Raw genomic sequence first — 56,545 nt, 5'->3', positions numbered from 1 at the left:
GTCAGCCTGCCGGACCGAAGGTCCGAGGCGATAAAACCGTCGCCCACCACCAGGACCGTGGTGCGGCCGGTCACCCGGCTTTCGGGCCGGGCACCGACGTCGGCAGAGCGCCTTTTCGCCTCCGGGCGCCCCATGGACAGCTGCCCGGTGAAGACGACGGTCTGCCCGTACAGGGGATGGCCGGGCTCGGCGTCGGGGTTGGGCAGCGGGTTGGCGCCCTCCTCCGGCCAGCCCGCCTGGAAGGACCGGAGCGGCGCAGCAGTGCTGCCGGACCCAGCCGAGAGGGCGGCCAGGCTCTGCTTGGAGAGCGCATCCGTCGCCGGGTGGAAAGCCTGCTGCCGGGGCATCACCAGCCCCAGGGAAAGGTAGAGCTCGGCGACGCTGTTGGCCTGGTTCCTGCGGGCGATGTCGATCAGGATCCCCGCGCACGCCCGCGCGTCCTCGGCGGCGTCGTGATGGTTCACCAGGGGAACGCCGGCTTCCTCGGCGGCGAACGGCAGGGAGTTGGACACCAGGGAATAGCACCGCCGGGAGAGCATCACGGTGCAGACATAGTCGTAAGCCGGCCCCGGCAGGCCCGAGACCTCCAGGCCGGAACGGATCACGCCGAGGTCGAAGGCGGCATTGTGCGCCGCGAGGATGTCGTCGCCGATGAAGGCCCCGATTTCAGGGAAGAGGTCCCCGAAACGGGGTTTGCCAGCCACGTCCTCGGCCCGGATACCGTGGATCCGGACGTTGTGGTAGTCAAAGTGGTCGTGGTCCTGCGGCGGCCGCATGAGCCACGAAGCTTCCTCGACGATCCGGCCGCCCCTGACCTTGGTCAGGCCGACTGCGCAGGCCGAGCCCCGAAAGCCGTTTGCAGTCTCGAAGTCGATCGCCGTAAAGTCCAAACCCACGGCCCCCACCTTACCGTCGGAAACCGTCCAAACCCGTCAAGTACCCTTGAGGGGTGAACTTTCCTGTGATGAACCACCTCGCCGTGTCCATGCTGGGCGGGGCAGGACCGGTCCAGCCCCGGCTGGCCTCCTTCCTGCCCGACTGGCTGAACCCCCAGGTCTTCCTGGCCGATCCCGCCCTGGCACCCTGGGTGGTCCTGCTGGTCTGCGGGATCGTCTTCGCGGAAACCGGCCTGCTGGTTGGCTTCTTCCTGCCGGGTGATTCCATGCTGTTCACCGCCGGACTGCTGGTGGCCACGGACACCATCAAGTTCAATGTGCTGCTGTTTGCGCTGCTGATCGTCATCTCGGCCATCGTGGGAAACCAGACCGGCTACTTCATCGGTTCAAAGGCCGGCCCCGCCATCTTCAACAAGCCAAACTCACGCCTCTTCAAGCGCGAGAACGTGGAAAACGCGCACGCGTTCTTCGAAAAGCACGGCGGCAAGGCGCTGATCCTGGCCCGCTTCGTCCCCATCATCAGGACTTTCGTTCCCGTCATCGTGGGCGTGGCCCAGATGAGCAAGAAGAAGTTCTTCCTCTTCAACGTCATCGGTGCAGTGCTGTGGGGCGGCGGCGTGACGCTCCTGGGCTACCTGTTGGGTGACCGTGTGCCGTGGGTCCGCGAGAACCTGGACATCATCTTCATCGCCATCGTCCTGGTTTCGGTCCTCCCCATCGGCGTGGAGGTCCTCCGCGGGATCTCCGCCAAGCGGCAGGCGAAGGCCTACGGCACCGATCCGGTGGACGAGTTCATCGAAGAGCACGCCCCCGAGGACGAGCAGAAGACGCCGCGCCTGCCTTAGGAAGTCGCCAGGGATCCGACGCAATAAGGTGTGCCCCCGTTCCGCCGGTGGCACACCTTTTTGTTTGTCCAGCCAGCCGGCCACCGGCAGGCGTCAGGCCTTTGGCGCCCGAAGGGCCTCAACGATGGCAGGGAGCAGGGCGCGGAACGCCTTGCCCCGGTGGCTGATGGCGTTCTTCTCCTCGGCGGACAGCTCGGCACAGCTGCGGTCCTCCCCCGCGGGCTGGAGCACCGGATCGTAGCCGAAGCCGCCGTTCCCCCGCGGCTCGCGCAGCAGGATCCCCTCGAGTTGCCCGTATTCCACTACCTCGCGTCCGGGGGCGCCATCCATGTCCGGGACAGCGAGGGCCGCCGCGCAGACGAATGCGGCGCCCCGATGGTGGTCCGGAACGTCCGAGAGCTGGCTGAGCAGAAGCCGGAGGTTGGCGTCGTCGTCGCCGTGGCTGCCGGCCCACCGGGCTGAGAAAATCCCCGGCGCCCCACCCATGACGTCCACGGCAAGGCCGGAGTCGTCCGCGATGGCCACCAGGCCGGTGGCCTCGGCAACGGCCCGGGCTTTGAGCAGGGAATTCTCGGCGAACGTCACGCCTGTTTCGACGACGTCCGGGGCACCTGCAGCCGCCGCGTCCACCACCTGGGTGTCGACGTCGAGCCCGGGCACCTGTCCGCGCAGCAGTTCGCGCAGTTCCCGGAGCTTGCCCTTGTTGTGCGTGGCAAGGACCAGGCGGGGGGCTGTGCCTTGCCACGGAGCGGGGGCCGTACTCACAGCGTGTCTGCCAGGGTTTCCCGCTGGATGGCCGCGAGCTGCGTAGTGCCCAGCAGGGCAAGGTCCAGAAGCTGGTCCAGTTCTGCCCTGTCAAAGGGTGCGCCCTCAGCCGTGCCCTGCACCTCCACGAATTTGCCGGAGCCGGTGACCACCACGTTCATGTCCGTTTCAGCCCGGACGTCCTCCACGTACGGCAGGTCCAACATGGGAACGCCGTCGATGATTCCCACGGACACCGCGGCGATGGTGTCGATGAGGGGCTGGGCGTTCTTTGCGATCAGCTTGTTGTCCCGGGCGAACCGGATGGAATCAGCGAGGGCAACGTAGGCGCCGGTGATGGCTGCCGTGCGGGTCCCGCCGTCGGCCTGGAGGACGTCGCAGTCCAGCACGATGGTGTTCTCGCCCAGGGCCCTCGTGTCGATGATCGAGCGGAGCGAACGGCCGATCAGCCGCGAGATCTCGTGCGTGCGGCCGCCGATCTTCCCCTTGACGGATTCGCGGTCGGAGCGGGTGTTGGTTGCCCTCGGCAGCATGGCGTACTCGGCGGTGACCCAGCCGCGGCCTTCCCCCTTGAGCCAGCGCGGGACCCCCGCGGTCAGGGAGGCGGTGCACAGGACCCGGGTGTTGCCGAACTCGATCAGGGCCGATCCTTCGGCCTGGGAAGACCATCCGCGGGTGATGCTGATGGGCCGGAGCTGGTCGGGAGCGCGGCCGTCGGCACGCACGATGGGCACTGCAGTTGCTTCAGAAGTCATGCCTTTAGCTTATCCACTGCAGGTGCTGCCGACGCCTGGCCCTGTTTCGGAGGCCTAGATGGTGTAGTGGACCCCGGCAACCGCCACCGCAACGTCGCCGCCGAACACCGGCCGGGCCTCCGCCATCACGGTGGTCTGGGACGTCCATACCGGAATGTGCGTCAGCAGGAGCCGGCGCGCCCCCGCGGCCGCGGCGGCCTCCCCCGCACGCTTGCCAGTGAGGTGGACGTCCTTGATGCCGTCGTCGCGGCCTTCCTCGAATGCAGCTTCGCACAGGAAAAGGTCGGCGTCCTTCGCGGCTTCCTCAAGCCCGGCGCAGGAATCGGTATCACCGGAGTACGTCAGGGTCCGCGAGACGGTGCCGCCCTCCTTGTCCGGTTCCACCACTTCCACCCGCAGGGCGTAGGCCTCCTCCACGGGGTGGTTCACTGCAAAGGGGGTAACAGTGAAGGGGCCCACGGTGACCGGCTGGCGCTCGGTCCAGTTGGTGAAGTCGAATTCCTCATGCATGCCCGGGTCCAGCGGCAGCCCGTAGGCGGTGGCCATCCGGTCTGCAGTGGCGGCCGGTCCCCAGACCGGAATCCGTCCCCGGCCCCAGCCGCCGGGCTTCCAGCGGACGGCCACGTGGAGGCCGCAGAGGTCCATGCAGTGGTCGGGGTGCAGATGGGTCAGGAAGATCGCGTCGATGTCCTCGAGGTCCGTGTACCGCTGGATGGCCCCCAGTGCGCCGCTGCCCAGGTCCATGACCACTTTCCAGGTCCGCTCGCCGTCGTTCGCGGTCAGGAGGTAGCAGGATGCAGGCGATCCGGGACCGGGAAACGAGCCGGTACAGCCGACGATGGTGAGCTTCACTGGCCCGGCCCCCCGGTGGCTGACGTGCCAACAAAGTTGGAGATCCGCGGACGGGCGGCGGCGTTCCGGGCGGCAGCGATCATCTCGGGGGTGATCCGGGCCAGGCTGCCGGTGGGGTACTGCGCGGACACATGGTCCACGTGCCGGACGGAGAGCACTTCCGGGCCAAGGAACCGCCTGGCCAGGGCCTCGAACTGGCCGGCGTCTCCGGTTGCCACAAAATGGTGTTCCGGGGGTGCGGCATCCGTGCGCTGGAGACCGTGCGTGGCAAGGGCGCGGTAGACGTCCTTGGCGGTCTCCTCGGCGCTGGATACGAGGGTCACGTCCGCTCCCATGACGTAGGAGATGACCCCGGTGAGCAGCGGGTAGTGCGTGCAGCCCAGGACCACCGTGTCCACGCCCGCCGCCTTGAGGGGAGCAAGATACTCCTCGGCAACAGCAAGCAGGGCCGGCCCGGTGGTGATGCCTGCCTCCACGTAGCTGACGAATTCAGGGCATGCCACCGAAGTGATCGCCAGGTCGGGAGCCGCGGCAAACGTGTCCTCGTAGGCCCGCGACCCCACCGTGGCGGAGGTACCGATCACGCCCACCCGTCCGCTGCGGGTTGCAGCCACGGCACGACGCACCGCCGGCTGGATGACCTCGATGACGGGAATGCCGTACTTGGCCGTGTAGCGCTCGCGGGCGTCCCGCAGGACAGCGGCCGACGCCGAGTTGCAGGCAATGGTGAGCAGCTTGACCCCGGAGTCCACCAGTTCGTCCATCACGCCGAGGGCGTTTGCCCGCACCTCCGCGATGGGCAGGGGGCCATAGGGTCCGTGCGCCGTGTCCCCCACATAGAGGATGGACTCGTTGGGCAGCTGGTCGATGATGGACCGTGCCACCGTCAGGCCGCCCACGCCGGAATCAAAGACACCGATGGGCCGTGACTCCACGGCGGCAGGGAAGTCGCTGGCGTCGGACCCGGCGGCAGCGCCTGCCGGCGGATCCATGCTCGAGGCTCTACTCATGATTATTCGAGGATAGGGCTTCCCTGCAGCCCCAGCCATGAACTTGTGGCCAGCAGCTCATGTCTGGTGTGTCACAGCACGGGGACGGAGAACGGCCTGCGCCGCTCATCGGCGGGCGTCCAGGGACTGCAGCATGGCCTGGACCAGTGACTCCTGGAGCCAGGTGGCAAAGTTGTAAACCAGCGCCAGGTAGCTTTCCACGTCCTCGGCCTGGGACCAGTCCTGCATGAGGTGGACGTGTTCGGCATCCTCCTCATCCTGGATGTCCAGCCGCTCAGCCAGGACAAGCCGGACATCGTTCAGCGCCATGGACCAGTGCTTCGCCCCTTCGGGCGTCAGCACGATCTCGTCCTTGTCCAGGTCCAGGGCGGCCGCCTGCAGGGCGCCGATCTTCGTCTCCCGCAGCGACCGTTCGGTGAGCTGGCGGAACTCAAGGGACGCACCGGCGTCGTCCTTCATGACATTGGGAAGGAGCCGCTTGACGGCGCGGTCCGACGGCTCGGCGACGTCCATGTCCAGTCCGATCAGTGCAGCCAGCGGATCCTGACCGGCCCGTTCCTCCGGCTGGAGCATGGAAATGACGTCACTGATGAGGCTGCGCAGCAGGTCCCGCTCCGCCGGTTCCAGGTAGCCGGCAATGCCCTTGAGTCCGTATTTGAATGCCTTAGCCACGTTTCCCCTTGCCCTGGCCCGGTCCGCCGGATTTCCGGGAGGGGCCGCCGTTCCCGCCGCTGGCCTTCTCCACTGTTGCCCACAGGCCAAAGCCGTGCATCGCCACCGCGTGACGCTCCACCTGTTCCTTGCTGCCGGAGGCAACAATGGAGCGGCCCTTTTTGTGGACCTCCATCATGAGCTTGTTCGCCTTGCTCTCCGAGTAGCCGAAGTAGCTCTGGAAAACGTAGCTCACGTAGCTCATGAGGTTGACGGGATCGTTCCAGATCACCAGGTTCCAGGGGATGTCCGGTGCGGTCAGGGAATCGGTGGATTCCGCTGTTCCGGTCCGGGTGCCCACCTGTGTATCAGGGCCGGGCGCAACGCTAATGGTCATCTGTCCATTCTATGGGGAGGACGGCCCCTCGCCGGCGAGGGGCCCGCGGCGAAGCGAAGCGAGACGTGGGAGCCGGTGGGTGGGCCCACGCCGGCGGGGGTCCCGCGGCGAAGCGAAGCGAGACGTGGGAGCCGGTGGGTGGGCCCACGCCGGCGAGGGGCCCGCGGCGAAGCGAAGCGAGACGTGGGAGCCGGTGGGGACTAGAGTGATTTTCGTGAGTACCTCCACCGGCTGGGACCATCCCCGCACGTCCTTTTACACCGACCACTACGAGCTGACCATGCTGCAGGCGTCGCTCCATTCGGGGGCCGCGCACCGCAAGTCGGTGTTCGAGGCGTTCGCCCGCCGCCTGCCGGACGGCAGGCGCTACGGGATCGTGGCGGGCACCGGACGGCTGCTGGAGGGCATCGCCAACTTCCGCTTCGGGGACGCCGAGCTGGACTTCCTGGAGCGCACCAAGGTGGTCAATGCGCAGACCCTTGAATACCTGGCCTCCTACCGTTTTTCCGGGGATATCTGGGGCTATCCCGAGGGTGAAGCGTACTTTCCCAACTCCCCCATCCTGATCGTCGAAGCCACCTTCGCCGAAGCCTGCATGCTGGAGACCTACCTGCTGTCCGTGCTTAACCACGACAGCGCCATCGCCTCTGCCGCGTCCCGCATGGTCAGTGCCGCCGGAGGCCGCCCCTGCATCGAGATGGGCTCCCGGCGCACCCACGAGGAAGCGGCCACCGCCTCCGCCAGGGCGGCCATCATTGCCGGGTTCGACAGCACCTCCAACCTTGAGGCCGGCATCCGCTACGGGATCAGGACGGTGGGCACCGCCGCCCACTCCTTCACCCTCCTGCACGACACCGAACGCGACGCGTTCGAGGCACAGATTGCGTCCCTCGGGCACCATACGTCCCTGCTGGTGGACACGTACGACGTCGAAGCGGCCGTCCGCACGGCAGTGGACCTTGCGGGTCCCCACCTGGGAGCGGTCCGGCTGGATTCCGGAGACCTGGTTGCACAGGCCCAGTGGGTGCGCCGCCTCCTGGACGACCTCGGCAACGAGAACACCAAGATCGTGGTCACGTCCGACCTCGACGAGTACGCCATTGCTGCCCTGCAGTCCGCCCCGGTCGATTCCTACGGCGTGGGCACCTCCCTGGTCACCGGCTCGGGCGCACCCACCGCCAGCATGGTCTACAAACTGGTCAGCCGCACGGACGATGACGGAAACTTCGTCTCCGTCGCCAAGGCGGCCAAGAACAAGGCCAGCGTAGGCGGCCGGAAATACGCGCTGCGCAAGCTGGATGAACGCGGCATCGCCACTGCCGAAGTGGTGGGCGTGGGGCACCGGCCCGAGGATGACGGCAATGACCGCCCGCTGCTCCAGCAGTTCATGAAGAACGGGGAGGTGCTGCCGGGCTGGACCGGCCATGAAGGCGTGCTCCGCGCGCGCCAGCGCCATGCGGATTCCATGGCGGAACTCCCCCCTGTGGTCAACCGCCTGCAGCGCGGTGAAGCCGCCATCCCTACTCTCTATGAAGAAAACTGAGGAGGACTGATGTCCCGCGCACTGATCATCGTCGACGTCCAGAACGATTTCTGTGAGGGCGGTTCGCTCGCCGTTTCCGGCGGTGCGGACGTTGCCGGCGCCATCAGCGAATATGTGGACGCCCACCACGGCGAGTTCGACCACATTGTGGCCACCCAGGACTGGCACATCGACCCCGGCGCCCACTTCTCCGACACGCCGGACTTCAAGGACAGCTGGCCGCCGCACTGCGTGGCCGGGACCCGGGGCGCCGAACTCCATCCGGACCTCGACACCGAATACATCCAGGCGTACTTCCAGAAAGGCCAGTTCGCCGCGGCCTACTCCGGCTTCGAGGGCCTCCTGGCCCCTGAAGACGCAGTGCCTACGGGAGAACGCCAGCCGGGAGCCCTGCCAGGACCGGCCGGCGAGGAAAAGTTTGCCCCGGACGAGGACGCGATCGGGCTGGATGACTGGCTGCAAAGCCACGACGTCGAAGACGTTGTGGTGGTGGGAATCGCCACCGACTACTGCGTCATGGCCACGGCCCTGGACGCCGTCCAGGCGGGCTACTCCGTCACCGTGCTCCGGTCCCTGACTGCGGGGATCGCGGAGGACCTGGAGGACGCAGTGGCCGAAATGGAACTCGGCGGGGTAGACGTCGCCTGATTCCCTGGCAGCTTCGGCCGCTACTTGCGGCCGATGAACCAGTCCTGGAGCTTCCGCAGCCGGGACTGCAGCTGTTCCTCGTTCGCCTGGGCAACCGGCGGGCCGCCGCACACCGTCCGCAGCTTGGTATGCACCACGCCGTGGGGGGTCCCCGTCCGGGCTGACCAGGCGGCCACGTTCTTGGCGAGCTCGTTCCGGAGGTCCATCAGCATCCGGTGGTCCGGGACGGCGGGCGCAGGGGCTTCCGCCGCGGCGGGCGCCTTCCGGTTTTTCCGGTTCAGCTGCTCGTGCTGGCGCTGCCGGAGGAGCGTGCCCACCTGTTCGGCGTCCAGCAGCCCGGGAATGCCCAGGAAGTCCATTTCGTCGTCGGACCCCACCTCGCCGCCGGTGCCGAACTCGCCGCCGTCAAACAGCACCCGGTCAAAGGAAGCCTGCGAGTCCAGGGCCTCGAACTTGCCCTTCGTCAGGCTGTCCGACGCCTTGTCCTCCCGGTTGGCCTCCGCCATCAGCGAGTCTTCCGGGTTGAACAGGCCGTCGGCGTCTTCCTTCTCCGGGCGGTCCAGGGCGTGGTCCCGTTCCGCCTCCATGGAGTTGGCCAGGGCCATCAGCTGCGGCACCGAGGGCAGGAAGACCGACGCCGTTTCCCCGCGCTTGCGGGCACGCACGAAGCGCCCCACAGCCTGGGCAAAAAACAGCGGCGTTGACGTTGACGTGGCGTACACGCCCACGGAAAGCCGGGGTACGTCAACGCCTTCGGACACCATCCGGACCGCCACCATCCAGCGTTTCTCGCTGGCGGTGAATTCCTCGATCTTGCTGGATGCCTTGGCGTCGTCGGAAAGGATGACCGTGGGCGATTCCCCGGTGATCCTCTTCAGCTGCCCGGCGTAGGCCCGCGCGTCCTCGTGGTCCGTGGCAATCACCAGCCCGCCGGCGTCGGGGACGGTCCGCCGGACCTCGCTGAGGCGCTTGTCAGCACCTGCCAGGACAGCGGGGATCCACTCACCGGCGGGATTCAGGGCAGTCCGCCACGCGTGGGAAGTGATGTCCTTGGTGACGGCGGCTTCGCCGAGCGAGGCCGCCATCTCTTCACCGGCGCTGGTCCGCCAGCGCATCTGTCCCGAATAGGCCATGAACATCACGGGACGGACAACGTGGTCCCGCAGGGCGTTGCCGTAACCATAGGTGTAGTCAGCCTTGGAGCGGCGGATCCCGTCCCGGTCCTCGGCGTACTCCACGAACGGGATGGGCGAGGTGTCCGAGCGGAACGGCGTACCGGTCAGCGAGAGGCGCCGCACTGCGGGGTCGAACGCCTCGCGCAGGCCGTCACCCCAGGACAGGGCCTCGCCGCCGTGGTGGATCTCGTCCAGGATCACCAGGGTGCGGGCAGCCTCGGTCTTGGCACGGTGCAGCAGCGGTTTGCTGGCCACCTGGGCATACGTGACGGCCACGCCGATGAAGCCGCGGCCGTGCTGGCCGTCCGAGTTCTTGAAGTTGGGGTCGATGGCGATCCCCACCCTGGCCGCCGCATCCGCCCACTGCCGCTTGAGGTGGTCAGTGGGCGCCACGATGGTCACCCGATTCACGGCGCCGGAGTCAATAAGCGTGGAGGCCACGCGGAGGGCAAAGGTGGTCTTGCCGGCGCCGGGGGTTGCTACCGCGAGGAAATCACGGGGGCTGTTGCGCAGGTATTGGTCAAGCGCTTCCTGCTGCCAGGCACGGAGTTTCGGGGCGGTTCCCCAGGCTGCGCGTTCCGGATAAGCCGGAGGCAGGGTGGGGCCGCCAAAGAGCGTCTCCGTCACTATTTGTTGTTGCCCGAGTCCCCTCCGGGACCCTTGCCGCCGTCGTTGCCCGGGCGGAGGCCGTCATAGACCTCTTTGCACATCGGGCACACCGGGAATTTCTGCGGGTCCCGGCCCGGCGTCCAGACCTTGCCGCACAGGGCGATGACGGGCTCCCCCGTCAGCGCGGACTCCATGATTTTTTCCTTGCGCACATAGTGCGAAAAGCGCTCCCGGTCCCCGGGTTCCACTTCCTGGCGCAGTTCCTCGCGCTCAATGGTGGCTGTGGACGATCCAGCCCCGGAAAGCTCGCGCATCGGGTCGTTCTCGAGAGGGTCCGTCATGCTAGTCATGCGACCCATCTTAGCCGTTCCGGCGGTGCGACGTTCGACGCCGGAGGCTGCCGCCGCGCCGCCCGGAACCGGCCGCCGTCGTACTTTTCCGCTGGGTACCGTGGCGGCCGGCCCACGGTCAGCCAGCGGCCAGCCGGTGGTCAGAGGCCCTGCCAGGCGGGCTTGTTGTCATAGGTGTGGCGATAGAAATCCGCCAGCTTCAGCGCCGAGGCGGCGGCCTGGTCCAGCAGGACGGTGGCGTGCGGATGGAACTGGAGGATCGACGCCGGGCAGATGGCCGAGACGGGACCCTCCACGAAGTCGCGGACCGCCTGGGCCTTGCGCGCGCCCGTTGCCACCAGGATGACATGCCGCGCCTCCATGATGGTTCCGAGGCCCTGGGTCAGGACGTGGTGCGGGACCTCGGCCAGGCTGCTGAAGAACCGGGCGTTGTCCCGCCGTGTCTGCTCGACGAGGCTTTTGATGCGGGTCCTGGAGGCGAAGGAGGACCCTGGTTCGTTGAAGGCGATGTGGCCGTCCGTACCCACCCCCAGGAGCTGGAGGTCGATTCCGCCGGCGGCCGCGATGGCTTCCTCGTAGGCGCGGCAGGCGGCCGGGATATCCTCGGCTGTCCCGTCAGGTCCGTGCACATTCTCCGGGGAGATGTTCACCCGGTTGGTGAATTCACGCCGGATGACTTCGCGGTAGGACTCGGGATGGCCGGCAGGAAGGCCCACGTATTCGTCCAGGGCAAAGGCGTGCGCCCGGCCAAAGTCCAGGCCGTCCCGTTCGTGCCGGGCGGCAAGCTCATCGTAGACGGGCAGCGGGGACGAGCCCGTGGCCAGGCCCAGGACGGCATCCGGTTTGCGCCGCAGGAGTTCCTCGATGGCGTCCGCGGCGAGCTTGGCGATCTGTTTGCTGCCGTTGAGGATGACTACTTCCATGCTGTTCCTTTCCGAAGCGTTTCAGCGGTTAACGGTCACTTGGGCCAGGAGCTCGGGACCGCGGGCGTCCAGCCATTTTCCGCCCAGCCGCACGCCTGCCACGAACAGGATCAGGCCCAGGGCCGTCCCTGCGGCAAGGTTGATCCAGCCGAAGAGCCTGTCGCCGGTCACCAGCTGGGCGGTCAGGAGCCCGGCCTCCGGCAGGACCAGGACCATCAGGACCACCAGTCCGCCGAACTGCACCGCGAGGGTCTGCCCCACATTGCCCGGCGGTTTCTTGAAGGGGCTGTCGCCCGGCACCGGAACGGCAACGGTGTAGCGGGCGGAGACAACCGAGGACAGGCCCAGGCCGGTGAACAGGACGCCCATGCTCAGGCCCAGCTGGCCGGGCAGGGCACCCCAGTCCCCGGTGAAGGCGGAGTGCCCGACGGCGAACACCAGCACCACGGGCAGGGCGAACGCCAGGCAGGCCAGGGCCCGGCCCAGCCGGTCCGCCACGCCCTGGACGCCCGTGGCCAGGTGGAGGGCGAACGCGGTGTTGTCGTAGGACACGTCGGCGGAGATGGACCAGGCGAGGATGAATGCGCACAGCGGGGCGAGGAAAGCCAGGCTGGTGTAATCCCCGGTCTGGCTGCCCTGGAACAGCAGCACCACGGGAAGCAGCGGGATCACCACCAGGGAGCCGGAATACCGGGGATCCCGGAACCAGTAGGTGAGGCATCTTGCCATCACCGCGCCCGCCGGGACGGCGGGCAGGATCCCCAGGAGTCCCAGCCTGCCGCCTTTCCGTTTCCCGCTGCCTGCGTAGGGAGGAGTCACCAGCGCGCGCTCGAGCAAAAGCTTCCAGGCCCACGCAAGGGCGGCAAGGGTTGCCGCGGAGAGTATCACCTTCAGGGCTGCCGGGCCCGGCTCGCCGGCGGCGACATCACCGGCAATGGACCATGGGGCCCCGAGCGGTGTCCAGGACAGCATGCGGGCAAAGCCGGGGAGGAATCCGGCGGACGAGGAGATGCCCTGGGCTACTCCTGCCACGATCGGCCCCATCAGGACCAGTGGCACCATGAAGGCGATGGCACTGACGTCTTTAAAGCGCCGTGACGCCGCCAGGCTTGCCGTTGCCGTGGTGACCACCTTGGCGATCACGACGCAGGTCAGCACCCCCAGCACTGCTCCTGCGAAGGCAGCGAGCGCGGGAAGGACGGCCCGGGACCACGTCACCACTGTTGCCAGTGCAACGAGGGACGTTGCCACCCCGGGAATTCCGACCAGGCCGCCCAGGGCCAGCCCCGCCAGCATCTGGTTCATAGGGATTGCAAAGGTCGTGAAGCGCGCAGGGTCCAGGGTCATATCCGTTGCTGACGCCACGACAGGCACGATCCCCCAGCCCAGGACGGCGGCGGACCCGCCCAGTACCACGGCGCCGTAGGCAAGATCGTGGGGCGCGTTGCGCAGCAGGACCAGGACCACCACCAGCATTCCCACCAGACCGAATGCATAGAGTCCGGCGAAGGCCAAGCCCACGAGCTGCCAGGGGCTGCGCCGCAGGCCGTTCCGCAGCAGGGTGAGCTTGAGCCTCAGAAGGTGCGCAACCATTCCAGTCCCTCCGTGTGGCTGCGGCCGCCAACCAGCTGGACGAACCGGTCCTCAAGTGTTGCCCCGTCGCGCACCTCGTCCACGGTTCCCGCGGCCAGCAGCCGGCCGCCGGCCACCACTGCCACGTGGTCGCACATCCGCTGGACCAGGTCCATGACGTGGCTGGACACCATGACCGTGCCGCCGGAGGCAACGTAACTGTCCAGGATCGAACGGATGTTAGCCGCGGAAATCGGGTCCACCGCCTCGAAGGGCTCGTCCAGGACCAGGAGCCTGGGCGCGTGGATGAGGGCGGAGGCCAGCGCAATCTTCTTGGTCATGCCCGCAGAGTAGTCCACCACCAGTGTCCCGGCGTCGTCCTGGAGGTCCATGGCCGCGAGCAGGTCCGCGACGCGCGTGGCCACGACCGCCTTGTCCATTCCCCGCAGCAACCCGGCATAGGTGATCAGCTGCTCCCCGGTCAGCCTGTCAAACAGCCGCACGCCGTCAGGCAGGATGCCCATTAACCGTTTGGCTTCCAGCGGTCTTTGCCATACGTCCACGCCATGGACCACCGCTGTTCCAAAGTCCGGGCGAAGCAGGCCGGTGGCCATGGACAGCGTGGTGGTCTTGCCGGCACCGTTGGGGCCCACTATGCCGTAGAAGGAACCAGCCGGCACGTCCAGGCTGATGCCGTCCACGGCGATTTTGCCGCCGAAGCGCTTGGCCAGTCCCCTGATGGACAAGGCAGGCAGGTGTGCCGCAGGGCCGGGAAGCGCGGCCGGGTCCGGTGGCAGCGCCGGGTCGGGTTGCGGAGCAGTCATGAAGCCAGCGTAGCCCTCAGTCCACCCCTTGGGGGTCCTCCCGCAGGACTAGTAGAAGAGGCGTGGCAACGCCGCTCCAGCTGTGCCCTTGTGCTGCCGGCGGGCCTCCAACGGGCCCGACGTCAGAACGAACGCCGGGGAACGGCCCGTTCGTATTGCGGCGGCCACGCAATATCGTGGCCCAGTTCGAAGGCGGCCCGCAGCCACCAGTGCGGGTCCCGCAGCGCTGCCCTGGCAATGAGGACGCCGTCAGCCTGTCCGGTGGCGATGGCATGTTCAGCCTGTCCCGCCGAGGTCAGCAGGCCAACGGTGCCGGTGGCAACTCCGGCTTCCTTGCGGATGGCGGCGGAAAAACCGGTCTGGTAGCCGGGGCCGGCCTTGATTTGCTGATGAGCCACGGCACCCCCGCTGGAAACGTCGATGAGGTCCACCCCGTGTTCGGCTGCCTGCCGGGCCAGGCGCACCGAAGCGGCAAGGTCCAGGTCCACCCCACCTTCCGCCCAGTCGCTGGCGGAGATCCTCAGGAGCAGCGGCATGGACTCCGGAATGACCGCCCGTACGGCGTCCACCACTGCGAGCATCAGGCGGTTCCTGCCGGCTTCGTCCCCGCCCCACTGGTCATCTCGGGTATTAATCAACGGGCTTTGGAACTGATGGAGCAGGTACCCGTGGGCGGCATGGATTTCCAGGGTGTCGAAGCCTGCGTCCACGGCACGTCCGGCAGCTGAGGCGAAATCGCCGATGACGCCGTGGATCTGTTCCCCGGTCATCGCGGCGGGAACGGCATAGCCGTCGAAAGCCGACGCCGAGGGGCCCACCGTGGTCCAGCCGCCGTCGGACTCCGGCACGCTGCCCTGCCTGCCGGAAAAGGGCCAGTAGGTGGAGGCCTTCCTGCCGGCATGGGCGAGCTGCACGCCGATCTTGGCCTCCGCCGGGCCGTGGCGGTGCACGAAGGACGTGATCCGCTGCCAGGCCTCGGCCTGTGCGTCATTGTAGAGGCCGGCGTCCCGGGGACTGATCCTGCCTTCGGCGTTGACGGCCGCTGCCTCGGTGAGGATCAGCGCTGCGCCGCCGGCGGCGAAGGACCCCAGGTGCATCAGGTGCCAGTCGTTCGGCACCCCGGGGGCGTCGTCGGGATCGCAGCTGTACTGGCACATCGGTGAGACCCAGCCCCGATGCCGGAGCTCCAGTCCTCGGAGTTTCAGCGGCTGGAACAGTGCCGGCACTAGAAGAGGACTCTCGCCAGTGCCTGGCGCGCCTTGCCCACCCGCTCGTCCGCGGCCCCCACTACGTCGAACAGCTCCAGCAGGCGGACGCGGGCAGTTTCACGCTCCGGGCCAAAGTTCCTCCCGATGAAGGAGACCAGCCGGTTCAGCGCATCCTCCACGTGGCCGCCCACCACATCCAGGTCCGCCACGCCCAGCTGGGCCTGAAGGTTGTCCGGTTCGTTGGCGGCCAGGATCCGCAGGGCTTCGCTGTCCTGCGCGGAGAGCGGCTGCAGCCTCGCCATCAGCTCCACCTGGGCCAGGCCGGCCTTTGCCTCGTGGTCCGAGGGCATTTCGGCCAGCGCCTGGCGGTAGGCCTCGGCTGCTGCGGCGTAGTCCCCCGCCTCAATGGCGTCAAAGGCCGCCTGGTGCAGCGGTGGCAGGGGCGCCGGACTGTCGTCTCCACCGGCACCGGCACCGGCGCCCAGGCTTCCGGTCACTCCGTTGGCCGCTGCCACCTTGAGCAGTTCGTCAAAGAGGCTGCGGACCTGCTGTTCGTCTGCGCCGCCCTGGAAGAGCGGTACTGGCTGGCCCTTGAGGACGGCCACCGCGGTGGGCACGGCCTGAACCTGGAAGGCCTGGGCCAACTGCGGGAACGCCTCGATGTCCGCGGCGCCGAGGACCAGGCGGCCGCCGTAGCTAGCCACCACCCGCTCCAGGACGTCCAGCATGGTTGCGGACTCCGGCGAGTAGGAAGCCCAGAGCGCAAAAACAACCGGAACCTGCGCGGAAAGCTCCACGAGCTGCTGGAAATTGCCTTCCGTGACGTTGACTTTCAGTTCCGGCGAACCGGGAGCATCGGGGGCCGCCCCTGCAGCGGCACCGGGAGATCCGCCCTGCGGCGTTCCGGTCCCGGCAGGGGACGCGGGGCGCTGCTTCAGCGTGGAAAGGTCGACGGCGCCGCGCAGGTTAAGCAGGTTGGCAGCGGCAGGAGGGACTGGGCGGGAAGCTGGCGAACTCATGCTTTCCACTCTAGCCACTCCGGCCGCTGCCGGGGCTACTGCGGGAACCGGGGTTACTTGAAGCTGGCCCCCGTCAGCCCGCGGGTCGCAGCGACGAGCTTCATCGGATCGGTTGACCCTGCGGGCGGCACGTACACGGCCACGGACTCCGCGAAGCTCAGGACCATGCCGGTGGTGGTTTCCTTGCCGCCGGCCAGGGCTGCGGCGTCGTCACCAATGGTGAGCTTGTCACCCGCGGCCTTGGGGGTTCCCTCGAAGCCGAAGTTGATCCGGCCCACGACCAGGGCGCCGCCGTCTGCCGTCCGGAAGACAACCGTATTTTCCGGAGCCACCTTATGGGTGAAGGAGAAGGTGCCGTTCTCGCCGGCCTTCACCACCTCGGCCTGGTAGGACAGGGTGTCGGCAATGTACGGCGAGGACTCCCCTTCCACGAGCTTGTCCTTGTAGGCGGACTCAGCGGAGGTAAGGCGGTCGGCAAGGCCTGACATGGCTTCCTCACCGCTGTAGAGCAGGCCGGTCTTGTCGCCGGCAGGCAATGTATCCGTACCGTCCCGGTTGATGGTGGGGAAGGTGGTGCCAGGCTGCAGCGGGTTGGTTTCCACGAGCTTGTAGTTTTCGCGCGGAGAGGGCTGGACCAAGGTCAGCAGCTGCGGCACCACGTTGCCATCACCCTGGGTTACGGCCATGACGGACCGCGGCCACTCGCGGTCGCTGGTCACCACGGTCGTGAGCAGCTTGGTGGAGCGGACCGGCATGCGGGCCTCGTAGGAGCCCACCTGGGAACGGATCTTGTAGTTCTGGGTGCGGACTTCGAGCTCGGTGCCACCCACGCGGTCCGCGAGCTTGGCCGCATCCTTTGCAGCATCGCCGGCGTCAACGGCGCTGGAGACCTGTTCCAGGATCCTGCGGAACTGGGCATCCAGCAGGACCGGTCGACCGGACTGCTCCTGCGCGGCGGACGAATCCGGGGAAGGCGCCGGCGACGTGGCGCTGGCGGCGGCACCGGTTCCGGCCACTACAGCAACAGCCATTACTCCGGCGGCCGCCATGGTAACCCGCGAGGACCGCGCCTCGTTGCGGGCCCGGGCGCGCTGCGCAAAGCCGCTGCCCTTGCCGTCGCCTTCGCCGTTGCGCTTGCGGGCGGAGAGCAGGGCCAGCGCGATTCCACCCAGGATCAGCAGCGAGCCGAGAGTGATCAGCGGGATGGCCCAAGGGGTGGACGTGTCATTGGGGAACGTCATGGAAACCGTGGCCGGCGCCGGCTTGGTTCCGTCGGACGCAAGCAGGAGGGTCCAGTCGCCGTCGGCCGGTGCGTTCCACGAGTACTCAAGCTCGCCGCTCGCGTTCTCGGTGGAAACCCAAAGGTCCGAGCCGGCCGGGTTGGGTGCAGTGGCTTCGCCGTCGGCGTGTTCAACCTGCAGCGATTTCCCGTCCCCGGACACGCCGGTGATGGTGTTGTGCGCAGTCTGGCCCACCCAGGCATCCACGTCGTCCGGGCGGCCCGCTGCCAGGAGGAAGCTGCCGTCGCCCTCGATATTGATCTTGACGGTCCCGCCGTGAAGGGTGCGCAGGTTTTGGTCGATCACGGTCAGCGGGGCCTCGGCAGCATCAACCGGCGCGGTGGCCGTAAAAGTCTCGGAGGGGGCCCAGATGGTTTTCTGGCCGATGCCGGCCAGAAGTGTCAGGAGGCCGAGCAGCACGAGTGCGACTGCAGTCTTTAAACGCAAGGGAACACCTATCATCAGCGGGGGTTTCCTATCAATAGTATCCGTTTTGTTATCGAAGGCCCGGACCAGGGCTTCGGCGGGGACCTCCAGCGTGCCGGCGGCCGGGCCGTTCCGCTGCTGTTGACAAGGCTGCTGATAGTGTTTGCGATGATCATCACACCGGCCCGCCGACGCGGTGCCGCCAACGGAACAGGCCCTTAAAACCAGTGACTGACAAGACGGACGAATCCTCCGCGGCGCCAGAGAACCCGGTGGGTGGGCAGCCGCCGGCAGCCGCTCCGCAGGGTCCTGCAGCTGCCCGCAGGAAGAGGCCCGCCGCGGCCGCCCTCGGGTTGCTCCTTCACCGCCTGCGCCAGCCCCTCCCCGGCGCCCAGCCCCGGCTCCGGTTCGAAATGCCGCCGGAGTACTCCCGCCAGAACGGGGAAGGCGCCAGCCATGACAGCGCGGTACAGCCGCAGTTCGGCAGTCCCGGCCCCCGGATCTCGCCGCAGCATCCCCTGTACCTGGGCTTCATGGGCACGGTGGGCGTCGGACTTGCCCTGCTGGTCTACTGGATTGGCTCCAACACCACGCAGCTGCTGCTGTGGATTGTGGCTGCGCTGTTCATAGCGCTGGGGCTCGAACCTGTGGTCGGCTGGCTGGAAAGCCGGAAGATCCCCCGGCCCGCGGGAATCCTGGTGTCCGTCACGGTGCTGGTAAGCGCCGTCGTCGGCTTTTTTGCCACCCTCATTCCCACCATCGTGGAGCAGGTCACGCAGATCGTCGAGCAGGCACCGGTGTGGATCCGGGACTTCATCGACTCCGACTTTTTCCGCAGCCTGGATGACCAGTTCGGCGTGCGCGACCGGATCACAGAGGAACTGGAGAAGTTCGTCAACGACCCCGCCGCTATGGGCGGGATTTTCGGCGGCGTGGTGGGCTTTGGCTCCACCGTGGCCAACGGCCTCTTCGGCACCCTGATTGTCCTGGTGCTGAGCCTGTACTTCCTTGCCGCCCTGCCAGCAATGAAGAAGTGGGGCTACCGGCTTGCTCCGCGGTCGCGGCGGCACCGCGTTGAAGCGCTGTCCGAGGAAATCACCCGATCGGTGGGCAACTATGTGATCGGCCAGGCGGTGGTTGCCCTCCTGAACGCCACCTTCGCCTTCATAGTGATGTCCATCGTGGGCATCCCTTTCGCCCTGCTGCTGGCGTTCGTGGTGGCCCTGCTGGCGTTCATTCCGCTGGTGGGCGGCATGATTGCGGGGATCGTGGTGCTGCTGGTTTCGCTCACCGAAGGCTGGCAGGCGGCGGCGGTCTACGCGATCTGCTACTTCGCCTACCTGCAGTTCGAGGCCTACTTCATCTCCCCGCGCATCATGCAGAAGGCCGTGGCGGTCCCCGGCGCCGTGGCCGTCATTTCAGTCATTGCCGGCGGCAGCCTGCTGGGCGTGCTCGGCGCGCTGATCGCCATTCCGACGGCGGCCGCCGTCCTGCTGCTGGTCAGGGAGATCTACATCGTCAGGCAGGACCAGCACTAGGTGTGCGTCACCGGACCGGCCCCAGTCGTTCCCTAGGCTGAAGCTGTTGCCGCGGGCCCGTTCCATTCGTGCGGCAGTCCGGCAGCGCCCGATCCCGCCTCGGTGACGTCATCCACAATTTCGTTGAGCACCCGGGAGGCGTACTTCTCCCCCACCCACAGGTGCTTTGCGCCGTCCACGCCCACCACGCGGGCCTGCGGGACCAGGCTGAAGCGTTCGGCCGCCTCGGCAGGCTTGAGGAAGTCGTCATGCTCCGGCACCAGCACTGTGAGCGGCTTTCCTGATGCGGCCCACTGGAGCAGGTCCTTGTCCGTGGCGCGGTGCAGCGGGGGCGAGAGCAGGACGGCGCCCTCAATCAGGGACGCCACCGGCTCTACGGCTCCGTACATGAGTGCGAGTTCCGTGCCAAAGGACCATCCCACCAGCCAGCGGTTGGGCAGGCCCCGCTCGACGGCGAAGCGGACCGCGGCCTCCATGTCATGGCGTTCCCCGACGCCCTCGTCGAAGGCCCCGCTGCTGGTTCCGTGCGGGGAGGCGGTTCCGCGGGTATTGAACCGCAGCACGGCGACGCCCGCGAGCGCCGGCAGCCGGTAGGACGCCTTGCGGTAGACATGCGAGTCCATGAAACCGCCGTGCGTAGGAAGGGGATGCAGGGTGATCAACGTGGCATTCACGGGGCCGGATTCCGGCAGCGCCAGCTCGGCCACCAGGGTGTGTCCGTCTTCCGTATCCAGCTTCACCAGCTCACGTTTGGCGGGCAGCACGGTTGAGGCACGGATGGGGGCCGGCCCTGCGGCCTGATGGAATTCGTACGACGCCGGATCAAAAGTCATGCCTGCCAGCTTAGCGACAGGGGGCGCGACTTTGTCCGCTGCCGCTAGCGGTAGCGGTAACTGCGCGACATCCAGCAGTTGGTGTGCCAGTGCCGCCGCTCGGCCAGGCCGGCAGCGGCCCCGAACAGGTGGTCGTCTTTCCAGACCACCAGATGGGCAACGCCGGGCAGCACCGCCGTGGAGCATTCCGGACATATGTAGGTCTTCTCGGCGTTCCGGGCGGTCATGGTGCGGACCATCCATTCGCCGTCGGGCGCACTCTCCCGCCGCGCGATGCCTGCACGTGCCCGTTCGAGGTCAAGCTCGGGGACGTCCTGGCCGCCCCTCTTTCCGGCGCCCGCTTTTCCGGACCCGGAACCCTTTCCGGATACGGGACGGCGGGGACGGTTGGAGCGCGGCATGCATCCATTCTGCCCCAGCGGCAGGTGGCTTGGCTCCCGATCCGGCCGGAGCCACCCGCCGCAGGGGGCCGAAGACCCGGCGGAGCCCGCACCGCGCAGACGGTAGTCTGTACGGCGTGCGACTTGTCATAGCCCGATGCTCCGTTGATTACGTTGGCCGGCTGAAAGCCCATCTCCCGCTGGCCACCAGGCTCCTGCTGGTGAAGGCCGACGGCTCCGTCCTGGTCCATTCCGACGGCGGTTCCTACAAACCGCTCAACTGGATGAGCCCGCCGGCGACGCTCCGGGTGACCTCCCCCGAGGACGTGGACCTCGAGCTCGGGGTGGTGGAGCAGTGGACCGTCCAGTCGGCCAAGACCGACGACCGGCTCATCATCAACATCCACGAAAAGCTCGACGAGTCCTCGCACGACCTCGGCGTGGACCCCGGGCTCATCAAGGACGGCGTGGAAGCGGACCTGCAGCGCCTGCTGGCGGAACAGATTGAAACACTGGGAACCGGCTACTCCCTCATCCGCCGGGAATACTTCACGGCCATCGGCCCGGTGGACATCCTTGCACGCGACGCCGAGGGCGCCACTGTGGCCATTGAGCTTAAGCGCCGCGGTGACATAGACGGCGTGGAACAGTTGACGCGGTACTTGGAACTGCTCAACCGCGACCCCCTTCTTGCCCCGGTCCGCGGGATCTTTGCGGCCCAGCAAATCAAGCCGCAGGCAAAGGTCCTCGCCAATGACCGCGGGATCGACTGCGTGACCCTCGATTACGACGCCATGCGTGGCGTTGACGACAGCGAGTCACGGCTTTTCTGACGGTCGGCCACGGTGTTCAAACCCCGGTTGAATAAGCTCCTGACATGCGCATTAACCTGTTTTTTGCCGAAAATTTGTCCGTTTCGCCGTGCAAACCGTTGACCTGCGGGAACGGGCATGAAATTCTTGTCTCAGTCTTTGTGTAGGTGTTTTTCATGCTCGCAAGACATGTTGCGAGCGCGAAGCTCCTGCAACTCCGATTCCCTTTCCGGGACGGTAATTCAGGATTCTTCTCGCGGAGTGACCAAGGCCGGCACGAGGTGTGCCGATCTTAAAAAGTTCCATAATGAGGAGAAATAAATGGCACAGGGAACCGTCAAGTGGTTCAACGCTGAAAAGGGCTTCGGCTTCATTACCCCGGATGACTCGGACGGGGACGTTTTTGTCCACTACTCCGAAATCCAGACCGGCGGCTTCAAGACCCTCGACGAGAACCAGCGGGTTCAGTTCGAAATCGGCCAGGGCGCCAAGGGTCCCCAGGCTACCGGCGTAACGCTGGTCTAGTCCCGCATTCCGGCCGCTGCTGCGGCCGGCAGCGAAACAATGGTCCCCGGCAAATATGCCGGGGACCATTGTTATTGGCTGGACAGCTATTTCACCAGTTTCCGTACCAGGCGGGCGCCCTGCGGCAGCGAAAGCCCGGGCAGGTAGGCGCGGGTCAGGGCGCGGCCAATGGCCGGCAGGTGCAGCGGGTCCTGGTAGTAGAGGTAGAGCGCGCGGTACTCGGGCTTGAACCTGGACTTGAATGCGGCCAGGGACCGGAAACCGTACACAGGCTCAAGGGCGTGCCCCACCAGGTCCAGGATGCGCACGAGGTTCTCCGGCTCCGCCTGGGCACCGGACTCTTCGCCGGCCTCGTCAGCGGAACCATAAGCAGAGCTTCCTCCCTGGTCCCCGGGACGGCTTGCCAGCGGAGACCCGGACAGCGAGATGACCTCCACGGATCCGCGCAGCTCCAGCACGGCGGAGGCGATGAGGAACTCCATCACGCCGGGAAAGCCCTCGCTGCCGCGCCGCATTACGTCCAGCGTCCGGCTGACCAGCCGCCCGCCGTCGTAGACGGGAAGCCAACTGGTCACCCCGTGAACGGTCCCGCCCGCATCCACGGCAAGGCAGCACAGCACCTCGTCATCCTCGAGTTCATCCACGCCGCCCAGGGTGAAGCCCATCTCGGGCACGGATTTCCCGGCTGCCCATTCCTCGGAAACCTCGCTCAGCCTGGACCGGAGTGCCGCCGGCAGCGAGTGGTAGGGTCCCCACACGGCATGCACGCCCAGCTTCGCAGCCCGGTTAAGGGCTGTCCGGACGTTCTGCCACTCTTTACCCTTGAACTCGAGCTGGCGGATCGGCAGGCGGGTCTCCTGGGCAACGGCAACCCGGGAAAACCCACGCTCCTTCAGGGCAGGCCACACGGAGTCATCGCACGAGTAGAGCGCGGGAATCAGGGCATGCCCCCGGCAGTACGCCAGGAACCCTTCGGTCACGGACTGCTGGGCGTCGGAGGGCCCGAAAGCGCCGCCGAGCGTCAGCGCAACGCTGCCATGCTGCTGGAAGGCCACCGCACCCTTGCCGTCAGGACTGAACCAATAACTGTTGGGTTCCCACAGGGCCATCCAGGAGAGCGGGCCGCCGCCCTGGCGCAGCAATGCCCGCGCCCTCTCCCTGTCCTCCGCACCGGAATCGGTGCCGTGGGCCTTGCCCAGGAGCACCCACCACACGGCTGCCAGCGCGATGACCCAGAACACCGGTCCCGAATAGGCAAAGAGCATGGACTCCACGGTGTTGCGGTCAGCGAAAATGCGGTGGTAATACTGCGGGATGGGCACGGGGACATATTGCCTGGCCAGCTCGGCCAGGAGACCCAGCACGCCGCCGTCGCGGGTAAGTCCTCCCGCCCAGAACCAGGCAACGGCGTAGGACCCCGCCAGGGCGAGCCAGGACCCGCCCACCACTGCGCCAAGCACCCGCCGGGCTGACGGTGCTGTCTGCACCCGGAACTGCCGCCGGTTCAGCCACAGAACGAGCGCCAGCAGCAGCGGCACCACAACCAGCGGAAGGACGTGGGCAAAAGCCGACCCCATCGGCCCCGACTGCGGTCCTGGCCCGCGCGCGGGCAACAGCGCGAACAGGGCGAGATAGACGGCGGCCAGGGCTGTGACGGCAAGCTGGATGGCGAGGGCAATGTTCAGGGCCAGCCGCCGGCCGCGCCGCATGCCGTCAGCGCAAATCAGCAGCAGGACCACGGGAACCACTGCCAGCGCCAGGCCCAGCGGGCCCGCGAAACCGGCACGGCCGGCCTCAAGGCAGGATGCCTCCACGGTGCTGCCGCAGTTGAGCGCCAGCTGCCCCAGCGTCGGGATCGGGTTCAGCACCATGTCGCGGAGGAGCGCCAGGGGTCCTGTGGGTGCCCGCGCGATCCCCGTCAGGATGGGACCGACGGCGAAGACTGCCACCGTGAGGGCCAGGAGGTTCCTCGTTTCACGCCCGGTTGACCGGTGCCGGTGCAGCTGGCCCTGGTCCCCTTGGATCCACCAGCCCGCAACCAGCCCCAGCAGTGCCCCCAGCAGGCCGAGGACGGTTTCAGCGTGTCCCACATAGAGGACCAGCAGGAGGGAAACCGAAAGGGCCGCGGTCCGCAGCCTGCGCTGCCACAGGACCGGGAGCCGGGCGCTGCCTGCAAGCCCTGCAGTGAGCAGCGGCGCATACGGACCGATCAGGATGTCGTCAGCCATCCTGTCCAGCCAGCCGTCCTCCGCGTAGCCAGCAAGCTGGGTTGCCAGCAGGAACAGCGTGACGGCGGCAAACTGTCCGCCCAGCAGGAGTGCGATGGAAGCACGGGTGCCGAGTTTGCGTTCAGCGAGTCCGAGCAGCAGCACGATCATCAGCGACGCGGCCAGGTAGGCCAGCGGATTCGTGGCGAAGAACAGGCTGGTGAACAGCGACCACCAGTTGCCGTCCCGGAGCCCCGGGCCGCTCACGCCCGCAAGCCAGAGCAGTCTTTCGGGCGGCCCGGCCGCGAAGCTCCCGGTTACTGCACCTGCCGCCAGGAAGATGCCGAGCACGGCAAGCGTGAAGGGCATTGACTTCAGCGCCGCCGTGGCCTGCTGCACGGCGGGCCGGCCCACCGTGGACCAGGCAAGGGCGGCAGTGCGGACCTGCCTGTCGGCACTCACCGGACTATCCCCCACCGCTCGGCCAGGAAGTCCAGGGCGTCGGCAATGCGCTTCGAGGAGGTGTCCCAGGAGTGCCCGGTTTGCTCAACTTCGTGGGCGCGTACCGTGAAGCCGGCCTCCGTGGCTGCTGCAGCCAAGGTGCGGAGATAGGCAACGAATTCCGGGTCGTCCTTGCCGGCCGTCAGGTACATGCCGCTGCCTTCGAACCGCTGTTGCTTCATGATGGCCAGGGGTGTCTGCCGGTTGAAGGCATCGGGGTCCCCGGGAAAGGAAGCGTCAATGGTCTTTTGGCGTTCCTTCGCGATGGCCGGCTCTGCTTCGCCGGAGAACGACAGGACTGCGGGAAACAGGTCCGGATGCCTGGTTCCGAGCTGCAGTGCGCAGGTTCCGCCGAAGGAGAAACCGCCGGCCGCCCACCTGCGGTGGTTAGTGTCCACGGCGAGGGTGGACTTTATCCAGTTCGGCACGTCCTCGGAAAGATACGTATCGGCATGGGCTATCCGGCTGTCCATGCACATGGTGTTGGCGGACTGCGAGCCGTTGGCGTCGGGAACCACCACCACGGGCGCCACTCCGCCATGCGAGGCGGCATAGGAGTCCAGATGGGACTGCAGGGCTCCGCCGGTCAGCCAGTCAGCGGGGCCCCCCGGCTGTCCGGCGATCAGGACCAGCACCGGCAGGGCTGGCCGGTTTTTGGCGAAATAGGCCGGCGGCAGGTAGATGTACGCGTCCCGGGCGTTCATCCCGGACTTTTCTCCGGGGATAAAGGCCTTTCGCAGCTCGCCTTCGGCAGGGACGTCCCCTTGCGGCTCCCACCCGCGGAGGGCGGCGCCGTCGGACTGTCCCGGCTGCCGCATCAGCTCCTGCTCCAGCGTGGGAATCCTGGCGAGTGCCGCGCCAAGGAGGTCGCTGACCGTCTTGTTGAGGCCAAAGTAGGCGTTGATCTGCACTGCCGAAAGTGCCACCACCAAGAGGGCTGCCACGAGGCCCGCCGTACGCCGGCGCCACGTGTTTCGGGGAATCCTCAGGAGCACGAGGATCAGGGCGGCGACGCCTGGCACCACCCACAGGAGGACGGCATCGGGAATGTTTTCCGGGAAGACCGAGAAGACGTTGATGAGGGCCCAGTGGATGGATGCCACCAGGGCGAAAGCGGCAGCCGCGGCGGCGATGACTTTCAAGAGCCAGCTCCGCCTGGCGACGGCGGACGGGGGCAGCAGCAGGTAGGCGGCACCGGCCACCCCGAGGACGAGGGAAGCCCAATATACCGGCCCGTCGATGAGCCGGATGTCGAAGAACCAGTCCACGTTGGCTAGCGCCAAGTACCTACGCCGATGACCGGGCCGGCTTCCAGCCAGGAAGAAAGGCCCGTGTAGGCGTCGAAGTTCATGGCGAGGCGCATGTCCCGGCCCTCGTACCGCAGTTCAACAATGACGACGTCGGGCTGCACCTTGACGGCCTCGGCCTCCGTGGGCTTCCGCCGGCCGAGCAGTTCCAGGGAATGCCGCTTGAACTTGTGCTTGGGCCGCACGCTGAGGGAGAGCAGCCGGAACCATTCAAGGTCGTTGTCCTGATAACGACAAACCCCCATCTGCCAGCTGTTTCCAGCCATGCAAATGGAGGCGTCCACCGTGCCGAGGGCACGCCGCAGATTGAAGCGGCGTACCCCCGAAAGGCACAGTGCAAATATCAGCAATCCAAAAGCGACTGCCAAGGCGATGAACAGACCTGGTGCGTCCATCAAGGTGATGCTAGCGGATCCCAGCGGTAGCCGAGCCGCCCAGATGGGCGTTGTCAGCAACAATGACCACACGGTTGTTGTCAACGGAGAAGAACCCGCCGTCGACCTCTACCGAAATGCGGTCTCCCGAAACCGGCTGGATGGCCAGTTCACCCTCGGCCAGGATCGCCAGCAGGGGCGAGTGGCCGGGCAGGATTCCGATTTCACCATCGCTGGTGCGGGCCTTGACCATCTTGGCCGCTCCGGACCACACAAAGTGGTCTGCTGCGACAATCTCAACCTCAAGCTCAGCCATATTACTTGGTCTGTTCCTGGATCTTGGCCCACTGGCGCTCTACGTCATCCAGGCCGCCGACGTTGAAGAACGCCTGCTCTGCGATGTGGTCGAGCTCTCCGTCGCAGATGGCGGAGAAGCCTTCGACGGTGTCCTTGATGGAAACCGTGGAACCTTCGACGCCGGTGAACTGCTTGGCGGTGTAGGTGTTCTGCGAGAGGAACTGCTGGATGCGGCGTGCACGCGACACGACGATCTTGTCCTCTTCGGAGAGTTCGTCAACGCCGAGGATGGCGATGATGTCCTGGAGTTCCTTGTTCTTCTGCAGGATCTGCTTGACACGGACAGCCGTGTTGTAGTGGTCCTTGCCGATGTACTGGGGGTCCAGGATGCGGGAGGTGGACGTCAGCGGGTCAACTGCCGGGTACAGGCCGCGGGAGGCGATTTCACGGGAAAGTTCCGTGGTCGCATCCAGGTGCGCAAAGGTGGTTGCCGGAGCCGGGTCGGTGTAGTCATCCGCGGGGACGTAGATGGCCTGCATCGAGGTGATGGAGTGGCCCTTGGTGGAGGTGATGCGCTCCTGCAGGAGGCCCATCTCGTCAGCCAGGTTCGGCTGGTAGCCCACGGCGGAGGGCATGCGGCCGAGGAGGGTGGAGACCTCGGAACCTGCCTGCGTGAAGCGGAAGATGTTGTCGATGAAGAGCAGCACGTCCTGGTTCTGGACATCGCGGAAGTACTCCGCCATGGTCAGCGCGGACAGGGCCACGCGCAGGCGCGTTCCCGGCGGCTCGTCCATCTGGCCGAACACAAGGGCGGTGTCCTTGAGGACCCCTGCCTCTTCCATTTCAACCCAGAGGTCGTTACCTTCACGGGTGCGCTCGCCCACGCCGGCGAATACCGAGGTACCACCGAAGTTGCGGGCAACACGGGTGATCATTTCTTGGATCAGGACGGTCTTGCCCACGCCGGCGCCGCCGAACAGGCCGATCTTTCCACCCTTGATGTAGGGGGTAAGGAGGTCGATGACCTTGATGCCGGTTTCCAGCATCTCGGTGGAACCTTCGAGCGAGGCGAAGCTCGGTGCCTTGCGGTGGATGGGCCAGCGTTCGCTGATGTCCAGTTCCGACTCGGCTACGTCGAGGGGCTGGCCCAGGACGTTGAAGATGTGGCCCTTGACGCCGTCGCCGACGGGCACGGAGATCGGGGCGCCGCTGTCCACGACGGACGTGCCGCGGACAAGTCCGTCGGTGGCCTGCAGGGAGATGGCGCGGACGAGGTTGTCACCCAGGTGCTGGGAGGTCTCGAACGTGATGGTCTTGGTTACACCGTTGAGAGTAATCTCGGTGGTGAGGGCGTTGTAGATGGACGGGATTGCGTCAGCCGGGAATTCGACGTCGACAACCGGGCCGATTACGCGCGCAATGCGGCCGGTGGCACCGGACGTTGCGGCTACGTGTTCGGTAGCAGTGGCAGTCATCTCTCTCACTTCACTCAGTAGATGGCGTGGGTTTAAGTTTATCTGTGGTGGTGCAGGTCCAGCGGAATCCGGGCTGGTGCAGGCTAGGACGCGAGGGCGTCGGCGCCGGCAACTATCTCGGAAAGCTCCTGCGTAATTTCAGCCTGACGGGCCGTGTTGCGCAGACGCGTGTACTTCTTGATGAGGTCCGTCGCGTTGTCGCCCGCGGACTTCATGGCCCGCTGGCGCGCAGCAAGTTCCGAAGCCGCAGCCTGCAGCATGGCCGCGAAGATGCGGGACTCGATGTAGCGCGGAAGCAGGGCATCAAGAACCTGCTCGGTTTCCGGCTCGAACTCGTACAGCGGCAACAGGTCCGATTCGGAAGCGGCTTGCTCTTCCACTACTTCCAAGGGAAGCAGGCGGATGACCGTGGGCTCCTGGGTAACCATGGACTTGAAGCGGGTGTAGACCACGTGGATCTCGTCCACGCCGCCCTCTTCATAGTCGGTTGCGAAATCCGTCAGCAGCGCCTCGCCGATTTCCCGGGCGGTGGCAAACTCCGGTGCGTCGGTGCCTCCGGTCCAGACCCGTGCATACTCACGGTTCCGGAATTCGTAGTAGGCCTGCGCCTTGCGTCCGACGAGGTACGTCTTGACTTCCTTGCCTTCAGCGTGGAGCAGCTCGTTGAGACCCTCCACCTGCTTGAGCACGCTCGCCGAGTACGATCCGGCCAGGCCACGGTCCGAGGTGATTACCAGGACGGCGGCACGGCGGATCTGCTCCGGCTCAGTGGTCAGCGGGTGGTCGATTTCGCTTTGGCTTGCGACAGCAGAAACGGCGCGCGTGATCGCGTTCGCGTAAGGCAGTGAAGCTGCTACGCGCGCACGGGCCTTGCCGATGCGCGAGGTAGCGATCAGTTCCATCGCCTTGAAGATCTTGCGCATCGACGTGGTCGAGCTGATCTTCTGGCGGTAGACCCGAATCTGGGCTCCCATACTTATCCTTTCCTAACATTCCTAAGACCGGATGCGCCGGACCCTTGGGCCCGGCACATCCGGCCAGCGGAACTAGCGCTTCTGCTTGACGATTTTTTCCTGGTCGACTTCGCCCTCGGAGATGGCTTCATGCTCCTCGTGGCCGGCGCCTACCAAGTGGTTGTCGCCCTCGCCGAAGAAGCCCTTCTTGAAGTCCACGATGGCGGACTTCAGGGCTGCCGCGGTGTCGTCGTCCAGCACGTTGGTCTGGGCCAGCGTGGTGAGGATCGAGGACTTGTGCGTCAGGTGCTCCAGGAACTCGGATTCGAAGCGGCTGATGTCCTCAACCGGAACGTCGTCCAGGTAGCCGTTGGTGCCGGCCCAGATGGATACAACCTGGTTCTCCACCGGGAACGGCGAGTACTGGCCCTGCTTGAGCAGCTCCATCAGGCGGGCGCCGCGGGTCAGCTGCTGGCGGGATGCGGCGTCCAGGTCCGAGGCGAACATGGCGAAAGCCTGCATGTCGCGGTACTGGGCCAGGTCCAGCTTCAACGTACCGGAGACCTTCTTCATGGACTTCACCTGTGCGGCGCCGCCCACGCGGGACACCGACACACCAACGTCGACAGCAGGGCGCTGGTTGGCGTTGAAGAGGTCCGACTGGAGGAAGATCTGGCCGTCGGTGATGGAGATGACGTTGGTCGGGATGTAGGCGGAAACGTCGTTCGCCTTGGTCTCGATCAGCGGCAGGCCCGTCATGGAGCCGGCACCCAGTTCGTCGGACAGCTTTGCACAACGCTCAAGCAGGCGGGAGTGCAAGTAGAAGACGTCGCCCGGGTAGGCTTCGCGTCCCGGCGGGCGGCGCAGCAGCAGCGACACGGCACGGTAGGCCTCGGCCTGCTTGGACAGGTCATCGAACACGATGAGGACGTGCTTGCCGCCGTACATCCAGTGCTGGCCGATAGCGGAACCTGCATACGGCGCCAGGTACTTGAAGCCCGCGGGGTCGGAGGCAGGGGACGCCACGATGGTGGTGTACTCCAGCGCGCCGTTGTCCTCGAGGGTCTGGCGGATGGCGGCAATGGTTGACGCCTTCTGACCGATTGCCACGTAGATGCAGCGGACCTGCTTGGTCACATCGCCCGAAGCCCAGTTGGCCTTCTGGTTGATGATGGTGTCGATCGCGATTGCGGACTTGCCGGTCTGGCGGTCGCCAATGATGAGCTGGCGCTGGCCGCGGCCGATCGGGATCATGGCGTCGATGGCCTTGAGCCCGGTCTGCATCGGTTCGTGCACCGACTTGCGCTGGGTTACGCCGGGAGCCTGGAGCTCCAGGGCGCGGGTGGTCTCGGCCTTGATCTCGCCGAGGTCGTCGATGGGCACGCCCAGCGGGTCGACAACGCGGCCAAGGAATGCGTCACCCACGGGAACGGACAGAACCTGTCCGGTGCGGTGCACTTCCTGGCCTTCTTCGACGCCGGTGAAGTCGCCGAGGATGATGACGCCGATTTCGCGTACGTCAAGGTTCTGGGCCAGGCCCAGGGTGCCGTCCTCAAAGCGAAGCAGCTCGTTCGCCATGACCGAGGGAAGGCCCTCAACACGGGCGATGCCGTCACTAGCGGTGGTTACGCGGCCGACCTCTACGCGCTCTGCGTTTCCGGGTTCGTAGGACGCCGCGAACTCGTTCAGCGCAATACGGACGTCGTCGGCGTTGATGGTCAATTCGGCCATCTGCAGTCCCTGCTCTCCTGTTTTGTGATCACCGTTGCCGGTGACCGGGGTTTCTATCAGTTAGGTTGTGCTTGTCCGGCTAGCCGGCCAGCTGGCGCTGCAATTGGCCCAGCTTGGCGAGGACCGAAGCATCGAGCACTTCGTCACCAACCTGGACGCGGATGCCGCCAATAAGTGACGGGTCAACATTGAGGTTGACCTTCAGTTCCCGTCCGTACATGGCATTCAGGCCCGCCTGGAGGCGTTCAAGCTGCGTCTGCGTTAGGGGACGGGTCACGCTGACCGTTGCAATCCAGCGCTGCTGCCGCTTGGCCGCCAGCTCGGCGAACCGCTGAACCAGCCGCGTGGGCTTAATGCCGCGCGGCTGGCTGACGGCCTGCGAAATGAGGACTTTGGCTTCTTCACTTGCGGCTGGCACCAGCTTCGCGGCGAGTGCGGTCTTGGCCGCAGCACTGGCCTGTGGTTCGGACAGAGCACGTTGTACCTCATGGCTGGAGGCAACAGCCTGGTTGAAGGAAAACAGATCGTTTTCCAGTTCTTCCAGGCCAGTGATTCCGGAGGCAGAAACGGCCGACTTGTTTTCAGCAACAGAAATGACCACCGTTGCGGCAAGAGTCTCGAGTGCATCGCCAATGTCACGGGCCGTTGCCCAGCGCAAGCTGGCCAGTCCGCCCGCGATCTCTGCAGCATCAGCGGAGACTTTCCCGCCAACCAGCTGCTTGACCAGCGCCGACTTTTCGTCACCGTTGCGGGACGGGTCAGTCAGGGCGCGGCGCAAGCCAGCCGAGCTGTCCACCATTCCCAGAATTCCGAAGAGTTCCTTTGCCAGCTGCAGCGACGCGGTGGGAAGTTTTGCTTCCAACTCTGCCAGCGCTGTTGCCAGCGATTCGCTCGATACGCCTGCCATTACTTAGCTGCACCTGCGTTCTGGGTCTCCAGATCTGCCAGGAAACGGTCCACGACCCGTGCTGCACGCTCGTCGTCGTTGAGCGCTTCGCCGACGATCCGGCCCGCCAGGGTGGTGGCCAGGGTGCCGACCTCAGAACGCAGGGACACAACGGCCGCCTGGCGCTCGGATTCGATCTGTGCGTGTGCCTGGGCCGTGATGCGGGCAGACTCTGCAGCTGCCTTCTCCTTGAGATCCGCGAGGATCTGGGCACCTTCGGCACGGGCTTCCTCACGGATGCGGTTGGCTTCGGTGCGGGCGTCGGTCAGCTGCTGCTTGTACTCTTCGAGTGCAGCAGACGCCTCAGCCTGGGCCTTTTCAGCCTTTGCAATGCCGCCTTCGATGGCCTCGGCACGCTCGGCGAAGGTCTTTTCGAACATCGGGACAACGAACTTGACCACGATGAAAAAGAGGATGGCAAAGCCCACGAAGACAACGCCCATTTCCCAGATGTTGGGCATCAGGGGGTTGACTTCACCCTCAGTGGCGGCTGAGATGATCAGCTGATTCATATTTCACCCGTCCTTATCTACTCGGTTCTGTAAGTTCGCTTCGTTCTAAGGACTAGAGAACGAAGGCGAAGACCAGGCCGAGGATGGCGAGGGCTTCGGTCAGCGCAAGGCCGAGGAATGCGATCGGCTGCAGGACGCGCTGTGCTTCAGGCTGGCGTGCAACGCCGTTGATGTAGGCGGCGAATACGAGGCCAACACCGATACCACCGCCGATTGCGGACAGACCGTAACCTACGAGGTTGAGATTGCCTTCCATTTTTATTCCTTTCAAGATGCCACCCATGTGGCAGGTTGTTTGGGTTGCTCTATCCCCGCGAGGGGAAGTCTTTGTGCCCGGCGGCGGTTTGCCGGCAGGCAGGGTGCCTAGTGGCTGTCGGCGTGAAGTGCGCCTTCAATGTAGATCGCAGTCAGCAGGGTAAAGACGTACGCCTGCAGGACCATGATCAGGGCTTCAAGCATGTACATGGCGATCGCCCCGGCCAGGACCAGCAGCGAGGTTCCCTTGAGCAGGAGGTTCTCCTGCATGACGAGGAACTCGATGCCGTAGCCGGCGATCATCACGATGAGGTGGCCTGCGAGCATGGTGGCGAACAGACGGAGGCTGTGCGTTACAGGCCGGACCAGGAAGTTGGAGATGATCTCGATCGGGATGACGATCGGAAGGATGAACCACGGAACACCGGAGGGCACGGTGGCCAGCTTGAAGTAACGGAGTCCGTTCTTCTTGACGCCGATGGCGATCCAGGTGACGTAGACAATGCCGGCCAGCACGTAGGCGCCGCCCACGTGCGAGAACGTGGGGAGCTGGAAGAACGGGATGGCCCCGTAGATGTTGTTGACCAGGATGAAGAAGAAGAGGCTGAACAGCAGCGGGACGTACTTGATGAAGTCCCTGCCGCCGATGATGTCCTTGGCGATTCCGTTGCGGACGAAGCCGTAGGCGGCCTCGCCGGCAAACTGGAGCTTGCCGGGTACCAGCTGCTGCTTGCGTGCGGCGAGCACGAAGAAGACGGCGATAAAGACGACAGAGAGGAGGACCAGCAGCATCTGCTTGGAGAATCCTTCTGCGGCACCCCACGGCAGGATTGCCGGCAAATGCATTTCGTTAATACCAGGAGGAGTAAACTCTCCTGAATCTTGGGCCGGGAGCGCAAGCGCGATCAACGCGTTTCCTCTCTGCAGTGTCCATCATTGGGCGTTGGGCGGGGACCGGCAGCCGGAAGGCCTGCTGTTCCCCCTGTGAAATTATTTGGCATTAGTGTCGCCGTCCTGGGACGGCCCGCTGGAAGCACGGCGCTCCCCAGCATTGTTTCGAGAACTGGTAAGGCCATGCATGTGGGAAAGGTAGAAACCTCCGACGGCTCCAAGCAGGGCGCCTGCGAGCACGATCCAGCGCGTTCCCCACACGTAATCCAGTCCCCACCCTATCAAACTCCAGACGATGATTCCGCCAATGATGTAGCTGAATACGGCCATGCCGGCGTTGTATCCGCCGCTGGTTCCGTTGCTCGATACACCGGGGGCAGAACCGCTCGATCCGCTGTCCCCGTTGCGGCCTTTGTTGGGCTTCTTCGGATCACGCATCATGGTTTTCCTTGTTTTCCGGCTCGTTGTAGATCTGCAGGCGCGCCTTGCTGAAACCGTAGATTTCAGCAGCCTGCCACAGGACCACGGCGGTCACCGCTCCGGCCACAAACCAGCGGCCTTGCAGCCACTGCGGAGCCCCCACGACGAACAGCACGACGGCGAAGCCGACCACCTTGACGAAGTAGGTTGCCACGAACATGCCGATGGCCCCCGAAGGATTGCTGCGGCCCACGAAATGCCCTACCAGGAGGCTGATTCCGAAGAACAGCATGACCAGCAGGCCGCCCGCGGTGCTGGACAGGGCGGCGTTCACGCCCTGCAGAAGCACGGCAGCGACTGCGCAGAGGAGCAGGCCGGCGGCAGAAGCAATCGAACTCAGCTTGAGGAGGTGCAGCCAGAGCGACGGTGTGGGGCCCGATGCGCCAACAGTTCCGTTGCCGGACGGAGGTCCGGACTCGGCGTTGGAGGTCATTCGATCCCAATCGTCGGCGCCGGCAGGCAGGTCACCGGCAGGCAGGTTTGGAGGGGCAGCTTTGGCTGCCCCTAAATTCTACACGAGATAGAAATAATCGGCACCGCGGTTACGCCCGCGTCTCTTCGCCGCGCCGGGCAAGGTATGGCCAGGCGGTGACCAGGCCCATGACGAGGGTGGCGAAGATGTCCACAGCGAGCACCATCTGCCACGGGAAGACGGCGAAGGCCAGTCCTCCGAAGGAGAGGATGCCGGTCCAGAGGTACATCAGGATCACGGCGGTGCGGTGCGAGTAGCCGATGTCCAGCAATTTGTGGTGCAGGTGGCCCTTGTCCGCGGACCAGGGCGACCGGCCGCGGGCGGTGCGCCGCACCACTGCCAGGCCGAGGTCCAGCAGCGGCAGGAAGAGGACGGCGAACGGAAGCAGGATGGGAATCACGGTGGAGATACCGTTGGCCCTGTCATACAGCCCCGAGGTGATCTGTCCGGTGGACACGACGCCGGCAGAAGCCATCAGCAGCCCGATCAGCATCGCACCGGAGTCGCCCATGAAGATTTTGGACGGAAACCAGTTGTGCGGGAGGAAGCCCAGGCAGCTGCCCACCAGGACAGCGGTGATAAGCGTGGCGAGGTCCGAATAGTCCAGCAGCACGGCATTGCGGTGCACCCAGTATGCGGTGAAGAAGAACGCGGTCCCGCCGATGATGGCCACGCCCGCGGCAAGGCCATCCAGGCCGTCGATGAAGTTGAAGGCGTTCATCGTGGTGACGATCAGTCCCGCGGTCAAGAGCACCCGTACCGTCTCGTTTTCGAGGTAGATCGCTTCGGGCACCCACGGGACGATGGTCATCTGGACTCCCCAGATGGCCACGGTGAGGCCCGCTGCGCTTTGCCCGATAAGTTTCACCCACCAGCGGATGTCCAGAAGGTCGTCCGCCACGCCCACCAGCACGATGACGGCAGCACCCGCGAGGACTCCCCACGGGGAGAAGTTGTTACGGTAAATGTCCTTGACGAAGAATGACTGGCTCGCAACAATGAGCGCCACCATCACTCCGAGGAAAATCGCCACGCCGCCGAGCCGCGACACCGGGATTGAATGCATGTCACGGCTGCGGATGGGCAGGTGCAGTTCCAGCCGGTGGCCGATGACCCGCGCCGCCCAGGTGGCAGCATAGGACACGATGGCAGCCGTCAGCCCCATCAGCAGGTACATGATCATGGGGCGGGGGCCGTTTCAGGACGGATGCTTAAACAGGGCAACCGTGCCGGCAGCTGGTCCTTGGTCGAGGGGCTCACTGGCCGGGAATCTGTTCTTCGATAAATGAAACTTCTCCGTCGCCGAGCGCTCAGCAGGCAGTACGCATTTCCGTGGACGCAGTGCCTTACAGGGCTGTATTACAGTGGACTCTAGTCAAAGATACTAGCGCCAACAGCTTCATGGCTTCGCGCCACACGGCGCAGTGCGAGCGGGGAAATCCCTGTCAGCCATGCTGAAAGGACCCCAATGACCCCCCGCATAGCAGTCGCTGCCGTTACCTTCGACCGGCCTCATGAACTGGCTGTCCTGCTGGATGCGATTAACGCGCAGAGCGCACCGGTGGAGACGATCTGCCTTGTGGACAGCGGCACGACGCCGGCCGTGGACGTGGCCGGCAAGCATCCGAACGTCGACTACGTCCGCTCGGAGGCAAACCTCGGTGGAGCGGGCGGATTCGCCCTGGCGGCGCTGAAGGCCGTGGCCAGCGGTGCCACCTGGATTTGGATGATGGACGACGACGCCGAGCCGGCTGACCCGGAATGCCTTGCCACGCTGGTGCGTGAGGCTGAGGCACGGGACCTCGAAGCGGTGGTTCCGCTGGTGACGGCGCCGGGCCAGCCCGACAGGCTTTCTTTTTTCTTCCGCCTGGACGGCAAGGTCACGCACAGCCGCGCCGAGGTGGAGAAGCTGGGTTTCCTGCCCAATGACGGCCACTTCTTCAACGGGGCGCTGATCCGTTCGGACGTCTTCTTCAAGGTGGGCCTGCCGGACATGCGGCTTTTCATCCGCGGCGACGAGGTGGATTTCACCATCCGTCTTCGCAAGGCGGGGATCAGGTTCGGCACGGTGACCACTACCGCCATCACCCACCCGCACGCGTTTTCCGAGACCCAGCATGTCTTCGGTGCCGGCTGGCACGTCATTGTTCCGGAATCGGCCTTCAAGCGGTACTACTACTACCGGAACCGCGGATATCTGATCCGCCGGTACTTCCGCGTCAGGTCCTTCGTTGCGGACGTGGGCGGCTACCTGGGCTACTTCCTCCAGCGCCGGGACCTTCCCGGTTTCCTGGGCTGGGCCAGGTCCTTCACCACCGGCCTCCGGGGCAAGGGGTTTGCGCCGCTGGAAGACCAGAAGTTCTAGGCTGCGGTTCCTAGCTCCTGCGCGCCGACTGGCGCTTCAACCCACGGGCGGCCAGGAGCCACAGCAGCACCCAGGGCTCGCCAAGCACGCGGTACGCCACACGGCGGGGGTGAAGCAGCAGCCGCCAGGCCCACTCCAGCCCCAGCCTGCCCAGCCACCGGGGGGCGAGCTTCTGGATGCCGGCAAGCTGTTCGATCGCTCCGCCGACTGCGCAGTAGACCGCCGGCGGCATGTCTCCAAGGCGCCGCTGCAGGACATTTTCCTGCAACGGCATGCCAAGGCCGATGAGGACCAGCTGCGGCTGCTGGCGGTGGAGCCAGGCCACAGCATCATCCTCAAGCCCGTCATCCCAGCCCTCTCCCGGAAGGCCCGAGACTTTTGCGCCGGGGACGATTGACTGCAGCTTCCTCACGGCGCCCGCGTTGGCCTCCGCACCGGCGCCAAGCACGGCAATCCGCTCCAGTCCCCGCACCTGGTCCAGCGCCGGAAGCCAGTCTGTCGAGCCCAGCCTGTAGTCCATGACGGGGCCTTTCGCCTTGCCTGTCCTCCCCCACAACCAGAGCACGGGCGCCCCGTCCAGCAGGACCACGTCGCTCTGCTGGTAAAGGTCGCGAAAGCCCTCATCCGAGAGGGTCAGCGTGACGCTGTGGAGGTTGTGGCCCAGTACCGTCCGGGTGGAGCCTTCCTGGATGTAGCGGCTGAGTTCCTCCACCAGTTCCGGAACACGCAGCGGGGTTGCTTCAACCTCCAGGACCGGGACCTGCTGGCGGTCCGGTGCCATCAGGACTCGGTGTCCCGCGCCGGCGCCTGGATTGCCGCAGCGGAGGGTTCGACGGCGGAGGACCCTGGCGCCGGCGGCTGGACCGGCGCGGCGGACGGATCCTCCGCCACGGGAGCTTCAACCGCAGGCGATGCGTCGGTGGGTACTGTGTCCACAGGTTCCTCTTCAGCCATGGGGATCTCTCCCAGGCCCAGGACACCCGGAACGTGCTCGCGGAGCTGTTCAAGGCTTACGGCACCGTTGCGGACCACGCGCAGGTGCGGCCCCGTGGCGTCAACAATGGTGGAGGGCACGGCGTTCTGGCCTTCCTGCGGCCGGAAGCCTCCTTCCAGGTAGACCTCCACGGAATCGGCAAGCTGCTCGCGCGCGGCGGCTGCCGTTTGCCCCGGGGCATGGCCCGTGCGGTTCGCGGAGGAAACGGCCAATGGCCCGGTGAGGGTCAGCAGTTCCTGGGCGATCTCGTCGTCAGGCATGCGCAGTGCCACCGTCCCCTTGGTCTCGCCCAGGTCCCACTCGAGGGACGGCTGGGCGTGCAGGATCAGGGTCAGGCCGCCCGGCCAGAACGCTTCCGCAAGTTTGCGGGCGTCCGGCGACACATCCGTGGCCAGCCCATCAAGGGCGTTGATCCGCGGGATCAGCACGGGCGGCGGCATGGTGCGGCTGCGTCCCTTGGATACCAGGAGCATGGTCACGGCCTGGGGCGAAAAGGCGTCGGCGGCAATGCCGTAGACAGTGTCCGTGGGAAAGACCACGCACTTCTTCTCGCTGATGGCCCGCTGGGCGTGCTCCAGGCCCTTGGCGCGCTCGTCGTCACTGGTGCAGTCGTAGGTAGTGGTCACTCGCCTATTCTTTCATTCCGTGTAGTCCGGATCCGCAAGCAGGGCGCTGGTGGCGCGCTCCTTGCCATTGAGGTCCAGGTGCGTCCTGATTCCGGTCCAGTTCCCGGTCCTGGCCAGCATGGCCGGGATCCAGCCCGCCTGGACTTCGGCATGTTCCATCACGAAGTAGCCGCCGGGCCGCAGGAGGCGGGCCGCGGAGGCAGCGGCCGCCGTCGGAAGTTCCATGCCGTCCGCTCCCCCGCCGTACAGCGCTTCGGGCGGATCATGGAGGGCGACTTCGGGCTCGTTGGGGATAGCTTCGGCAGGGATGTACGGCGGGTTGGAAACCACGACGTCGAAGGTTCCGTTGAGCTCCGGCAGTGCGTCACGCAGGTCCCCCTGGACGAGGTTGACGCCCAGGGGCGCCAGGTTCCTGGCAGCCCAGGCGTGGGCGAAGGGGCTGGACTCCACCGCGTGGACTTCGGCGCCCGGCACTTCGTGGGCGAGGGAGCCCGCGATGGCGCCGGATCCGGTGCCAAGGTCCACAATGCGCGGGTGCGGCATGCCCCTGACGTGGTCGATCACCAACTGCACCACGGACTCGGTCTCCGGGCGGGGAATGAAGACCCCCGGGCCGACGGCCAGTTCGAGGTAGCGGAAATGCGCTACCCCGGTGATGTGCTGCAGCGGCGTCCTGCCGGCACGCTCCGCCACGAGGGCGGCGTAGCCTTCCGGCGCGGGAGTATCGCCAAGCATCATGGCACGGAGGCGGCCGAGCCCGACGTTGAGGAGGTGGTCGGCGAGCAGTTCGGCGTCCACGCGGGGGCTGGGCACGCCGGCGTCCCGGAGGATGGCTGTTGCCTCGGCAACGGCATCCGCAAGCGACTGGCCTGGCTGAAGTGTCATGTCTGGGATGTGCAGGAAGGACTAATCGCCGATGGCGTCCAGGCGCGCCTGTTCGTCCATTTCAATTGCGGACTGGATGACGGGTTCCAGGTCGCCGTTCATCACCTGGTCCAGGTTGTACGCCTTGTAGCCGGTGCGGTGGTCCGCAATGCGGTTTTCCGGATAGTTGTACGTGCGGATGCGCTCCGAGCGGTCCATGGTGCGGATCTGCGACTTCCGCTGGGCCGAGTTTTCGGCGTCGATCTGCTCCTGCTGGTGAGCCAGGATGCGTGCCCGCAGCACGCGCATGCCGGCTTCACGGTTCTGCAGCTGCGACTTCTCGTTCTGCATGGCCACCACGATTCCGGTGGGAAGGTGGGTAATGCGCACGGCAGAGTCCGTGGTGTTAACAGACTGGCCGCCCGGGCCCGAGGACCGGTAGACATCGATCTTGAGGTCGTTCTGGTTGATCTCAAGCTCTTCGGGCTCGTCCACCTCGGGGAGGACCAGCACGCCGGCCGCGGAGGTGTGGATGCGGCCCTGGGATTCGGTGACGGGAACGCGCTGGACGCGGTGCACGCCGCCCTCGAACTTCAGGCGGGCGTAAACGCCCTCGGCAGGATCGTTCGAGTTGCCCTTCACGGCCACCTGGACGTCCTTGTAGCCGCCAAGGTCGGATTCGGTGGCGGAAATGATTTCGGTTTTCCAGCCGCGTGATTCCGCGTACCGGGTGTACATGCGCAGCAGGTCGCCGGCAAAGAGCGCAGCCTCGTCGCCGCCCTCACCGCCCTTGACTTCAAGGATGACGTTGCGGGCGTCATCAGGATCGCGCGGAATGAGCAGCCGACGCAGCTTGGCCGCGGCGGTTTCCAGCGCGGCCTCAAGCTCGGGAACCTCGGCAGCAAACTCGGGGTCCTCCCCCGCCATTTCCTTCGCGGCAGCAAGGTCATCCCGGATGGCCTCCCACTTGTGGTAGGCCTCAACAATGCCATTAAGCTGAGCCGACCGCCGCCCCAGCTTCCGGGCAAGCCGCTGGTCAGCATATACAGCAGGATCCCCCAGCTGCGCCTGGATGGAGTCATGCTCATCAAGCAGGCCCTGTACGGACTCAAACATTTAAACCTCTTTCGACTTGTACAAGTCTAGTTACTGCAACGCGGGGTCAGTTAACGCCCAATCCAGGGCTCCCGGAGGGCCAAAAGTGACCCCGCGTTGCGTCTCTTGGTACGGAACCGTTAACGACGAACCGCTCAAAATATGCCGGCCAGGGAGCGTTCGATGACTCCCAACCTTCGCAAGCTCAGGTCGGGGCCATGCAATCTCTCTTACGGGCCACCCGGCGTAGGGGCGGGACCGGCATATTTTGAGCGGTAACTCAGCTACTTGTCGTTATCCGACTTCGCACCAAGGGTCGTCTTCTGGACCTGCATGAGGAACTCAACGTTGCTCTGGGTTTCCCGGATCTTGTTGGTCAGCAGTTCAAGGCTCTGCTGGGTCTCGAGTCCGGAGAGGACGCGGCGCAGCTTCCACATGATCTTGACTTCCTCGGGCGAGAGCAGGTTCTCCTCGCGGCGGGTGCCGGACGCATTGACGTCCACGGCCGGGAAGATGCGCTTGTCAGCCAGCTGGCGGGACAGGCGGAGCTCCATGTTGCCGGTGCCCTTGAACTCCTCGAAAATGACCTCGTCCATCTTGGACCCGGTCTCCACGAGCGCGGTGGCCAGGATGGTGAGCGAGCCGCCGTTTTCGATGTTGCGGGCTGCACCGAAGAAACGCTTGGGCGGGTACAGTGCCGCGGAGTCGACACCACCGGACAGGATGCGGCCTGAAGCCGGTGCTGCCAGGTTGTAGGCGCGGCCCAGGCGGGTCATGGAGTCGAGGAGCACCACAACGTCCATGCCCATTTCCACGAGGCGCTTGGCACGTTCGATGGAAAGCTCGGCCACGGTGGTGTGGTCGTCGGCGGGACGGTCGAAGGTGGAGGCAATGACCTCGCCCTTGACGGTGCGCTGCATGTCCGTGACTTCTTCGGGGCGTTCGTCAACCAGCACCATCATGAGGTGGACCTCAGGGTTGTTGGTGGTGATCGCGTTGGCGATGGACTGCAGGATGAGCGTCTTTCCGGCCTTCGGCGGGGAGACGATCAGGCCGCGCTGGCCCTTGCCGATGGGCGCCACGAGGTCGATGACGCGGGGGCCGATCTTCTTGGGATCGGTCTCCAGGCGCAGGCGCTCGGACGGGTAGAGCGGAACCAGCTTGGCGAACTCGACCCGGTCCTTCAGTTCTTCGGCGGTCTTGCCGTTCACCGAGGTGACGCGGACCAGTGCATTGAACTTCTGGCGGGCGGACTGCTGGCTGCGGTCTTCGCCATCGCGGGGTGCCCGGATGGCGCCGACGACGGCGTCACCCTTGCGGAGGTTGTACTTCTTGACCTGGGCCAGGGAGACGTAGACGTCGTTGGGGCCCGGCAGGTATCCGGAAGTGCGGATGAACGCGTAGTTCTCCAGGACGTCCAAGATACCGGCTACCGGCAGGAGGACATCGTCTTCGGTGACCTCGACGTCGTCGACATCCGGTCCCTGGGAGCGGCCGCGGCGGCGGTCATTGCGGTCGCGGAAGCGGTCGTTGCGCGAGCTGTTGTCCCGGTCCTGGCCGCCCGAGCGGTCATTGCGGTCGTTCCGGTCGCGCCGGTTGCGGCGGTTGCGGCGGCTGCCGCCGTCGGAATCGTCACCGTCGCGGCTGTCCTCCCGGCGGGAGCCTTCGCGCTGGCCGGCCTCGCGGCTGCCCGCGTTGTCACGGCCGCCGTCTGTGCCCTCACGCGGGCCGCCGTCGCGGCCGCGGGTGCGGCCGCCGTCACGGCGGTCCGTGCGCTGGCCTGCGTCGCCCTCAACCGGAGCTTCGGTGCGCTGTTCTGAGGCGCGCTGTTCTGAGGCGCGCTGTTCCGCGGCCTGTCCTGCGGGGCGCTGTTCGACGTCGGCCTGTCCGGCTGGAGCCTCGGCGGCCTCCGTACCCTGGGGCGCTGCGGCGGCAGCTTCGCCGCGGCGGCGGTTGCGGGTGCGCGGCTGGCGGCGCTCGGTGGCGCCTTCAGTAGCCTCGGAAGCCTCCGCAGGAGCTTCGACCGGCCCGGCGGCGCCGGTTTCTGCAACGGCGGTTTCGGCGGCAGCAGCGGATTCGGCGGCGGCCGGAGCCACCACTCCGTCGCTCACTGCGCGGCGGCTGCGGCCACGGCGTGCACGGGTGCCTTCGGCGGGCGCTTCCGGAGCTTCAGCCGGAGCGGCGGCAACCGGGGCGGAGACGGCGGGGGCGGCAATGCTCTCGGCACGCTTCTCGGTTGCCTTGGCAGGAGCCTTGGCCAGTGGGGTGCCGGCACGATGGGCGGAGATGGCTGAGACCAGGTCCCCCTTGCGCATCCGGGAACCGCCGGAAATACCGAGCTGGCTGGCAAGTGCCTGCAGCTGGGCGAGCTTAAGGCCTGCGAGGCCGCTGCTCTTGGCGGGTGCGGCCGGCGATTCGGCAGCAGAAGATGATAGTTCCACAGCTGGCGACAGCTCAGTGGTTTCGGTCACGAAGGATCCTTCCCCCTCGACGGCGTCCAGACGAGGAGCTGGACGCGATGATTTGATCTGGGTTGCAGTTCAGATCTGCAGCCGGATTGTTCGGCCTTGCCGGTTGGAGTTCGGCCAGCAGGGCCGGATACTGATTCACCTTCCACTCCGCCCGTGGCGAAGGGATGGACTGACGCATCAGGGGCAGCTTAAGGCTGCAGATTCCTGCGACAGACCAAGCAGGCGGCACCGGAATAGATTGCGCAGTAGGAGATCAAATCGCAAATGAATGCTGGAGGAGATCAGATAGGCGGAATTACCGCCGGTGCATCTCCACCTTAGCACCTTCAACGTCCACTGCCAGCTTCAGAACGCGCCATGCGATATCCGGCGTGTTGGCTTCGATGAAGTCCTGGATGAAAGCCACGACGGCGGCCGCCTTGGCTTCTCCGTCGGCAAGGACCAGCACGGTGGGACCGGCACCCGAAACGACGGCGGCATATCCTGCCGCGCGCAGCGCGCCGATCAGCGCTGCGCTGGGGCGCATTGCCTCCGCCCGGTAGCTCTGGTGCAGGTAGTCCTCGGTGCCGGCCAGCAGGAATTCGGGTTTAGCCGTCAGTGCGTGGATCAGCAGCGCGGCGCGGCCTGCATTCATCGCGGCGGCGTGGTGGCCCACCGATGCCGGCAAGAGGGCCCGGGCCGCCTCCGTGGAAAGTTCGAAGTCAGGCACCGCAACAACGGGGATGACCGATTCCGACACTGTTGCCCGCGTGCTCCTGTACTGGTCATTGTTCTGCCAGGACAGTGCCAGTCCGCCGAAAATGGCAGGTGCGACGTTGTCCGGGTGCCCCTCCATCTCGGATGTGAGCTGGAGAATCCAGTCCTTGCCGCGGCGGGCAGCCTCAGGGACCAGGGCATTGGCTGCGGTCACGGCGGCTACCACTGCCGACGCCGAGGACCCGAGCCCCCGCCCGTGCGGGTTGATGTTGTCCGCAGTGATCCGAAGCCCCTCGTGCCGGAAGCCCAGGCGGTGCAGGGCTTCCGTGAGGGCCCTGACCACCAAGTGGCTGGCATCTCGTGGAAGTGTTTCAGCCCCCTCGCCGCTGAGGTCGAAGTGAAGCTCGCCACTGCCCAGTGTTTCCACCGTCAGGGTGTCGTGCAAAGACAGGGCGAGCCCCAGGCTGTCATATCCCGGGCCCAGGTTCGCGCTGGTGGCGGGCACGCGGACGGTCACCAGCTGGCCGGCCGGAACTGCCGGCGCAGCGGCTGCGGACTCGGCAGGCACGGTGAGGGTGGTTTCCACGGTTACTTGTCTTCCAGTCCCAGTTCGGCTGCAACTGTCACGACGTCGTTGGGCACCTTGACCGGCTGCACATCGCTGCCGTCCTCGGTGCGCAGGGCCCACTGGGGGTCCTTGAGGCCATGGCCCGTAACGGTGATGACGATCGTCTTGCCTGACGGAACTTCACCAGCGGCGTGCTTCTTCAGCAGCCCGGCCACGCCGGCGGCAGATCCGGGCTCCACGAAAACGCCCTCGCGTGCGGAGAGCCAGCGGTGCGCGTTCAGGATTTCCTCATCCGTGACTGCCTCGATCAGTCCGCCGGATTCGTCACGGGCGCCGATGGCGCCGTCCCAGGAGGCGGGGTTGCCGATCCGGATGGCCGTGGCGATGGTGTCCGGTTCGGTGATGGGGTGGCCGGCAACAAAGGGGGCTGCGCCTGCCGCCTGGAAACCCCACATGGCGGGGGTCTTGGTGGAGACGGCGGGAAGGGTGCCGGCCGTTTCGGACTCGAAGGGCGCGGAGTACTCCTTGTAGCCCTTCCAGTAAGCGGTGATGTTTCCGGCGTTGCCGACCGGCAGGACGTGGATGTCCGGAGCGTCGCCCAGCGCATCGACGATTTCGAAGGCTCCGGTCTTTTGGCCCTGGATGCGGGCGGGGTTGACGGAGTTCACCAGGAACACCGGGTAGGACTCCCCCAGCTTGCGGGCGATGTCCAGGCAGTTGTCGAAGTTGCCGTCCACCTGCAGCAGCGTGGCGCCGTGGGCGATGGCCTGGCTGAGCTTCCCCATGGAAATCTTGCCTTCCGGCACCAGGACAGCGCACTTGAGGCCGGCAGCGGTGGCGTAGGCGGCAGCAGAGGCGGAGGTGTTTCCGGTGGAGGCGCAGACCACAGCCTTTGCCCCGGCGGCAACGGCGGCGGTCATGGCCATGGTCATGCCGCGGTCTTTGAAGGAACCGGTGGGGTTCATGCCCTCAACCTTCAGGTACACCTCGGAACCGGTGAGCTCAGAGAGCTTCTGCGCGTGCACCAGCGGTGTGCCGCCTTCACCCAGGGTGATGACCTTGGTGGATTCCGTCACGGGCAGACGGTCAGCGTATTCGCGGATGACGCCGCGCCATTGGTGAGCCACTTAGACTCCTTCTACCCGCAGAACGGATGTAACTGAGTTGATGACGTCCAGGCCTTTGACGGCCTCGACGGTGGCCGCAAGGGCAGCCTCTGACGCGCGGTGGGTAATGATCCGCAGTTCGGCCGATTCCGTGTTGGATTCGGCGTCCTTGTGGATGGTTTGCCGCATGATTTCGATGGATACGCCGTGCTCCGCGAAGAGCTGTGCGATGCGGGCCAGGACACCGGGCTGGTCAGCGACGTCGAGGCCGATGTAGTAGCTGGTGGTGGCTGCATCGATGGGCAGGGCCGGAACATGGCCGGTTGTGGTCTCGGTGCGCTGCGGTCCGCCCAGCATCAGGCGGCGGGCAGCGGAGACAAGGTCGCCGAGCACGGCAGATGCCGTGGGCGTGCCGCCGGCACCCTGGCCGTAGAACATGAGTTCGCCGGCGTTTTCCGCCTCAATGAACACAGCGTTGAAGGCGCCCCGCACGGCGGCCAGCGGGTGCTCCCGCGGAAGCAGCGTGGGGTGCACGCGCACGGAGATACCTTCGGCGCCGTGGGCATCCGTCAGCTTCTCGGCGATGGCCAGCAGCTTGATGACGAAACCGGCATCCTTCGCTGCCGCGATGTCGGCAGCGCTGACGGAGGTGATGCCCTCGCAGTGGACGTTCTCCAGCGCGAACCGGGTGTGGAAGGAGAGGGTAGCCAGGATGGCCGCCTTGGCGGCGGCGTCGTGGCCTTCGACGTCGGCCGTTGGGTCCGCTTCGGCGTAGCCGAGGCGCTGGGCCTCTGCGAGGGCATCGGCGAACTGGGCGCCGGTGGAGTCCATCTGGTCCAGGATGAAGTTCGTGGTGCCGTTGACGATGCCCAGCACCCGGGTGATCCGGTCGCCGGAAAGGCTGTCGCGGATGGGCCGGAGGATGGGGATGGCGCCGGCCACGGCCGCTTCGTAGGAGAGTTGGACGCCCGCCTTGTCCGCCTCCTCGTAGAGGGTGGGCCCGTCCTGGGCCAGCAGGGCCTTGTTGCCGGTGACAACGCAGGCGCCGTTCTGCAGCGCCGAGAGGATCAGCGTCCTGGCAGGCTCAATGCCGCCCATGAGCTCGATGACCAGGTCAGCGTCCTTGACCAGTGTCTCGGCGTCGGTGGTGAAGAGCTCCTGCGGCAGGTCCACATCACGGGGTGCGTTGACGTTGCGCACGGCAATGCCGCTGAGCTCCAGGCGGGCGCCGGCGCGGGCGGCAAGGGCGTCGGCGTCCTCAATGAGGATCCGCGCAACCTGGGCCCCAACGTTGCCGCAGCCCAGCAGGGCTACTTTCAGGGTTCGCAATTCCGTCATTCAGGCTCCCATGTCGCGGTTCAGCAGATCTTCTTCGGTTTCCCCGCGGACAATCAGCCGGGCAGATCCGTCGCGCACCGCGACAACGCCCGGGCGGGCCAGATAGTTGTAGTTGCTTGAAAGGGCCCAGCAGTAGGCGCCGGTCCCCGGTACAGCAAGCAGATCACCGGCTGCCACGTCCTCGGGCAGATATACATCTCTAACAACTATGTCGCCGCTCTCGCAATGTTTGCCCACCACGCGGGACAGCTGTGGAGCCGCCGCGGACGCGCGCGAGGCCAGAATTGCGGAGTAATCGGCGTCGTAGAGCACGGGCCGGGCGTTGTCGCTCATGCCGCCGTCCACCGAAACATACCGGCGCGGATACGTAACGTTGTTGCCTCCGTCACTGGCTTTGGAGGGGGCCGGCGCGTCCACGCGCACGGTTTTGATCGTCCCTACTTCGTAAAGCGTGAAGGTGGTGCTGCCCACGATGGCGCGTCCCGGCTCGATGGAAATGCGGGGCGAGTCAATGCCCAGTTCTGCGCAGGTGGAACGGACGACGGCGGCCATCGCCTCCGCGATCTCGGCTGCAGGACGGGGGGTGTCCACCGGGGTGTAGGCGATGCCGTAGCCGCCGCCGAGGTCCAGCTCCGGAAGGACAATGGAGTACTTTTCCTGCATGGCGGCGAGGAAGCGAAGGAGCTTTTCGGCGGCCATCGCGAAGCCGTCCGGCTCGAAGATCTGGGATCCGATATGGCAGTGCAGTCCCAGCAGTTCAATGCCCGGGTGCGCGGCAGCGGCAGCCACTGCTTCTTCGGCGGCGGACAGCCCGGCCTGGTCGGTGGTGTCCGCGGCCATGGAGAGGCCGAACTTCTGGTCCTCGTGGGCCGTGGCAATGAATTCGTGCGTATGCGCATGGACCCCCGGCGTGAGCCGGAGCATGACCTTGGCCTTTTCCCCCCGGCGTTCAGCGATGGCGCCCACCCGGACCAGTTCGCTGAGGCTGTCCACCACAATCCGGCCCAGCTTCATGTCCAGCGCACGGTGGATCTCCCCGTCCGACTTGTTGTTGCCGTGCAGGGCCACGTCGGCGCCGGGAATCCCGGCCTTTGCCGCAACGGCCAGCTCGCCGCCGGACGCAGTGTCCAGCCGCAGCCCCTCCTCCTCGACCCACCGCACCACGGCGGTGCACAGGAACGATTTGCCGGCGTAGTAGACGTCCACTCCCCCGCAGATATCGGCGAACGCATTGTTGAACGCGTCGCTGAAGGCGCGTGCCCTGGCACGGAAGTCGGTCTCGCTCATGACGAAGAGCGGGGTTCCATACTGCCGCTGGAGCTCGCTGACCGGAATTCCGTCGATGGTGAGTTCACCGGAATCGCTCCTGGCCGCGTCCTGTGCCCACATCTTTGGCTCAAGGGCATTCAGGTCGGCAGGGACAGAAAGCCAGCCGGGGGCAAGCGGGGAACCGGCGGCGGGGTCCTGTGCAGCCATGGGATCACATCCGTTCCGGCGCGGAAACGCCAAGCAGGTCAAGGCCGTTGGCCAGCACCTGGCTCGTGGCGTCGTTGAGCCACAGCCGGGTGCGGTTGACATCGGTCACCGCTTCGTCGCCCATGGGCGCAATGCGGCAGGCGTCATACCAGCGGTGGTAGGCGCCGGCGATGACCTCCAGATGGCGCGCCACACGGTGCGGCTCACGCAGCTCGGCAGCCTTGGCCACGATCGAGGGGTAGCTGCCCAGGTAGGAAAGCAGCTCGTTCTCGGTGGCGTGGTCCAGCAGCGAGGCGTCAAAGCTGTCTTTGCCGTCCACCTGGCGCTCCACCCCCGCCGCCACGGCGTTCCGGGCAGCGCCGCGGGAGCGGGCGTGGGCGTACTGGACGTAGAACACCGGGTTTTCGTTGCTGTGCTTCTTAAGCAGTTCCGGGTCAAGGGTCAGGGGGGAGTCGGCGGGGAAGCGTGCCAGCGAGTAGCGGACGGCGTCCTTCCCCAGCCAGTCGATCAGGTCCTTGAGCTCAATGATGTTTCCGGCACGCTTGGACAGCTTCGCTCCGTTGACGGACACCAGCTGCCCGATCAGCACCTCGATGTGGACCTCGGGGTCGTCGCCGGCGCACGCGGCAATCGCCTTGAGCCGGTTGATGTAGCCGTGGTGGTCGGCGCCGAGGAGGTAGATCTTCTCGGTGAAGCCGCGGTCCTTCTTGGACAGGTAGTAGGCGGCGTCGGCTGCGAAGTACGTCGGCTCGCCGTTGGCCCGGATCATCACCCGGTCCTTGTCGTCGCCAAAGTCGGTGGTCCGCAGCCAGACCGCGCCGCCGTCGTCGAACACGTGGCCCTGCTCCCGCAGGCGCGCCACGGCACTCTCGATCGCACCGGCGTCGTGCAGCTCCTGCTCGGAGAAGAACACATCGAACTCCACGCCGAAGTCCGCAAGGGTGGACTTGATGTCCTTCATCTGCGCCTTGTAGGCGGCGGCGCGGATCACCGGAAGGGCCGCAACTTCAGTCAGTTCACGGATGTCCGGGTGCTCTGTCAGCACCTCGTGCCCAAGGTCCGCAATGTATTGTCCGGGATAACCGCCGTCGGGCACGGGGAGGCCGTGCAGCCGGTTGTAGACGGAGTGCGCGAAGACGTTCATCTGCGTTCCGGCGTCATTGATGTAGTACTCGGCGGTCACATCCGCCCCGGACGCGCGCAGCACGCGCGCGATCGAATCCCCCAACGCTGCCCAGCGGGTGTGCCCGATATGCAGGGGCCCGGTGGGATTGGCCGAGACAAACTCCATGTTCACCGTGTGGCCGGCGAGCGCGGAGTTGGTGCCGTACTGCTTTCCGGCCTCGACAATCACCTTGGCCAGGGCGCCGGCGGCAGCCGCATCCACGGTGATGTTCAGGAACCCCGGCCCCGCGATGTCCACGGCGGCAACGCCGTCGATGGACTTCAGCCGGGCACTGAGGATGGTGGCGAATTCACGCGGGTTGGTGCCGGCCTGCTTGGCAAGCTGCAGGGCAATGTTGGTGGCCCAGTCGCCGTGGTCCCGGTTCTTGGGTCGCTCCACGCGCACCTCATCAGGGACAGCTGATGCTGCAAGGGCGATGTCACCGGCGGCAACAGCGTCCTTCAGGCAGGCGGATATGGCGAGGGAGAGTTCTTCGGGAGTCACCCTTCTAGACTACCGGGGGCCGGTCACAGCAAAGGAATCCAGGGAGCTTCGCGCACCCTGTCGATCCACAGGAAGTCAGAAACCCCCACACAGCTTGAACCAATAGGCTGGCTTCTGCGTTGACAACACCGTAACCACTGGGCAGTTCCCTTCCTGCGTCCCCTCCCGATGAAACGAGAACCCTGATGAGACCCTCAGTCCGTAAAAGTGTTTACGCCGGAATCGCCGGCCTGTCCCTGGCGGGAACGATGGCAGGCTGCGCACCGTCACCCGGCAGCGCCCCCGCGGCAACCGTCCCTTCCACGGGAGCGTCAGCACCGGGGGCCGGCGGGGCGGAATACAAGGACGGCACGTACAGCGCTGATGGCACCTATGTCTCGCCCAACGGTACGGAGACAGTTGGCGTCCAGCTCACCCTTGCCGCCGGGACCGTCACGGACGTCCAGATCACCCAGCACCCGTCCAACCCGAATACCCGCAAGTTCCAGGGCGAGTTTGCCGGCGGCATCGCGGCCCAGGTGGTTGGCAAGGACATTGACGAGCTCAATGTGTCCAAGGTCGCGGGCTCTTCCCTCACCAGCGGCGGTTTCAACATGGCCCTGGAGCAGATCAAGTCGGAGGCAAAGTAGCCCGTGCCGGACGGAGCCCTGGAGGACTTTGCGTTCGAGGGGATCGGCACGCACTGGCAGGTCTCTACGCCCCGGCTGCTCGATCCCGCCCTGCGGGCCCGCCTCCTTGGCGTGGTGGAACGGTTCGACGCCGACTGGTCCCGGTTCCGGGACGATTCCCGCGTCACTGCGATGGCCAGGGAACCCGGACGGTATGAATTTCCCGCCGAGGCCGGGCCACTCGGGCTGGTCTACCGCACCCTCTACCAGCTCACCGGCGGGGCAATGACCCCGCTCATCGGCACCAGCCTGGAGCGCCTGGGCTATGACGCCGGCTACTCGCTTCGGCCCTCCGGCTCCCCGCTGCCGGCACCGGCCTGGGACGACGTGCTGGACTGGGCGGGCACTACCCTCACCACTCGGGCCCCGGCTGTCCTGGACATCGGGGCCGCCGGCAAGGGCTTGCTGGTGGATCTGCTGGCGGCTGAGCTTGAGGCGGGTGGTGTGAAGGCGTTCATTATCGATGCCAGCGGGGACCTCCTGGTGCGTGGCCAGGATCCGGTACCGGTGGCCCTGGAACACCCGTACAACGCAGCCCAGGCCATCGGAGTGGTGCAGCTAACCGGCCGGGCACTCTGCGCCTCTGCCGCAAACCGGCGCGCCTGGGGCGACGGCCTGCACCACGTCCTGGACGGCAGGACCGGCCGGCCGGTCAGGACAGCTGTGGCCACCTGGGCGCTGGCGGAAACCGCCATGCTGGCCGACGCCCTGGCAACGGCGCTCTTCTTCGTCCCCGGTGGCGAACTCCAGCAGTCTTTTGATTTTTCCTGGTTGACGGTCTTCTCGGACGGAAGCGCAGCCCATTCCGCAGGATTTGAAGGGACACTGTTTTCATGAGCCCTGTTGAAGCGCCCGGAGCCCGCCCGGCCCTGTCCGTCGGCCGGCTGGATACCGTGCTGGGCCGGTTCACCATGTACCGGCTGATCCTTGTGGTCCTGGCGGTCCTGGCCGGATACAGCCTTGTGCTGAACGCCCTGGGCTGGCTGACTTTCGGCATTCCGGAGATGCTGGCGCACCTGGTCCTCTGCCTTGGGCTGACGTACGCATCGAACAGGGCGCTGGCAGCGCTGTTCCGGGTACGGCCGCACTCCGAGTCGTCTCTGATCACCGGGCTGCTGCTCTATTTCCTGTTCTGGCCCTCCTTCGCCCCTATGGATGTGGCTGGGGTGGCTTTGGCGTGCGTGCTGGCATCGGCGTCGAAATACGCCCTCGCCTGGCGCGGCCGGCACGTGTTCAACCCTGCCGCAGCCGGCGCGTTCGTCACGGGCCTCACCGGCCTGAACATCGCAACGTGGTGGGCTGCCACGCCGGCCATGCTGTGGCTGCTGGTTCCGGGGGTCCTGCTGGTCCTCTACCGCACCCGGAAGTTCCTCATGGCTTCGGTGTTCACCGTTGTTGCCGCCGCGATCATCACTTCCGAACTGCTCCAGGCCGGGCTGTCAGCGGGCATGGCCCTGTGGCAGTCCTTTGCCCAGCGGCCGCTGCTGTTCTTTGTTGGATTCATGCTTACCGAACCGCTGACGCTCCCGCCGCGGCGCTGGCAGCAGCTGGCGTTGGCTGCGGTGGTGGGCGTCGTTTTCGCGGTTCCCTACAACGTCGGTTTCCTGGCGAACTCTCCGGAAGCGGCGCTGCTGCTGGGCAACCTGCTGGCTTTCCTCGCGGGGCAGCGCGGGACCGTGACCCTTCGTTTCGCCGGGGCCAGGGCGTTGACACCCAGTACTACGGAGTTCTCTTTCGAACCGTCCCGGCCGGTCCGGTTTGCGCCCGGGCAGTATATGGAACTGGACCTGCCGCAGGTGAAGTCGGACAGGAAGGGCCGGCGCCGTGTGTTCAGCCTGACAAGTGCACCGGACGAACGCATGGTGAAGTTTGGCGTGCGGACAGCTGAGCCCGTGTCCCCGGCGAAGCGGGTCCTCCTTGCGCTGGAGCCGGGAGACGAAGTGACCGCCACCTCCGTGGGGGGCGACTTTGTCCTCCCCCGGGATCCCCGGAAGCCGGTCCTGCTGATTGCCGCCGGGATCGGCATCACGCCCTATCTTTCACACTTGTCTTCAGGAGGATTGCGGGAACGGGACGCTGTCCTCCTCCTCCTGGCCAGGAGCGCCGACGAGGTAGCCTATGCGCAGGAACTGCGGGCGGCGGGCATCCGCGTCCTGGTGCGCACTGCGGATGGTTCCGCACCGCCGCCGGACCTGGCCGCCGCCTCCTGGGACGGCACACGCCTGGACGGCGAAGCCCTCCGGGCACTGGTCCCGGACATAGCGGACCGGGACGTCTACGTCTCGGGATCACCTGCAAGCGTCGCGTCACTGCGCAAGGCAGCGAAGCAGGCAGGGGCCCGCAGGCTTCACGTGGACTCATTCTCCGGCTACTGATTTCCGGCCCGGGACCGCGCCCCGGGGTGACGGGGCGGTGGCGATTTTCCCTTGCGGGCCACCTTCCTGCTAAGCTCTAGGACGTCCCGCCCGCAACGGCAGGAAACCCCGGATTGCCCTCGTAGCTCAGGGGATAGAGCGTCTGCCTCCGGAGCAGAAGGTCGTAGGTTCGAATCCTATCGAGGGCACAGACGAAAACCCCGTTACTTCAAGGAAGTGACGGGGTTTTCTGCTTCCCTGTCCCCGTGCAGTCTGCCTGCTCCCGTACGTGAGCCTGCGAAGGATTGTCGGTGCGCCCTCGTAGTCTGAAGTCACCAAGTCGAGGGGGTACGCAATGCACATTCCGTTCTGTTCTATCGTTCCGCCTTACCTGTTGAGGAGGCTGGCCAAACAGGGTGCGCCGGAGTTTTTGTCCGCGGCCAGGGCAGCCAGGGAAGCTTTGGGCCATGTGGAGTCGTTCCATTCGGCACGGTCCCAGCCCGTGCCGGGCGTGCCGGAAGGCGTCCGCCAGGCCAAACCCGGACCGTCAAACCGGGGCATCTACGACGCCGGCGGTTCAGAGATCCTCCCCGGCCGGCTGGTCCGCAAGGAGGGTGAAGCCGCCACGGATGACCCGGCGGTTGATGAGGCCTATGACGGGCTTGGCCACACGCACCGCCTCTACGCGGACGTGTTCGGACGCAACTCCATCGACGGACGGGGGCTGCCGCTGGACGCAACGGTCCACTTCGGCAAGCTGTACGACAACGCCTTTTGGAACGGCAGGCAGATGGTCTTCGGCGACGGCGACGGTGAGGTCTTCGAACGGTTCACCAGGTCCCTGAGCGTCATCGGCCACGAACTGGCCCACGGCGTCACCCAGTATTCCGCCGCGCTCGCCTACCGTAACCAGGCGGGCGCCCTCAACGAATCCATGTCCGACGTCTTTGGCGCACTGGTCGAGCAGTATGTCAACAACCAGTCCGCTGCCGAGGCCAGCTGGCTGATCGGCGAGGGCCTCTTCACCGCCCAAGTGGAGGGCAGCGCCTTGCGTTCCATGAAGGCTCCCGGCACGGCGTACGACGACGACGTGCTGGGCAAGGATCCCCAGCCGGACTCTATGGACACGTACGTCAAGACGAGCGCCGACAACGGCGGGGTCCACATCAACTCCGGCATCCCCAACCGCGCCTTCTACCTTGTGGCGGAGACGCTCGGGGGAAACGCCTGGGACTCCCCCGGGCGCATCTGGTACGAGGCACTCACGGGCGGAACGCTGCCTCCCACGGCGACCTTCAGGGTCTTTGCGCGTGCCACGGCCGCATCGGCCGTGGAGCTCTTCGGTTCCGGATCCGCCGAGCATGACGCCGTCCTTAAGGCGTGGGAAACTGTGAAGGTCAAGCTTTAACGGACTCCTGGCTGCCGTACTTCGGGGCGGCAGCCAGGCTGCAGGGCAAGCCCAAGGACCAGGCCATGAAGATCAGTGTTGAGCGCACCGGAGGAATCGCCGCGATACCACGGGTGTGGACTGTGGAAGCCCAATCCAAGAGCGCCATCAGCCAGTGGCAGCCCATCGTGGAGGCATGCCCCTGGGATTCAGTACCCAGGACTCCGAAGGCAGCTGCCGAGCAGTTTGCGGAAGCCCAACCGGACAGGTTCATCTATTCGATCCGGGCAGGGCAGCGCAGGGCAGCCCTGCCTGAGCAGGCCGTCACCGGACCTTGGCGGATTCTCGTGGACAGTACGCGGGAAGCGGCCGAGGAAATCCGCGCCAAACAACGCCGCAACGGACCGGCGCCCGGTTAGCGTGCAAGGGGCGCTATCCCGCCACAGCCAGTTGGCCGCGGAAAGCGCGGCGGTATGACTGCGGGCTGGTGTCCAGGACCTTGGCGAAGTGGTGCCGCAGCAGGACAGGGTGCCCGAAGCCGGATTCCCTGGCGATTTCTTCGATGTTCAGGTCGGTGGACTCAAGGAGTTCCTGGGCCCGGAGCACCCGCTGTGAATTGAGCCAGGCGGCAGGCGTCGCTCCGGTCTCGGACCGGAAGCGCCGGGCGAATGTCCTGGCGGACATGTGCACGCGTGCTGCCAGTTCGTTCACCGTGTGCTCGCGGTCCAGGTTCTCCACCATCCAGCGCAGCAGTTCCTCCATGGGAGCGGAACCGCAGGCTGGCATTGGCCGGTCGATGAACTGCGCCTGGCCGCCGTCACGGTGCGGGGGAACCACCATGTCCCTGGCGATCGCGGCAGCCACCTGCGCCCCCAGTTCGACGCGCACAAGGTGGAGGCACGCATCGATCCCGGCGGCGGTGCCTGCGGAAGTGATGATGTTGCCGTCCTGCACGTAGAGGACGTTTTCGTCCACCTGCACGCGCGGATACTCTGCAGCCAGTTGGCCTGAGTAGTGCCAGTGGGTGGTGCAGCGGCGCCCGTCGAGCAAGCCGGCACGGGCCAAGGCAAAAGCGCCCGAGCAGATGGACATTACCCAAGCTCCCCTCGCATCGGCAGCCCGGAGCGCCTCGAGGACGGATTCGGGCAACTCGTCGTCCCTGCCGTAGGGGGCCATGATGACCAGGTCCGCATCGTCGGTTGCCTCGAGTCCCAGGCCGACGTTCAGGGACAGGCCGGACTCGAGCCGGACGTTACCAGGCTGCGGCGTGCAGACGCGGAAGTCGAAGGCCGGGACGCCGCTCCCCCGGCCGGATCTGTCGATACCGAAGACCTCGCAGGCAGTACCGAACTCGAATATCGAGAAGTTGGGAACCACGATGACAGCCACTGATTTGAGCATGCTTCCATTGTGGCAGGAATTATAGCTTTTTGGGCATTTCTGCCACTTTTTCTTGGCTGCCGAGAGGAGAAGCATGGAGTCATGGAAATCCTCATAACCCTCCTCGTCCTCCTGATCCTCCTCGTAGCCGCCGCCACCGTTTCAGCGCTTTTGCGTGACGGCCGGGGGCATACGCCTCCTGTCGAATCCCACGAAGCCTGGTCCGCCCTGGACCTCCCCAGCATCAACTACACGCTCCGCGTCTTCTAGGCAGGCGCCACTGCAGACAGCCGAAACGGGAAGCCCGGGCACCCGCAGTAGACTGTCAGCAGACATGACACTTCACATCTCCTACCCCGCCGAGCTGCCGGTCTCCGAACGGCGCGAAGACCTGATGGCAGCCATAGCGGCGAACCAGGTCACCATCATCGCCGGCGAGACCGGTTCCGGTAAGACCACCCAGATACCCAAGATGTGCCTCGAACTTGGCCTGGGTGAAAACGGGCTGATCGGCCACACCCAGCCGCGCCGGCTCGCAGCCCGCACGGTGGCCGAGCGCATCGCCGAGGAACTGGGCGTGGACATCGGCCAGGAGGTGGGCTTCCAGGTCCGCTTCACAGGTGAGGTCAGCCGCGCCACGAAGGTCAAGCTGATGACCGACGGCATCCTGCTTGCAGAAATCCAGCGGGACAAACTGCTGCGCAAGTACAACGCGATCATCATCGACGAGGCCCACGAACGAAGCCTCAATATCGACTTCATCCTGGGCTACCTCAAGCGGATCCTGCCGCAGCGGCCGGACCTCAAGGTGATCATCACCTCCGCCACCATCGACCCCCAGCGCTTTGCCGACCATTTCGGCACACCGGAAGAACCCGCACCCATTGTCGAGGTCTCCGGGCGGACCTACCCGGTGGAAATCCGGTACCGCCCGCTCTCCCAGCCACCGGGCGGAGCCGGGCCTGACGACGAGAACGGTTCCGATGACGAACTCGAGGAAGACCGCGATCCGCTTGACGCCGTGTGTGACGCCGTCGACGAACTTGCCCTGGAAGCGCCGGGCGACATCCTGGTGTTCTTCTCCGGCGAGCGCGAAATCCGCGACGCTGCCGAAGCGCTGCAGGCCCGCATCCAGTCCAACCGCCGGCTGGCCGGAACCGAAGTCCTTCCGCTCTTCGCACGGCTGAGCCTGCAGGAACAGCACAAGGTCTTCCACCCCGGCAGCAAGCGCAGGATTGTCCTTGCCACCAA

At 65.9% G+C, this 56,545-nt stretch carries 56 protein-coding genes and 1 tRNA gene (2 of these 57 running past the window's edge); 15 read left to right on the top strand and 42 right to left on the bottom strand.

Annotation, left to right across the window (positions count from 1 at the left end; all coding sequences use genetic code 11):
- Positions 1–896: the 5' portion of an exonuclease domain-containing protein gene (locus Q9R30_RS11035; protein ID WP_311217605.1), read on the bottom strand. It extends 115 nt beyond the left edge of the window; 896 of the gene's 1,011 nt are visible here — the first part of the coding sequence; its start codon is at positions 894–896; its stop codon lies beyond the left edge, outside the window.
- Positions 897–964: 68 nt separating this feature from the next.
- Between Q9R30_RS11035 and Q9R30_RS11030 the strand changes: the two genes are divergently transcribed.
- Positions 965–1,741, top strand: coding sequence for a VTT domain-containing protein (locus Q9R30_RS11030; protein WP_311217614.1), 777 nt, complete (start codon positions 965–967; stop codon positions 1,739–1,741).
- 93 nt (positions 1,742–1,834) lie between these two features.
- Here Q9R30_RS11030 and rdgB read toward each other — a convergent pair whose 3' ends face one another.
- From rdgB to clpS, 6 genes are all read right to left on the bottom strand, one after another.
- Positions 1,835–2,506 carry an RdgB/HAM1 family non-canonical purine NTP pyrophosphatase gene (gene rdgB / locus Q9R30_RS11025; protein WP_311217604.1) on the bottom strand — a complete coding sequence of 224 codons (672 nt, stop codon included), beginning with the start codon at positions 2,504–2,506 and terminating at the stop codon, positions 1,835–1,837.
- Positions 2,503–3,261, bottom strand: a complete 759-nt coding sequence (gene rph / locus Q9R30_RS11020; RefSeq protein ID WP_104998346.1) for a ribonuclease PH — start codon at positions 3,259–3,261, stop codon at positions 2,503–2,505. Before rph ends, rdgB begins: the two co-directional genes overlap by 4 nt.
- Positions 3,262–3,315: 54 nt before the next feature.
- Positions 3,316–4,113 (bottom strand): MBL fold metallo-hydrolase, encoded by a 798-nt coding sequence (locus Q9R30_RS11015; RefSeq protein WP_311217603.1) that lies wholly within the window; start codon positions 4,111–4,113, stop codon positions 3,316–3,318.
- Positions 4,110–5,105: a glutamate racemase gene (murI, locus tag Q9R30_RS11010; protein WP_311217613.1), complete on the bottom strand. Its 996-nt coding sequence runs from the start codon at positions 5,103–5,105 to the stop codon at positions 4,110–4,112. The genes Q9R30_RS11015 and murI overlap by 4 nt, the downstream gene beginning before the upstream one ends.
- 123 nt (positions 5,106–5,228) lie before the next feature.
- Positions 5,229–5,795, bottom strand: coding sequence for a DUF2017 domain-containing protein (locus Q9R30_RS11005; RefSeq protein ID WP_104998349.1), 567 nt, complete (start codon positions 5,793–5,795; stop codon positions 5,229–5,231).
- Positions 5,788–6,171 carry an ATP-dependent Clp protease adapter ClpS gene (gene clpS, locus Q9R30_RS11000; protein WP_104998350.1) on the bottom strand — a complete coding sequence of 128 codons (384 nt, stop codon included), beginning with the start codon at positions 6,169–6,171 and terminating at the stop codon, positions 5,788–5,790. Before clpS ends, Q9R30_RS11005 begins: the two co-directional genes overlap by 8 nt.
- A gap of 214 nt (positions 6,172–6,385) precedes the next feature.
- On the opposite strand from clpS, the gene Q9R30_RS10995 reads away from it, so the two are divergent.
- Entirely contained in the window at positions 6,386–7,714 is a 1,329-nt protein-coding gene (locus tag Q9R30_RS10995; RefSeq protein WP_104999769.1) for a nicotinate phosphoribosyltransferase, read from the top strand.
- Positions 7,715–7,723: 9 nt separating this feature from the next.
- The gene (locus Q9R30_RS10990; protein WP_311217602.1) at positions 7,724–8,362 is read left to right on the top strand and encodes an isochorismatase family protein; all 639 of its coding nucleotides are present in this window, start codon (positions 7,724–7,726) and stop codon (positions 8,360–8,362) included.
- A gap of 20 nt (positions 8,363–8,382) precedes the next feature.
- Here the strand turns inward: Q9R30_RS10990 and Q9R30_RS10985 are convergent, their stop codons facing one another.
- From Q9R30_RS10985 to Q9R30_RS10950, 8 genes are all read right to left on the bottom strand, one after another.
- Positions 8,383–10,164, bottom strand: a complete 1,782-nt coding sequence (locus tag Q9R30_RS10985; RefSeq protein WP_104998352.1) for a DEAD/DEAH box helicase — start codon at positions 10,162–10,164, stop codon at positions 8,383–8,385.
- Positions 10,164–10,496, bottom strand: coding sequence for a DUF3039 domain-containing protein (locus Q9R30_RS10980; RefSeq protein WP_373461535.1), 333 nt, complete (start codon positions 10,494–10,496; stop codon positions 10,164–10,166). The genes Q9R30_RS10985 and Q9R30_RS10980 overlap by 1 nt, the downstream gene beginning before the upstream one ends.
- Before the next feature lie 140 nt (positions 10,497–10,636).
- Positions 10,637–11,419 (bottom strand): glucosamine-6-phosphate deaminase, encoded by a 783-nt coding sequence (gene nagB / locus Q9R30_RS10975; protein ID WP_104998354.1) that lies wholly within the window; start codon positions 11,417–11,419, stop codon positions 10,637–10,639.
- Between the two features lie 21 nt (positions 11,420–11,440).
- Positions 11,441–13,012 carry a transporter gene (locus tag Q9R30_RS10970; protein WP_311217601.1) on the bottom strand — a complete coding sequence of 524 codons (1,572 nt, stop codon included), beginning with the start codon at positions 13,010–13,012 and terminating at the stop codon, positions 11,441–11,443.
- A complete protein-coding gene (locus tag Q9R30_RS10965) occupies positions 12,994–13,815 on the bottom strand; it encodes an ABC transporter ATP-binding protein (protein ID WP_104998356.1) in 822 nt (273 codons plus the stop codon). The genes Q9R30_RS10970 and Q9R30_RS10965 overlap by 19 nt, the downstream gene beginning before the upstream one ends.
- A 122-nt stretch (positions 13,816–13,937) precedes the next feature.
- Entirely contained in the window at positions 13,938–15,041 is a 1,104-nt protein-coding gene (locus Q9R30_RS10960) for an NADH:flavin oxidoreductase/NADH oxidase (protein WP_311217600.1), read from the bottom strand.
- Positions 15,041–16,042 carry a tetratricopeptide repeat protein gene (locus Q9R30_RS10955; RefSeq protein ID WP_104998358.1) on the bottom strand — a complete coding sequence of 334 codons (1,002 nt, stop codon included), beginning with the start codon at positions 16,040–16,042 and terminating at the stop codon, positions 15,041–15,043. The genes Q9R30_RS10960 and Q9R30_RS10955 overlap by 1 nt, the downstream gene beginning before the upstream one ends.
- A gap of 53 nt (positions 16,043–16,095) precedes the next feature.
- The gene (locus tag Q9R30_RS10950) at positions 16,096–17,784 is read right to left on the bottom strand and encodes a hypothetical protein (RefSeq protein WP_199775246.1); all 1,689 of its coding nucleotides are present in this window, start codon (positions 17,782–17,784) and stop codon (positions 16,096–16,098) included.
- A gap of 191 nt (positions 17,785–17,975) precedes the next feature.
- Between Q9R30_RS10950 and Q9R30_RS10945 the strand changes: the two genes are divergently transcribed.
- Complete coding sequence (locus Q9R30_RS10945) at positions 17,976–19,286, top strand: AI-2E family transporter (protein WP_104998359.1); 1,311 nt, start codon at positions 17,976–17,978, stop codon at positions 19,284–19,286.
- 32 nt (positions 19,287–19,318) lie between these two features.
- On the opposite strand, the gene Q9R30_RS10940 is transcribed toward Q9R30_RS10945, so the two are convergent.
- Positions 19,319–20,119, bottom strand: coding sequence for an alpha/beta hydrolase (locus Q9R30_RS10940; RefSeq protein WP_104998360.1), 801 nt, complete (start codon positions 20,117–20,119; stop codon positions 19,319–19,321).
- A gap of 44 nt (positions 20,120–20,163) precedes the next feature.
- Positions 20,164–20,520 (bottom strand): ATP/GTP-binding protein, encoded by a 357-nt coding sequence (locus Q9R30_RS10935; protein ID WP_104998361.1) that lies wholly within the window; start codon positions 20,518–20,520, stop codon positions 20,164–20,166.
- 116 nt (positions 20,521–20,636) lie between these two features.
- Here Q9R30_RS10935 and nucS point away from each other — a divergent pair, with 116 nt between their 5' ends.
- Entirely contained in the window at positions 20,637–21,332 is a 696-nt protein-coding gene (gene nucS / locus Q9R30_RS10930; protein WP_104998362.1) for an endonuclease NucS, read from the top strand.
- Positions 21,333–21,632: 300 nt separating this feature from the next.
- Positions 21,633–21,836 (top strand): cold-shock protein, encoded by a 204-nt coding sequence (locus Q9R30_RS10925; RefSeq protein WP_011692441.1) that lies wholly within the window; start codon positions 21,633–21,635, stop codon positions 21,834–21,836.
- 86 nt (positions 21,837–21,922) lie between these two features.
- Here Q9R30_RS10925 and Q9R30_RS10920 read toward each other — a convergent pair whose 3' ends face one another.
- The 14 genes from Q9R30_RS10920 to Q9R30_RS10855 form a co-directional block, all read right to left on the bottom strand.
- The gene (locus Q9R30_RS10920; RefSeq protein WP_199775247.1) at positions 21,923–24,505 is read right to left on the bottom strand and encodes a bifunctional lysylphosphatidylglycerol flippase/synthetase MprF; all 2,583 of its coding nucleotides are present in this window, start codon (positions 24,503–24,505) and stop codon (positions 21,923–21,925) included.
- Entirely contained in the window at positions 24,502–25,812 is a 1,311-nt protein-coding gene (locus tag Q9R30_RS10915; protein WP_311217612.1) for an alpha/beta hydrolase-fold protein, read from the bottom strand. The genes Q9R30_RS10920 and Q9R30_RS10915 overlap by 4 nt, the downstream gene beginning before the upstream one ends.
- A 5-nt stretch (positions 25,813–25,817) precedes the next feature.
- The gene (locus tag Q9R30_RS10910; RefSeq protein WP_104998363.1) at positions 25,818–26,246 is read right to left on the bottom strand and encodes a DUF2550 domain-containing protein; all 429 of its coding nucleotides are present in this window, start codon (positions 26,244–26,246) and stop codon (positions 25,818–25,820) included.
- Between the two features lie 10 nt (positions 26,247–26,256).
- The gene (locus Q9R30_RS10905) at positions 26,257–26,541 is read right to left on the bottom strand and encodes a F0F1 ATP synthase subunit epsilon (RefSeq protein WP_104998364.1); all 285 of its coding nucleotides are present in this window, start codon (positions 26,539–26,541) and stop codon (positions 26,257–26,259) included.
- Between the two features lies 1 nt (position 26,542).
- A complete protein-coding gene (gene atpD / locus Q9R30_RS10900; RefSeq protein ID WP_104998365.1) occupies positions 26,543–27,997 on the bottom strand; it encodes a F0F1 ATP synthase subunit beta in 1,455 nt (484 codons plus the stop codon).
- Between the two features lie 83 nt (positions 27,998–28,080).
- Positions 28,081–28,971: a F0F1 ATP synthase subunit gamma gene (locus Q9R30_RS10895; protein ID WP_104998366.1), complete on the bottom strand. Its 891-nt coding sequence runs from the start codon at positions 28,969–28,971 to the stop codon at positions 28,081–28,083.
- Between the two features lie 72 nt (positions 28,972–29,043).
- On the bottom strand, positions 29,044–30,681 hold the full coding sequence (gene atpA, locus Q9R30_RS10890; protein ID WP_104998367.1) for a F0F1 ATP synthase subunit alpha: 1,638 nt from the start codon (positions 30,679–30,681) through the stop codon (positions 29,044–29,046).
- A 79-nt stretch (positions 30,682–30,760) separates the two neighbouring features.
- A complete protein-coding gene (locus tag Q9R30_RS10885) occupies positions 30,761–31,588 on the bottom strand; it encodes a F0F1 ATP synthase subunit delta (RefSeq protein WP_104998368.1) in 828 nt (275 codons plus the stop codon).
- Positions 31,588–32,139: a F0F1 ATP synthase subunit B gene (locus tag Q9R30_RS10880; RefSeq protein WP_104998369.1), complete on the bottom strand. Its 552-nt coding sequence runs from the start codon at positions 32,137–32,139 to the stop codon at positions 31,588–31,590. The genes Q9R30_RS10885 and Q9R30_RS10880 overlap by 1 nt, the downstream gene beginning before the upstream one ends.
- Before the next feature lie 52 nt (positions 32,140–32,191).
- Positions 32,192–32,395 carry an ATP synthase F0 subunit C gene (gene atpE / locus Q9R30_RS10875; protein ID WP_009356484.1) on the bottom strand — a complete coding sequence of 68 codons (204 nt, stop codon included), beginning with the start codon at positions 32,393–32,395 and terminating at the stop codon, positions 32,192–32,194.
- Between the two features lie 107 nt (positions 32,396–32,502).
- Positions 32,503–33,303 (bottom strand): F0F1 ATP synthase subunit A, encoded by an 801-nt coding sequence (atpB, locus tag Q9R30_RS10870; RefSeq protein WP_104998370.1) that lies wholly within the window; start codon positions 33,301–33,303, stop codon positions 32,503–32,505.
- Between the two features lie 81 nt (positions 33,304–33,384).
- Positions 33,385–33,723 carry a hypothetical protein gene (locus Q9R30_RS10865; protein WP_104998371.1) on the bottom strand — a complete coding sequence of 113 codons (339 nt, stop codon included), beginning with the start codon at positions 33,721–33,723 and terminating at the stop codon, positions 33,385–33,387.
- Positions 33,716–34,198: a hypothetical protein gene (locus Q9R30_RS10860; RefSeq protein WP_311217599.1), complete on the bottom strand. Its 483-nt coding sequence runs from the start codon at positions 34,196–34,198 to the stop codon at positions 33,716–33,718. Before Q9R30_RS10860 ends, Q9R30_RS10865 begins: the two co-directional genes overlap by 8 nt.
- Positions 34,199–34,307: 109 nt before the next feature.
- Entirely contained in the window at positions 34,308–35,420 is a 1,113-nt protein-coding gene (locus tag Q9R30_RS10855; RefSeq protein ID WP_104998373.1) for an MraY family glycosyltransferase, read from the bottom strand.
- A 285-nt stretch (positions 35,421–35,705) separates the two neighbouring features.
- On the opposite strand from Q9R30_RS10855, the gene Q9R30_RS10850 reads away from it, so the two are divergent.
- Positions 35,706–36,602, top strand: coding sequence for a glycosyltransferase (locus Q9R30_RS10850; RefSeq protein ID WP_104998374.1), 897 nt, complete (start codon positions 35,706–35,708; stop codon positions 36,600–36,602).
- A gap of 10 nt (positions 36,603–36,612) precedes the next feature.
- Here the strand turns inward: Q9R30_RS10850 and Q9R30_RS10845 are convergent, their stop codons facing one another.
- The 10 genes from Q9R30_RS10845 to argS form a co-directional block, all read right to left on the bottom strand.
- Complete coding sequence (locus Q9R30_RS10845) at positions 36,613–37,383, bottom strand: WecB/TagA/CpsF family glycosyltransferase (protein WP_104998375.1); 771 nt, start codon at positions 37,381–37,383, stop codon at positions 36,613–36,615.
- Positions 37,383–38,222, bottom strand: coding sequence for an L-threonylcarbamoyladenylate synthase (locus Q9R30_RS10840; protein WP_311217598.1), 840 nt, complete (start codon positions 38,220–38,222; stop codon positions 37,383–37,385). Before Q9R30_RS10840 ends, Q9R30_RS10845 begins: the two co-directional genes overlap by 1 nt.
- A gap of 12 nt (positions 38,223–38,234) precedes the next feature.
- The gene (gene prmC / locus Q9R30_RS10835; RefSeq protein ID WP_104998377.1) at positions 38,235–39,107 is read right to left on the bottom strand and encodes a peptide chain release factor N(5)-glutamine methyltransferase; all 873 of its coding nucleotides are present in this window, start codon (positions 39,105–39,107) and stop codon (positions 38,235–38,237) included.
- Between the two features lie 21 nt (positions 39,108–39,128).
- Positions 39,129–40,202: a peptide chain release factor 1 gene (prfA, locus tag Q9R30_RS10830; protein WP_104998378.1), complete on the bottom strand. Its 1,074-nt coding sequence runs from the start codon at positions 40,200–40,202 to the stop codon at positions 39,129–39,131.
- Positions 40,203–40,465: 263 nt separating this feature from the next.
- A complete protein-coding gene (gene rho, locus Q9R30_RS10825; RefSeq protein ID WP_104998379.1) occupies positions 40,466–42,652 on the bottom strand; it encodes a transcription termination factor Rho in 2,187 nt (728 codons plus the stop codon).
- Positions 42,653–42,947: 295 nt separating this feature from the next.
- Positions 42,948–43,934, bottom strand: coding sequence for a homoserine kinase (gene thrB / locus Q9R30_RS10820; RefSeq protein ID WP_199775248.1), 987 nt, complete (start codon positions 43,932–43,934; stop codon positions 42,948–42,950).
- Positions 43,935–43,936: 2 nt separating this feature from the next.
- On the bottom strand, positions 43,937–45,043 hold the full coding sequence (gene thrC, locus Q9R30_RS10815; RefSeq protein WP_104998380.1) for a threonine synthase: 1,107 nt from the start codon (positions 45,041–45,043) through the stop codon (positions 43,937–43,939).
- Complete coding sequence (locus Q9R30_RS10810; RefSeq protein ID WP_104998381.1) at positions 45,044–46,360, bottom strand: homoserine dehydrogenase; 1,317 nt, start codon at positions 46,358–46,360, stop codon at positions 45,044–45,046.
- Positions 46,361–47,836 carry a diaminopimelate decarboxylase gene (gene lysA / locus Q9R30_RS10805; protein WP_104998382.1) on the bottom strand — a complete coding sequence of 492 codons (1,476 nt, stop codon included), beginning with the start codon at positions 47,834–47,836 and terminating at the stop codon, positions 46,361–46,363.
- A gap of 4 nt (positions 47,837–47,840) precedes the next feature.
- On the bottom strand, positions 47,841–49,505 hold the full coding sequence (gene argS / locus Q9R30_RS10800; protein WP_104998383.1) for an arginine--tRNA ligase: 1,665 nt from the start codon (positions 49,503–49,505) through the stop codon (positions 47,841–47,843).
- A 185-nt stretch (positions 49,506–49,690) separates the two neighbouring features.
- Between argS and Q9R30_RS10795 the strand changes: the two genes are divergently transcribed.
- The 6 genes from Q9R30_RS10795 (at position 49,691) to Q9R30_RS10770 (ending at position 54,333) form a co-directional block, all read left to right on the top strand.
- Positions 49,691–50,134 (top strand): hypothetical protein, encoded by a 444-nt coding sequence (locus tag Q9R30_RS10795; RefSeq protein ID WP_311217597.1) that lies wholly within the window; start codon positions 49,691–49,693, stop codon positions 50,132–50,134.
- 3 nt (positions 50,135–50,137) lie between these two features.
- Positions 50,138–51,010 carry an FAD:protein FMN transferase gene (locus Q9R30_RS10790; protein WP_311217596.1) on the top strand — a complete coding sequence of 291 codons (873 nt, stop codon included), beginning with the start codon at positions 50,138–50,140 and terminating at the stop codon, positions 51,008–51,010.
- Positions 51,007–52,548: a ferredoxin--NADP reductase gene (locus Q9R30_RS10785; RefSeq protein WP_104998386.1), complete on the top strand. Its 1,542-nt coding sequence runs from the start codon at positions 51,007–51,009 to the stop codon at positions 52,546–52,548. The genes Q9R30_RS10790 and Q9R30_RS10785 overlap by 4 nt, the downstream gene beginning before the upstream one ends.
- 115 nt (positions 52,549–52,663) lie before the next feature.
- A tRNA-Arg gene (locus Q9R30_RS10780) sits at positions 52,664–52,736 on the top strand.
- 146 nt (positions 52,737–52,882) lie between these two features.
- Complete coding sequence (locus tag Q9R30_RS10775; RefSeq protein ID WP_311217595.1) at positions 52,883–53,935, top strand: M4 family metallopeptidase; 1,053 nt, start codon at positions 52,883–52,885, stop codon at positions 53,933–53,935.
- 65 nt (positions 53,936–54,000) lie between these two features.
- Positions 54,001–54,333, top strand: a complete 333-nt coding sequence (locus Q9R30_RS10770) for a protealysin inhibitor emfourin (protein ID WP_104998388.1) — start codon at positions 54,001–54,003, stop codon at positions 54,331–54,333.
- Positions 54,334–54,346: 13 nt separating this feature from the next.
- Here the strand turns inward: Q9R30_RS10770 and Q9R30_RS10765 are convergent, their stop codons facing one another.
- Positions 54,347–55,315 (bottom strand): helix-turn-helix domain-containing protein, encoded by a 969-nt coding sequence (locus tag Q9R30_RS10765; RefSeq protein ID WP_311217594.1) that lies wholly within the window; start codon positions 55,313–55,315, stop codon positions 54,347–54,349.
- 81 nt (positions 55,316–55,396) lie between these two features.
- On the opposite strand from Q9R30_RS10765, the gene Q9R30_RS10760 reads away from it, so the two are divergent.
- Positions 55,397–55,564 carry a hypothetical protein gene (locus Q9R30_RS10760; RefSeq protein WP_197432488.1) on the top strand — a complete coding sequence of 56 codons (168 nt, stop codon included), beginning with the start codon at positions 55,397–55,399 and terminating at the stop codon, positions 55,562–55,564.
- 64 nt (positions 55,565–55,628) lie between these two features.
- Positions 55,629–56,545: the start of an ATP-dependent RNA helicase HrpA gene (gene hrpA, locus Q9R30_RS10755; protein ID WP_311217593.1), read on the top strand. It continues 3,067 nt past the right edge of the window; the window shows 917 of its 3,984 coding nt (coding positions 1–917); the start codon lies at positions 55,629–55,631; its stop codon lies beyond the right edge, outside the window.

The sequence above is a fragment of the Arthrobacter sp. AB6 genome (assembly GCF_031844545.1).
In the GTDB taxonomy this organism is placed as follows: domain Bacteria; phylum Actinomycetota; class Actinomycetes; order Actinomycetales; family Micrococcaceae; genus Arthrobacter.
This window is presented reverse-complemented; position numbering and strand designations above follow the sequence as displayed.

Bases quoted from the DNA above. Each gene is read 5' to 3' on its own strand.
- Q9R30_RS11030 (WP_311217614.1), top strand. From the start codon at position 965: ATGAACCACCTCGCCGTGTCCATGCTGGGCGGGGCAGGACCGGTCCAG.
- rph (WP_104998346.1), bottom strand. From the start codon at position 3,261: ATGACTTCTGAAGCAACTGCAGTGCCCATCGTGCGTGCCGACGGCCGC.
- murI (WP_311217613.1), bottom strand. From the start codon at position 5,105: ATGGATCCGCCGGCAGGCGCTGCCGCCGGGTCCGACGCCAGCGACTTC.
- clpS (WP_104998350.1), bottom strand. From the start codon at position 6,171: ATGACCATTAGCGTTGCGCCCGGCCCTGATACACAGGTGGGCACCCGG.
- Q9R30_RS10990 (WP_311217602.1), top strand. From the start codon at position 7,724: ATGTCCCGCGCACTGATCATCGTCGACGTCCAGAACGATTTCTGTGAG.
- Q9R30_RS10980 (WP_373461535.1), bottom strand. From the start codon at position 10,496: ATGACTAGCATGACGGACCCTCTCGAGAACGACCCGATGCGCGAGCTT.
- nagB (WP_104998354.1), bottom strand. From the start codon at position 11,419: ATGGAAGTAGTCATCCTCAACGGCAGCAAACAGATCGCCAAGCTCGCC.
- Q9R30_RS10970 (WP_311217601.1), bottom strand. From the start codon at position 13,012: ATGGTTGCGCACCTTCTGAGGCTCAAGCTCACCCTGCTGCGGAACGGC.
- Q9R30_RS10965 (WP_104998356.1), bottom strand. From the start codon at position 13,815: ATGACTGCTCCGCAACCCGACCCGGCGCTGCCACCGGACCCGGCCGCG.
- Q9R30_RS10955 (WP_104998358.1), bottom strand. From the start codon at position 16,042: ATGAGTTCGCCAGCTTCCCGCCCAGTCCCTCCTGCCGCTGCCAACCTG.
- Q9R30_RS10950 (WP_199775246.1), bottom strand. From the start codon at position 17,784: ATGATAGGTGTTCCCTTGCGTTTAAAGACTGCAGTCGCACTCGTGCTG.
- Q9R30_RS10940 (WP_104998360.1), bottom strand. From the start codon at position 20,119: ATGACTTTTGATCCGGCGTCGTACGAATTCCATCAGGCCGCAGGGCCG.
- Q9R30_RS10935 (WP_104998361.1), bottom strand. From the start codon at position 20,520: ATGCCGCGCTCCAACCGTCCCCGCCGTCCCGTATCCGGAAAGGGTTCC.
- Q9R30_RS10925 (WP_011692441.1), top strand. From the start codon at position 21,633: ATGGCACAGGGAACCGTCAAGTGGTTCAACGCTGAAAAGGGCTTCGGC.
- Q9R30_RS10910 (WP_104998363.1), bottom strand. From the start codon at position 26,246: ATGGACGCACCAGGTCTGTTCATCGCCTTGGCAGTCGCTTTTGGATTG.
- Q9R30_RS10905 (WP_104998364.1), bottom strand. From the start codon at position 26,541: ATGGCTGAGCTTGAGGTTGAGATTGTCGCAGCAGACCACTTTGTGTGG.
- atpD (WP_104998365.1), bottom strand. From the start codon at position 27,997: ATGACTGCCACTGCTACCGAACACGTAGCCGCAACGTCCGGTGCCACC.
- Q9R30_RS10895 (WP_104998366.1), bottom strand. From the start codon at position 28,971: ATGGGAGCCCAGATTCGGGTCTACCGCCAGAAGATCAGCTCGACCACG.
- atpA (WP_104998367.1), bottom strand. From the start codon at position 30,681: ATGGCCGAATTGACCATCAACGCCGACGACGTCCGTATTGCGCTGAAC.
- Q9R30_RS10885 (WP_104998368.1), bottom strand. From the start codon at position 31,588: ATGGCAGGCGTATCGAGCGAATCGCTGGCAACAGCGCTGGCAGAGTTG.
- Q9R30_RS10880 (WP_104998369.1), bottom strand. From the start codon at position 32,139: ATGAATCAGCTGATCATCTCAGCCGCCACTGAGGGTGAAGTCAACCCC.
- atpE (WP_009356484.1), bottom strand. From the start codon at position 32,395: ATGGAAGGCAATCTCAACCTCGTAGGTTACGGTCTGTCCGCAATCGGC.
- Q9R30_RS10865 (WP_104998371.1), bottom strand. From the start codon at position 33,723: ATGCGTGATCCGAAGAAGCCCAACAAAGGCCGCAACGGGGACAGCGGA.
- Q9R30_RS10860 (WP_311217599.1), bottom strand. From the start codon at position 34,198: ATGACCTCCAACGCCGAGTCCGGACCTCCGTCCGGCAACGGAACTGTT.
- Q9R30_RS10855 (WP_104998373.1), bottom strand. From the start codon at position 35,420: ATGATCATGTACCTGCTGATGGGGCTGACGGCTGCCATCGTGTCCTAT.
- Q9R30_RS10850 (WP_104998374.1), top strand. From the start codon at position 35,706: ATGACCCCCCGCATAGCAGTCGCTGCCGTTACCTTCGACCGGCCTCAT.
- Q9R30_RS10845 (WP_104998375.1), bottom strand. From the start codon at position 37,383: ATGGCACCGGACCGCCAGCAGGTCCCGGTCCTGGAGGTTGAAGCAACC.
- prmC (WP_104998377.1), bottom strand. From the start codon at position 39,107: ATGACACTTCAGCCAGGCCAGTCGCTTGCGGATGCCGTTGCCGAGGCA.
- prfA (WP_104998378.1), bottom strand. From the start codon at position 40,202: ATGTTTGAGTCCGTACAGGGCCTGCTTGATGAGCATGACTCCATCCAG.
- Q9R30_RS10810 (WP_104998381.1), bottom strand. From the start codon at position 46,360: ATGACGGAATTGCGAACCCTGAAAGTAGCCCTGCTGGGCTGCGGCAAC.
- lysA (WP_104998382.1), bottom strand. From the start codon at position 47,836: ATGGCTGCACAGGACCCCGCCGCCGGTTCCCCGCTTGCCCCCGGCTGG.
- Q9R30_RS10795 (WP_311217597.1), top strand. From the start codon at position 49,691: ATGAGACCCTCAGTCCGTAAAAGTGTTTACGCCGGAATCGCCGGCCTG.
- Q9R30_RS10785 (WP_104998386.1), top strand. From the start codon at position 51,007: ATGAGCCCTGTTGAAGCGCCCGGAGCCCGCCCGGCCCTGTCCGTCGGC.
- Q9R30_RS10775 (WP_311217595.1), top strand. From the start codon at position 52,883: ATGCACATTCCGTTCTGTTCTATCGTTCCGCCTTACCTGTTGAGGAGG.
- Q9R30_RS10770 (WP_104998388.1), top strand. From the start codon at position 54,001: ATGAAGATCAGTGTTGAGCGCACCGGAGGAATCGCCGCGATACCACGG.
- Q9R30_RS10765 (WP_311217594.1), bottom strand. From the start codon at position 55,315: ATGCTCAAATCAGTGGCTGTCATCGTGGTTCCCAACTTCTCGATATTC.
- Q9R30_RS10760 (WP_197432488.1), top strand. From the start codon at position 55,397: ATGGAAATCCTCATAACCCTCCTCGTCCTCCTGATCCTCCTCGTAGCC.